Annotated in this window: 51 protein-coding genes (1 of these 51 running past the window's edge); 42 read left to right on the top strand and 9 right to left on the bottom strand. The window is 41.9% G+C overall.

The genetic code is table 11. The features are described 5' to 3' along the window. The 14 genes from BM294_RS08260 to BM294_RS08195 all read left to right on the top strand — a co-directional run. Positions 1-1,013 carry the 3' end of an efflux RND transporter permease subunit gene (locus tag BM294_RS08260; protein WP_091206803.1) on the top strand. 2,050 nt of this gene lie to the left of the window's left edge, so the window shows 1,013 of its 3,063 coding nt (coding positions 2,051-3,063); its start codon lies beyond the left edge, outside the window; it ends in the stop codon at positions 1,011-1,013. Between the two features lie 195 nt (positions 1,014-1,208). Continuing rightward, the gene (locus tag BM294_RS08255; RefSeq protein ID WP_091206800.1) at positions 1,209-2,555 is read left to right on the top strand and encodes an MATE family efflux transporter; all 1,347 of its coding nucleotides are present in this window, start codon (positions 1,209-1,211) and stop codon (positions 2,553-2,555) included. Positions 2,556-2,823: 268 nt separating this feature from the next. Beyond that, positions 2,824-4,239 carry a glycoside hydrolase family 32 protein gene (locus tag BM294_RS08250; protein WP_091206798.1) on the top strand — a complete coding sequence of 472 codons (1,416 nt, stop codon included), beginning with the start codon at positions 2,824-2,826 and terminating at the stop codon, positions 4,237-4,239. Between the two features lie 340 nt (positions 4,240-4,579). Beyond that, entirely contained in the window at positions 4,580-4,936 is a 357-nt protein-coding gene (locus BM294_RS08245) for a winged helix-turn-helix domain-containing protein (protein ID WP_091206795.1), read from the top strand. Continuing rightward, complete coding sequence (locus BM294_RS08240) at positions 4,936-5,271, top strand: hypothetical protein (RefSeq protein WP_091206792.1); 336 nt, start codon at positions 4,936-4,938, stop codon at positions 5,269-5,271. The genes BM294_RS08245 and BM294_RS08240 overlap by 1 nt, the downstream gene beginning before the upstream one ends. Positions 5,272-5,443: 172 nt before the next feature. Next, positions 5,444-6,850, top strand: a complete 1,407-nt coding sequence (locus BM294_RS08235) for an ATP-binding protein (RefSeq protein WP_091206790.1) — start codon at positions 5,444-5,446, stop codon at positions 6,848-6,850. Between the two features lie 16 nt (positions 6,851-6,866). Further along, positions 6,867-7,877: a Gfo/Idh/MocA family protein gene (locus BM294_RS08230; RefSeq protein ID WP_091206788.1), complete on the top strand. Its 1,011-nt coding sequence runs from the start codon at positions 6,867-6,869 to the stop codon at positions 7,875-7,877. Between the two features lie 20 nt (positions 7,878-7,897). After that, a complete protein-coding gene (locus BM294_RS08225) occupies positions 7,898-8,071 on the top strand; it encodes a chorismate--pyruvate lyase (protein WP_091206786.1) in 174 nt (57 codons plus the stop codon). A 404-nt stretch (positions 8,072-8,475) separates the two neighbouring features. Next, positions 8,476-10,194 carry an ABC transporter ATP-binding protein gene (locus BM294_RS08220; RefSeq protein WP_091206783.1) on the top strand — a complete coding sequence of 573 codons (1,719 nt, stop codon included), beginning with the start codon at positions 8,476-8,478 and terminating at the stop codon, positions 10,192-10,194. A gap of 69 nt (positions 10,195-10,263) precedes the next feature. Continuing rightward, positions 10,264-12,156 carry an ABC transporter ATP-binding protein gene (locus tag BM294_RS08215; RefSeq protein WP_207648051.1) on the top strand — a complete coding sequence of 631 codons (1,893 nt, stop codon included), beginning with the start codon at positions 10,264-10,266 and terminating at the stop codon, positions 12,154-12,156. A gap of 105 nt (positions 12,157-12,261) precedes the next feature. Then, the gene (locus BM294_RS08210; protein ID WP_031550437.1) at positions 12,262-13,017 is read left to right on the top strand and encodes an SDR family NAD(P)-dependent oxidoreductase; all 756 of its coding nucleotides are present in this window, start codon (positions 12,262-12,264) and stop codon (positions 13,015-13,017) included. 139 nt (positions 13,018-13,156) lie between these two features. After that, positions 13,157-14,107 carry a phosphatase PAP2 family protein gene (locus tag BM294_RS08205; RefSeq protein ID WP_091206781.1) on the top strand — a complete coding sequence of 317 codons (951 nt, stop codon included), beginning with the start codon at positions 13,157-13,159 and terminating at the stop codon, positions 14,105-14,107. A 677-nt stretch (positions 14,108-14,784) separates the two neighbouring features. Next, positions 14,785-15,405 carry a GNAT family N-acetyltransferase gene (locus tag BM294_RS08200; protein ID WP_242944484.1) on the top strand — a complete coding sequence of 207 codons (621 nt, stop codon included), beginning with the start codon at positions 14,785-14,787 and terminating at the stop codon, positions 15,403-15,405. Between the two features lie 146 nt (positions 15,406-15,551). Then, on the top strand, positions 15,552-16,175 hold the full coding sequence (locus BM294_RS08195; protein ID WP_091206775.1) for a TetR/AcrR family transcriptional regulator: 624 nt from the start codon (positions 15,552-15,554) through the stop codon (positions 16,173-16,175). 11 nt (positions 16,176-16,186) lie between these two features. Here the strand turns inward: BM294_RS08195 and BM294_RS08190 are convergent, their stop codons facing one another. Next, the gene (locus tag BM294_RS08190) at positions 16,187-16,747 is read right to left on the bottom strand and encodes a LysR family transcriptional regulator (protein ID WP_139225864.1); all 561 of its coding nucleotides are present in this window, start codon (positions 16,745-16,747) and stop codon (positions 16,187-16,189) included. Between the two features lie 77 nt (positions 16,748-16,824). Here BM294_RS08190 and BM294_RS08185 point away from each other — a divergent pair, with 77 nt between their 5' ends. Further along, on the top strand, positions 16,825-18,495 hold the full coding sequence (locus BM294_RS08185) for an AAA family ATPase (protein WP_091206770.1): 1,671 nt from the start codon (positions 16,825-16,827) through the stop codon (positions 18,493-18,495). Positions 18,496-18,852: 357 nt separating this feature from the next. Beyond that, positions 18,853-20,307, top strand: a complete 1,455-nt coding sequence (locus tag BM294_RS08180; RefSeq protein ID WP_091206767.1) for a hypothetical protein — start codon at positions 18,853-18,855, stop codon at positions 20,305-20,307. A gap of 203 nt (positions 20,308-20,510) precedes the next feature. Here the strand turns inward: BM294_RS08180 and BM294_RS08175 are convergent, their stop codons facing one another. Continuing rightward, positions 20,511-21,416, bottom strand: a complete 906-nt coding sequence (locus BM294_RS08175; protein WP_091206764.1) for a LysR family transcriptional regulator — start codon at positions 21,414-21,416, stop codon at positions 20,511-20,513. 290 nt (positions 21,417-21,706) lie between these two features. Here BM294_RS08175 and BM294_RS08170 point away from each other — a divergent pair, with 290 nt between their 5' ends. The 4 genes from BM294_RS08170 to BM294_RS08155 all read left to right on the top strand — a co-directional run bounded on the left by BM294_RS08170 (position 21,707) and on the right by BM294_RS08155 (position 25,743). After that, positions 21,707-22,996 (top strand): SLC13 family permease, encoded by a 1,290-nt coding sequence (locus BM294_RS08170; RefSeq protein ID WP_091206762.1) that lies wholly within the window; start codon positions 21,707-21,709, stop codon positions 22,994-22,996. Between the two features lie 171 nt (positions 22,997-23,167). After that, positions 23,168-24,091: an alpha/beta hydrolase gene (locus tag BM294_RS08165; RefSeq protein WP_091206758.1), complete on the top strand. Its 924-nt coding sequence runs from the start codon at positions 23,168-23,170 to the stop codon at positions 24,089-24,091. A gap of 91 nt (positions 24,092-24,182) precedes the next feature. After that, positions 24,183-25,304 carry a DUF362 domain-containing protein gene (locus BM294_RS08160; protein WP_091206751.1) on the top strand — a complete coding sequence of 374 codons (1,122 nt, stop codon included), beginning with the start codon at positions 24,183-24,185 and terminating at the stop codon, positions 25,302-25,304. A gap of 217 nt (positions 25,305-25,521) precedes the next feature. Next, the gene (locus BM294_RS08155; RefSeq protein ID WP_175494601.1) at positions 25,522-25,743 is read left to right on the top strand and encodes a CAT RNA binding domain-containing protein; all 222 of its coding nucleotides are present in this window, start codon (positions 25,522-25,524) and stop codon (positions 25,741-25,743) included. Positions 25,744-25,933: 190 nt separating this feature from the next. Here BM294_RS08155 and BM294_RS08145 read toward each other — a convergent pair whose 3' ends face one another. Genes BM294_RS08145 through BM294_RS08140 form a run of 3 tightly spaced genes read right to left on the bottom strand, consistent with a single transcriptional unit; the run spans position 25,934 to position 27,302 of the window. Continuing rightward, on the bottom strand, positions 25,934-26,923 hold the full coding sequence (locus BM294_RS08145) for a PstS family phosphate ABC transporter substrate-binding protein (RefSeq protein WP_091206746.1): 990 nt from the start codon (positions 26,921-26,923) through the stop codon (positions 25,934-25,936). Continuing rightward, a complete protein-coding gene (locus BM294_RS15870) occupies positions 26,920-27,063 on the bottom strand; it encodes a hypothetical protein (protein WP_155988278.1) in 144 nt (47 codons plus the stop codon). Before BM294_RS15870 ends, BM294_RS08145 begins: the two co-directional genes overlap by 4 nt. A 20-nt stretch (positions 27,064-27,083) precedes the next feature. Continuing rightward, entirely contained in the window at positions 27,084-27,302 is a 219-nt protein-coding gene (locus BM294_RS08140) for a hypothetical protein (RefSeq protein WP_091206743.1), read from the bottom strand. Positions 27,303-27,496: 194 nt separating this feature from the next. Here BM294_RS08140 and BM294_RS08135 point away from each other — a divergent pair, with 194 nt between their 5' ends. From BM294_RS08135 to BM294_RS08095, 9 genes are all read left to right on the top strand, one after another. Next, positions 27,497-27,877 (top strand): recombinase family protein, encoded by a 381-nt coding sequence (locus BM294_RS08135; protein ID WP_175494600.1) that lies wholly within the window; start codon positions 27,497-27,499, stop codon positions 27,875-27,877. Beyond that, positions 27,874-29,751 (top strand): recombinase family protein, encoded by a 1,878-nt coding sequence (locus BM294_RS08130; RefSeq protein ID WP_091206737.1) that lies wholly within the window; start codon positions 27,874-27,876, stop codon positions 29,749-29,751. The genes BM294_RS08135 and BM294_RS08130 overlap by 4 nt, the downstream gene beginning before the upstream one ends. Before the next feature lie 330 nt (positions 29,752-30,081). Beyond that, on the top strand, positions 30,082-30,363 hold the full coding sequence (locus tag BM294_RS08125; RefSeq protein WP_091206735.1) for a hypothetical protein: 282 nt from the start codon (positions 30,082-30,084) through the stop codon (positions 30,361-30,363). A 20-nt stretch (positions 30,364-30,383) separates the two neighbouring features. Then, positions 30,384-30,995, top strand: coding sequence for a recombinase family protein (locus tag BM294_RS08120; protein ID WP_091206732.1), 612 nt, complete (start codon positions 30,384-30,386; stop codon positions 30,993-30,995). Positions 30,996-31,182: 187 nt separating this feature from the next. Then, complete coding sequence (locus BM294_RS08115; RefSeq protein ID WP_091206729.1) at positions 31,183-32,631, top strand: MBOAT family O-acyltransferase; 1,449 nt, start codon at positions 31,183-31,185, stop codon at positions 32,629-32,631. Between the two features lie 4 nt (positions 32,632-32,635). Continuing rightward, positions 32,636-34,141: a hypothetical protein gene (locus tag BM294_RS08110; protein ID WP_091206726.1), complete on the top strand. Its 1,506-nt coding sequence runs from the start codon at positions 32,636-32,638 to the stop codon at positions 34,139-34,141. 101 nt (positions 34,142-34,242) lie between these two features. Beyond that, positions 34,243-34,587: a hypothetical protein gene (locus BM294_RS08105; protein ID WP_091206723.1), complete on the top strand. Its 345-nt coding sequence runs from the start codon at positions 34,243-34,245 to the stop codon at positions 34,585-34,587. A 245-nt stretch (positions 34,588-34,832) separates the two neighbouring features. Further along, positions 34,833-36,374 carry a MobA/MobL family protein gene (locus BM294_RS08100; protein ID WP_091206720.1) on the top strand — a complete coding sequence of 514 codons (1,542 nt, stop codon included), beginning with the start codon at positions 34,833-34,835 and terminating at the stop codon, positions 36,372-36,374. Between the two features lie 15 nt (positions 36,375-36,389). Then, positions 36,390-36,587 carry a transposon-encoded TnpW family protein gene (locus BM294_RS08095; RefSeq protein ID WP_091206718.1) on the top strand — a complete coding sequence of 66 codons (198 nt, stop codon included), beginning with the start codon at positions 36,390-36,392 and terminating at the stop codon, positions 36,585-36,587. A 74-nt stretch (positions 36,588-36,661) separates the two neighbouring features. On the opposite strand, the gene BM294_RS08090 is transcribed toward BM294_RS08095, so the two are convergent. Further along, complete coding sequence (locus BM294_RS08090) at positions 36,662-37,555, bottom strand: ORF6N domain-containing protein (RefSeq protein WP_207648052.1); 894 nt, start codon at positions 37,553-37,555, stop codon at positions 36,662-36,664. A 581-nt stretch (positions 37,556-38,136) separates the two neighbouring features. Between BM294_RS08090 and BM294_RS08085 the strand changes: the two genes are divergently transcribed. From BM294_RS08085 to brnQ, 7 genes are all read left to right on the top strand, one after another. Further along, positions 38,137-38,925 (top strand): Uma2 family endonuclease, encoded by a 789-nt coding sequence (locus BM294_RS08085; RefSeq protein WP_091206712.1) that lies wholly within the window; start codon positions 38,137-38,139, stop codon positions 38,923-38,925. A 65-nt stretch (positions 38,926-38,990) separates the two neighbouring features. Continuing rightward, positions 38,991-39,575, top strand: coding sequence for a Gfo/Idh/MocA family protein (locus tag BM294_RS08080; RefSeq protein WP_091206709.1), 585 nt, complete (start codon positions 38,991-38,993; stop codon positions 39,573-39,575). A 194-nt stretch (positions 39,576-39,769) separates the two neighbouring features. Beyond that, positions 39,770-41,134, top strand: a complete 1,365-nt coding sequence (fumC, locus tag BM294_RS08075; RefSeq protein WP_091206706.1) for a class II fumarate hydratase — start codon at positions 39,770-39,772, stop codon at positions 41,132-41,134. Positions 41,135-41,386: 252 nt separating this feature from the next. Then, complete coding sequence (locus BM294_RS08070; protein ID WP_242944483.1) at positions 41,387-42,595, top strand: EAL domain-containing protein; 1,209 nt, start codon at positions 41,387-41,389, stop codon at positions 42,593-42,595. A gap of 48 nt (positions 42,596-42,643) precedes the next feature. Continuing rightward, positions 42,644-43,726 carry a GGDEF domain-containing protein gene (locus BM294_RS08065; RefSeq protein WP_091206704.1) on the top strand — a complete coding sequence of 361 codons (1,083 nt, stop codon included), beginning with the start codon at positions 42,644-42,646 and terminating at the stop codon, positions 43,724-43,726. 13 nt (positions 43,727-43,739) lie between these two features. Then, complete coding sequence (amrS, locus tag BM294_RS08060) at positions 43,740-44,600, top strand: AmmeMemoRadiSam system radical SAM enzyme (protein WP_091206701.1); 861 nt, start codon at positions 43,740-43,742, stop codon at positions 44,598-44,600. 191 nt (positions 44,601-44,791) lie between these two features. Beyond that, entirely contained in the window at positions 44,792-46,147 is a 1,356-nt protein-coding gene (gene brnQ / locus BM294_RS08055) for a branched-chain amino acid transport system II carrier protein (protein ID WP_091206698.1), read from the top strand. A 268-nt stretch (positions 46,148-46,415) separates the two neighbouring features. On the opposite strand, the gene sdaAA is transcribed toward brnQ, so the two are convergent. From sdaAA to BM294_RS08040, 3 genes are all read right to left on the bottom strand, one after another. Next, positions 46,416-47,294: an L-serine ammonia-lyase, iron-sulfur-dependent, subunit alpha gene (gene sdaAA / locus BM294_RS08050; protein WP_091206696.1), complete on the bottom strand. Its 879-nt coding sequence runs from the start codon at positions 47,292-47,294 to the stop codon at positions 46,416-46,418. Positions 47,295-47,305: 11 nt separating this feature from the next. After that, a complete protein-coding gene (gene sdaAB / locus BM294_RS08045) occupies positions 47,306-47,974 on the bottom strand; it encodes an L-serine ammonia-lyase, iron-sulfur-dependent subunit beta (RefSeq protein WP_091206693.1) in 669 nt (222 codons plus the stop codon). 108 nt (positions 47,975-48,082) lie between these two features. Beyond that, the gene (locus BM294_RS08040; RefSeq protein ID WP_091206692.1) at positions 48,083-49,303 is read right to left on the bottom strand and encodes a dicarboxylate/amino acid:cation symporter; all 1,221 of its coding nucleotides are present in this window, start codon (positions 49,301-49,303) and stop codon (positions 48,083-48,085) included. A 455-nt stretch (positions 49,304-49,758) separates the two neighbouring features. Between BM294_RS08040 and BM294_RS08035 the strand changes: the two genes are divergently transcribed. From BM294_RS08035 to BM294_RS08005, 6 genes are all read left to right on the top strand, one after another. Then, positions 49,759-50,643, top strand: a complete 885-nt coding sequence (locus BM294_RS08035; protein WP_091206689.1) for a LysR family transcriptional regulator — start codon at positions 49,759-49,761, stop codon at positions 50,641-50,643. A gap of 602 nt (positions 50,644-51,245) precedes the next feature. Next, positions 51,246-52,649 carry an alanine/glycine:cation symporter family protein gene (locus BM294_RS08030; RefSeq protein WP_091206686.1) on the top strand — a complete coding sequence of 468 codons (1,404 nt, stop codon included), beginning with the start codon at positions 51,246-51,248 and terminating at the stop codon, positions 52,647-52,649. Between the two features lie 487 nt (positions 52,650-53,136). Beyond that, positions 53,137-53,481 (top strand): NifB/NifX family molybdenum-iron cluster-binding protein, encoded by a 345-nt coding sequence (locus tag BM294_RS08020; protein WP_175494598.1) that lies wholly within the window; start codon positions 53,137-53,139, stop codon positions 53,479-53,481. Positions 53,482-53,646: 165 nt separating this feature from the next. Then, complete coding sequence (locus BM294_RS08015; protein ID WP_091206679.1) at positions 53,647-54,759, top strand: hypothetical protein; 1,113 nt, start codon at positions 53,647-53,649, stop codon at positions 54,757-54,759. 28 nt (positions 54,760-54,787) lie between these two features. Continuing rightward, on the top strand, positions 54,788-55,309 hold the full coding sequence (locus BM294_RS08010; protein ID WP_091206676.1) for a YgjV family protein: 522 nt from the start codon (positions 54,788-54,790) through the stop codon (positions 55,307-55,309). A gap of 393 nt (positions 55,310-55,702) precedes the next feature. Further along, positions 55,703-57,109: a hypothetical protein gene (locus tag BM294_RS08005; RefSeq protein ID WP_091206673.1), complete on the top strand. Its 1,407-nt coding sequence runs from the start codon at positions 55,703-55,705 to the stop codon at positions 57,107-57,109. Positions 57,110-57,671 lie beyond the last annotated feature (562 nt).

Raw genomic sequence — 57,671 nt, 5'->3', positions numbered from 1 at the left:
GTGACGATATAGCAAGAGTTCATTCAAGCATAGACAATTCTTCCCCTGTAGTAGAGGTTACAGTAGATGCCATTAAAGCCAAATCCTACGGCCTTACGGCAGGAACCATAGGTAGTACACTGAGGTCAATACTTACGGGATCAACAGTGACAAGTATTCCGGTAAATGGAGAGGACACGGATGTAAAAGTTGAATACCCTGTTGATCAATACGATTCTCTTTATGAGATAAAGAACATCCTTTTAAGTGCCGGAAACGGCGGTCAGGTTGTCCTGACTGATGTAGCTGATGTTCACTATGTGGATTCACCGGCATCTATAGCCCGGGCAGACAAGCAGTATAATGTTACAATAACAGCAGAGTACTCGGATAAAGCTACCAAGGAATCGCCCAAACAGATACTTGAAGAAACAGTAAAACCTAATCTCACAGGCACAGTGACCATAGGTAAAAGTACCATGGATAAGACACGGTCCAGAGAAATGGGGAATCTGATGATGGCTCTTCTTGAAGCAGTATTTCTGGTATTTGTAGTGATGGCATCACAGTTCGAGTCTCCCAAATACTCATTGATGGTCATGACTACCATACCTTTTTCTCTGATAGGTTCTTTCTCGTTGCTCTGGCTTACAGACTGCTCTATCAGTATGGTATCCATGGTTGGATTCCTGATGCTCATAGGTACCGCTGTAAATAACGGTATTCTCTACGTTGATACGGCAAATCAGTATAGAGGTACTATGGATTTTGATGAAGCTCTCATAGAAGCAGGAGCTACACGTATCAGACCTATCCTTATGACTACTCTGACAACCGTTATATCGATGATTCCGATGGCCATGGCGTTTGGTAATGCAGGCTCCATGAATCAGGGACTCGCCATAGTAAATATCGGCGGACTTACAGCATCCACACTGCTTTGTCTTCTGATGCTGCCGGTTTATTATTCTGTAATGACGCCGAAACATGAGAGGAACGCTTTTTGTGGCAGGTCCGAAGGACCTGGCATGTAGCGTCAGCCCTTCGCGAAGCGAATTCAAATGGGCTGACGTTCCCAGTGAGCGCATAGCGCGAAGCGATCCAGTATCGAATCGTTCCGTGCGGAGTGATTTATTTGAAAAGGGCACCACATATGTGGTGCTTCTTTTGTTTTTCCGCAGTATAATGTCTTTTTGATTTTGTACAGATAGGTCAGGGATGATATATACATGAATAATAAAACAAATGAAGCTAAAAATCTGACACAGGTCCCTCTCTGGAGCGGCATTTTGATGTTCAGTCTGCCGCTGATAGCTTCCAATCTACTGCAGATTCTTTTCAATATTTCAGATATAGCTGTTGTCGGTAGATTTGCGGGACCCATAGCTTTGGGTGCTGTCGGATCCACAACCACGCTGGTGACTCTATATACAACTTTCATTATAGGTATTTCAAGCGGAGTTAATGTAACTGTGGCTTATGCCATAGGCAGAGGAAAAGAGGAAGCGGTTAAACGTGCTGTATTCACAGCATTTATCCTCTGTATGATGATCGGTATTCTGACGATGATTGTCAGCGAAGCCACAAAGTTTAGTGTTCTTTCACTGCTCAGCACTAAACAGTCTTTGCTCACGGGCGCTATGAATTATCTAAAGATTTATTTTCTCGGAATTCCTGCGCTGTCTATATTCAACTTCGGAAACGCCGCCTACAGCGCCTCGGGAAATACACGTAAGCCTTTGATGTTTTTGACCATATCAGGTTTCATCAATATCCTGCTTAATCTTTACTTTGTCATAGTTATGAATCTGGATGTGGTTGGGGTTGCGCTTGCAAGTGTTATCTCGCAGTATTTTTCAGCCTTTTGTATTTTATTCTCTATCATTCGTGAGAAGTCTATGATCGGTTTAAGATTCAGAGGTATGCATTTTGATAAGAAATTTGCAAAGCGGATGCTTCCCATCAGTCTGACTTCCGGTATCGCTAATGCCATTTTCCAGATTGCCAATCTTTTTGTCCAGTACGGAGTCAATACATTTGATGCCATCACAGTGGCAGGTGCGGCAGCTGCGCAAAATGCAGATGGACTTGATTACGATGTTATGGCTGCATTTTACACTGCGGGTTCAAGCTTCATCGGGCAGAATTACGGTGCAAAACAGATGGAAAGGGTCAAAAAGATATATCATATAACTCTGTTCTACAGCTTTGTAATCGGAAGTATCATCGGTGTGAGTCTGTACATTTTCGGAGTACCGTTTTTAAGAGTGTTTACTACCGATCCGGCAGTTGTTGAAGCAGGTATGTATCGTCTTTCCATCATGGCTTTGTCCTATGGCTTTTCTGCGTTTATGGATGGCTCTATTGCTGCATCACGAGGGCTAGGTAAGAGTCTCATCCCGACGATCATAGTGATCCTTGGCTCCTGTGTGTTCAGGATTTTGTGGATATTTACGGTATTTGCATATTTTAAAACAGTTACATCGCTATATCTTCTGTATATTTTCTCATGGACAATCACAGGTATCGCAGAGATGATATATTTTTACAGGATTTATCGTAAGGTATATAGTTAGCAGGGGATTTCAAACGGAAATGCGGTTTAAAATCATAGAATGATGTGGTGTCAAAAGTCGATATCGAATCGTTTCGCGCTTTGCGCTTCTGGGAACGTCAGTCCATTTAGTTCGCTTCGCGAAGGGCTGGTGCTATATGCCAGATTCCTACGGAATCTGCCACCAGTCATGACACTTATATCAATAAATGGATGATTAATTTTTTGTCGTAGTCTATAATTCTGAATTAAGTATGTTAATGATTACATCATGAAAGGAATTAAATACCTTGGATACATTAGATAAAGCACGTGATTATGAAGAAAGATACAGCCGAAATATAAGTGCTGACGAGCGTCCTGCTTACCACCTGACAGCTAAGGCCGGCTGGTTAAATGACCCAAACGGTTTTTCATTTTACAATGGAAAATATCATCTTTTCTATCAGTACAACCCATACAGTACAAGCTGGGACAGCATGCACTGGGGACACTGGACATCTAAGGATCTCATCCATTGGGACTATGAAAAGGCTGCACTTGCACCGGATAAAGATTACGAGACAGGCTGCTTTTCGGGAAGTGCCATCACGGATAAGGATGGCAGGCATCTTCTGATCTACACAGCACATAACCAGCATGGTAAGGGTGAGGAGCTCTTCAGGGAGGAGACACAGTGTCTCGCTTTCGGTGATGGTGAGAATTACGAAAAGTACGAGGCAAATCCTGTACTTACATCTAAGGACATGCCGGAGGGCGCGGATAAAGGGGATTTCAGGGATCCTAAAATCTGGTTTGAAGACGGAAAGTACTATTGCGTGATAGCTGCAAGGCTGAAAAACGGACTTGGCGCAGTACTCAGATATGAATCCGGGGATGTCATTAACTGGAAGTATAAGGATACTTTGAAGACTAATGACGGAAGATGGGGAATAATGTGGGAGTGTCCGGATTACTTCACACTTGATGGTGAAAAAGTGCTTTCTGTCTCAGTCATGAACATGAAAAAGACAGAAGACTGCTACAGAAACGGAAACTGTGTTATGGCTTTTGTAGGGGATTCGGAGAAGGCCCAGCCCCTGGACACAGGTTTTGATTATTATGCACCCCAGAGTATGGAGACAGCTGACGGAAGAAGAATCGTTATTGGCTGGATGCAGGATCCTGCTTCCGGAAACTGTATCCCGGAGGAACAGAAATGGTTCGGTCAGATGAGTTTCCCGAGAGAAATGACTGTAAAGAATGGCCGTATCTGTCAGCAGCCCATCAGGGAGATTGAAACATTATATAAAGGTACTGTTGAAAGAACGGTTACGGCACCTGATGATGCCGAGGTCGATGGCATTTCCGGAAGATGTCTGGATATGACGGCAGAGGTAAAGGATGCATCAAACTTTACGATGAAGTTTGCCGTAAAGGATGATATCCATGTCAGCCTTTCTTATGATAAAAAATCCGGTTATCTGATTCTTGACCGTAGTAACAGCGGACGTTCAGCTTCCATCTGCGAGTACCGTAAAGTAAGGATAGGAAATTACGATGACTTCAAACTCCGCCTTCTTCTTGACCGCTATTCTTTCGAAATATTCATTAACGACGGAGAGCATGTTTTGAGCGGTACACTTTATGAGACACTAATGGATGCGGAAGGAATGACATTTAGCTCGGATGGAAGGGTTGATATAAGACTTAATAGTATGATGTGAATTTCAACGGATCGGAATATTGACAGTGATGCAGTTAAGTTGAATTGTGTTTAAAAAAGAATAATACTTAATAGACATTTGACGGCTAAAAAGAAATCGAGCAGGGAGCTTTGCCTGCTCGATTTTTTCAATCTTTCTTCAAGAAAACTCCGCTATAGTGTTCTCATCAGCAAAACACAGATATTTGTTTGAAGATAATCTTAAAAGGAGAACACTATGAAATTTTATAGAATAACAGCACTTGGCATGTCCATTGCCATGATTACAGCAGGATGCAGGAGCAGATGATTATCTTACAAAACCCTTTGAAACAAGAGAACTGCTAGCCAGAGTACGTGCGATGCTGCGTCGTAACATGATTGAACAGGCTGACGCAGAAACGGGACAACTGAAAGCAGGAGATATTATACTGAATCAGCAGACTACAGTTTTGAAAAACATGGAGAACCAACAGGAAGTTCGTCTGTCGGAAAAGGAACTCCATATACTTGAGTTATTTATGATGAATCCGGACCGGATTCTGACCAGGGAACAACTTGCTGTTAAGATTTGGGGATATGAAAATGAAGCCGAGTACAACAATGTGGAAGTTTATATTTCATTTACCAGAAAAAAGCTGCAGTTTATAAGATCCCATATGGAAATCAAGGCAGTTCGCGGATTAGGATATCAGTTAAGAAACAGGTTAGAAACATAATGGTTAAGTTTTTTTCAAAGGCAATACATCATAGTATTTTTCAAAAGTCAAGAGTGAAAATCGTTGCTTCAATCATGTCGATGCTGACGCTGGTGCTGATTCTTACATTGCTGATCATTTATCTGACGACACTAAGAAGTGTTTATAAATCAAATCAGCACATACTGCTTGATTTTACAGAGCAATGTATCGGGGGACTATCCCATGATGCCCGGGATGATGCAGAGGATGGAAAGAATGCAAAGGCTGTAACTGAACGTCACCATGGGAAGATAAGTGTAGATTCAAATGCAGGATATAATACATTCTCTGTAGTGATTGCAATCACAGTATGATACGTCTTTTGATTTTTAATCCGTTCTATTGATACGGGCTGTGTATCCGAATCTTTTGAATAAAATCAAAATCAGCATTGATTATCTCTTTAAAATTATCAAAAGTATGTCTCTATATCCTTTGAAAAATGTCAAAACATTGATTATACTTTGATATAAGAGAGGTAATCATATGCTGAGAAGAGATATTTACAACCAACTGAAAGATTGGAAAAACCGCCAACATCATCCTCTTGTTATCAAAGGATTACGTCAGATTGGTAAGACATACATAGTAAAACAGTTTGGAGCGGAATTTTACGAGAATTGTATATACATAGACTTAAGAGCCAATCAAACGATACATAGTACATTTGAAGGTGATTTTAATGTGGATCGGATGGTGATGTCTATAACCGCCGTGGATACCACCGCCAGATTTGTGCCCGGAAAAACTCTTCTGATATTGGATGAGATCCAGGATTGTCCAAATGCCAGAAGTTCACTAAAGTATTGGGATATAGATGGAAGGTATGATGTTATTGCTATCGGAAGCTTTTTAGGTGTTAAAGGATTTCGAGAACCCTATGTGAGGGGAATTCCTGTGGGATACGAGGAGCAGCTGGATATGTATCCACTCACATTTAAAGAATTTCTCTGCAACACCGGCATTAGTCCGGAAATCATGGATTATGTTTCCAAATGCTTCAAGGAACATGAAAGTGTTGAAAAGACTATACATGAAAGTCTGCGATCATTGTATTTACAGTATCTCATTGTTGGTGGTATGCCTGAAGCTGTGAATTCTTTCTTTGAGACTCATGATTTAAATTTAGTGAAAAGCATTCAAAAAAGAATTCTCAGTTCAATAAGAGACGATTTTGGAAGATATAAAAGTTCAGATGGCAGCGACAGGATTAACGAAGTATTAAAGCTTAGGGCAGAAGCTTGTCTCGATTCTTTACCTTCACAGTTGTCAAAAGAATACAAGAAGTTTAAATACAGTCTTGTTAATGTTAGAGGAAATTCTCCTGAGAAAGCTGATGGACTACAATATCTGGTTGATGTAGGTTTGGTTGTTCGTTCCTTTAATACACTGGAGATTTCATATCCTCTTGAAGGGGTTAAAATAGCAAAAGAATTTAAGGCTTTCTTCATCGATACCGGATTATTGGTCTCACAGCTTGGCGATGAGTTGCCTCAGAAAATTCTGGCAGGAGACATCAGTTCCTATAAAGGTGCAATAGCTGAAAATATGGTTGCCTCAGCCTTTGCTGCAAATGGTATAGGTCTGTATTATTATCATGCTCCCAGTGGTTCTCCGGAATTGGATTTCCTGTTCGAGATGGATGGTGAAACCACTATAGTTGAATGTAAAGCAACCAATAATAGAGCGACAAGCATGAAATTTGTAATTGAACATCAAAAAAAATATGGTGTTCATCCGGCCATAAAATTTGCTGACACCAATGTTGGTGAAGGTAAGGGCTTTTATACATATCCTTTGTATGCGATAGGTTTTTTCGAATGGAATTCTGAAAGTAATATAATCGCACCGGTTGAGGTGAAAAATCTGCAAGTTCCGGATGTGGCGAAATAATTAAGGAGGAATAATTATGAATTTAGGTATAGTCGGAACAGGAAAGATCGTCGCAGATGCATTGTACGCCATGCAGCCGGTTGAAGAGATAAAGATAAGAGTAATATTTGCAAGACCTCACAGCCGTGAAAAGGGTGAAGAGCTTGCAAAGAAGTATGATATCCCAAAGGTGTTCACGGATTATGATGAGATGCTTGATGAGAGTGACGTGGACACGGTATATATCGGACTTGTAAATATGGTTCATTATGAATATGCCAGGAAAGCACTGGAACACGGGAAAAATGTCATACTTGAAAAGCCTTTTGTCGGAACATATTCCGAGGCCGAAGAACTTATAGAACTGGCAAAACGAAAGGGATGTTTTATATTTGAAGCCATCACGGTTCTTCACAATGATGTGATCGGAAAGATGAAGGAAGCATTACCTAAACTCGGCAGGATCCGCATGATGACGGCCAATTACTCTCAGTATTCAAGCCGGTATGACAGGTATCTTGCAGGGGATGTTGATCCCGCCTTTGATCCTGCATGTCTGAGCGGCGCTCTCAGGGATATCAATGTCTACAACATCCATTATGCGGCGGAACTTTTTGGAAGACCTGAAAAGGTTTCCTATCATCCGAATACAGGATTTAACGGAGTGGACACCTCCGGAATACTGGTGATGGAATATGACGGATTTTCAGCCGTCTGTACCGGCGCAAAAGATTCTGACAGCCCGTGTTTTGTGACCATTCAGGGCGAAAAGGGGTATATGAAAATCGACGGAAAGCCTAATGTTGCACCAAATCTCACCATTGTGACTGTGGATGACAGCGGTGATACGGTAAAGGATGCAGCGGGGGCAATGACACGGAAAACAATCGTAGAAACTTTTGTTCCGGCAGAGACTCATCACAGAATGACCCGCGAATTCATTGATTTTGCCCGCATCATAGACAGTAAGAATTACTGTGAAGCAGATAGATATGCAAGGGAAACCCTGGATGTTATGAGTATTATCGAGAACAGTCATATGAAATGATTTTAAAGGAGTGAAGAACTATGGAAACCAGATATTACATTGTGGTGAGTATTGACGGCGATTATGCAAACCTAAAAAGGACAGATATAGAGTCTCAGGATCTTATGCTTGTTGCAAGAGCATTGCTCCCTCAGGATATAAAAGAAGGCAGCAGGCTTAAATACGAGATGCTGGAATATACACTGGAAAGCTGATTAGCGGCTATAAAGTGAGGCAATGGTACTGTGATGCTTTTGCTGCAGTAATTCCTCGTACTCATGTAAGAGAAAAGAATAATTTAATCCGTACATCCGGATGCCAGAAGCCCCACCGGGGGCTTTAGGTATCCGGATGATTTTTTATAAAAGAAAAATGCCTTTGGAGGCTCTCTTTGCAGAATAACCATCGTGCCTGCCAATCGATGTCAACTTTTGACATTCACTTCATGATATGAGTCAAGAGACAAAAGCCTATTCCACATATCAAGATTGCTTGAATTGTGGTACGAGTGAGAGTGCGAAGCACGAAACTCGTCTATTTGACTAATTTGTCGGGCGACTCATGATATAATTGACATAATAGTTCTCATTTCAAAATTAATCGAAAGGTGGCTTATTCTTTGCTCAAATTTCTGAAAAAATACTGGTGGATCGGGCTTATAGGCTCGCTTTTCATGGTGGGTGAGGTGCTGATCGATCTGATACAGCCCAAAATGATGGCACAGATTGTAGATGAAGGCATTCTTAAAGGAAACGAAGGTCTGGTGTGGAGTGTAGGCATCCGCATGATTCTTGTGGTGTTTTTAGGCGGTTGCTGCGGGATACTTTCCGGGGTGTTCGTTAATATATGCTCACAACACTTCGGAAATGATCTGAGAAAAGCCCTGTTCCACCGCATCATGAATTTTTCCTTTGAACAGATCGATGACTTTACTGTGGGAAGCCTCATCACCCGGACGACTTCAGATGTAACCCAGGTGCAGAACATGGTTTCCCAGCTCATCCGCGGCGCAGTACGGTGCATGATGTTTTTTATCGCAGGAAGTTCCTTTCTTCTGAGTCTCAATGTGGCTTTCAGTCGTGTGCTGATGTTTACACTGCCGATCATTTTGCTTGAAATCGCCTTTGTGGTTTGGAAGAGTGGGCCTCTTTTTACTCTTTTACAGAAACGGCTTGACCGCGTGAACTCTGTTATCGGTGAGAATGTGGCAAGCGAGCGTGTGGTAAAAGCCTTCGTTCAGGAAAAGAGTGAAATAGAAAAATTCCGGCAGAGCAACAGGGATTTAGCCGACTCCAGGTTTCAGGTGCAGCTTTTGATCAGCTGGATGCGTCCCGTCATGAACATTGTGCTGAACACGGCTACGGTGACCATCATTTATATCGGAGGTATGGAGGTTGAGGCACGCCGGATGGAGATCGGAAGCCTCATGGCAGCCATCACCTATTTGAGTCAGATTCTGAGCGGAATGATGATGATGGCTATGATCTTTCAGACCATTACCCTTGGTGTTGCATCTTCAAAACGTATTAAGGAAGTGCTCGCTTCCGTACCGGTTATTCAGGACGGCAAAGAGGGAAACATCGAAAAACGCGGAGGAAGCATTGAATTTAAAAATGTTTCCTTCACTTACCCCGGTCACCATCATGAGGTACTGAAGGATATAAGTTTCACTGTGGCACCGGGTCAGACTCTGGCTATAATCGGAGCCACCGGCAGCGGAAAGAGCACACTGGTTTCACTCATCCCGAGGTTTTATGATGTCACTGAAGGAAGGGTGCTGGTGGACGGAGAAGATGTTAAGAACTTTACTCTTCATGAATTAAGAGATCGCATCTCTTTTGCCTTGCAAAAAAGTGAAATGTTTTCCGGATCTATAGAGCATAACATAATGATCGGTAACCCTGAGGCGACAGAAGATGAAATGATTTCTGCTGCCAAGGTGGCACAGGCTCATGAATTCATTTTATGTCAGCCTGATAGCTATGATACCCCGGTGGCAGAGGCCGGCATGAGCCTTTCCGGAGGACAGAAGCAGCGTATCGCAATTTCCCGTGCACTCCTGAGACCTGCCGAGATCCTTATATTGGATGACTCAACCAGCGCTTTGGATCTGGGTACTGAAGCCAGATTGTTTAAGGCTTTAAGAGGGGATTATGAGAAGATGACCAAAATCATAATCGCTCAGCGGATTGCCACCGTCATGCGGGCAGACCGTATCGCAGTCATGGATAAGGGTCGAATCGTTGGCATGGGCACCCATAAAGAGCTGATGAACAGCTGCGACGTTTATCGCGAAATCTATGATTCACAGCTCAGGAAGGGTGGAGCGAAAGTTTGAAAGCAGGCTTTCAAGCTTAATTGATGAATCAGATACATCCGGTTTGTGTATGATCCTGGAGGAAAAATAATGAGTCAACAACTGAATATAAGAGCTGAATCCGTAGGGATTCTTTCCATGAGTTCAAAGCAGAGCAGTTCCCAAAACTGGAAATCCATATCAGCTGTACCCCAGCCTTCCCTTGGGCGACGTGGCATGAGAGGCAACATGGGAGCTCCTATCGAGAAGGCCAGGGATCGAAAAGGAACCCTTAAACGCTTATGGAAATATTTCAGGAATGAGTGGAGATACGTATTGCTGCTTTGTGTTACCATCATCCTTGGCGTAACCATGGGTGTGATGGCTCCACGTTTTCAGGCAGAGGGTATTGACCGCATCAAAAACTCAGAACCCGGATCTCTCAAGAGGGTACTTATCCTCATGCTTACTGCCTATGTGATTTACGGATTGAGCACACTTCTGCAGGGCTTTATCAGTGCGAAGCTAAGTCAGCGGGTCATTTTCAGGCTCCGGGGCGATTTGTTTTGCAAGATCACAAATCTGCCGATCTCCTATATTGATAACCACTCCCATGGTGACATCATGAGCCGAATGACCAATGACGCAGAGAATATAGCTTCCATCGTTTCTTCATCTTTAAGCAGCCTGCTTTCGGGAATGCTTATGCTTGTCGGCACCATCGCCATGATGCTTTCCTACAGTCCACTTTTGACGATGCTTAGCTGCTCTACGGTTATGCTGACAGTGTTGTTTACTACGAATATCACCGGGTACATGAGGAAATATTTTGTCAGGCGGCAAAAACTCCTTGGTAAGCTCAACGGCACCGTGGAGGAGATGGTCACCAACACCCGTACTGTCACAGCCTATAACCGTCAGGAGGCAGAAGTACGGGGCTTTTCCGAAACGGCAGACGAATTGACGAAAACCGGTATCATAGCAGAGATCATCGGCGGTTCCATGGGCCCCGTCATGAATATGCTCAGCAATGTCTCCTTTGTGGTGGTAGCGGTATTTGGTGCACGATTTGCCCTGAGGGGAGACATTTCCATCGGTGTTATTTCCGCATTTATCATCTATGCAAAGCAGTTCTCCAGGCCTATCAACGAACTAGCCCAGCTTTACGGTCAGATTCAAACGGCTCTTGCCGGTGGAGAGCGCATTTTCGAGATACTGGATGAAAAAGAAGAGGATAAGAGCGGAGGATCGATAGTACAGCCTGTAAAGGGCGTCATCGAGTTTAGAAATGTAAATTTCTCCTATGTGCCGGGAAAACCTGTCATCAGGAATTTCTCTCTCAAGGTATCCTCCGGTAAGAAGATAGCTCTGGTAGGCTCCACCGGAAGTGGAAAGACCACTATCATAAACCTGCTGATGCGTTTTTACCACGTTGATTCCGGCGAGATACTTTTGGACGGAAAGAGCATTTACGATATCTCCACCGACGAACTCAGAGATGCTATAGGCATAGTTTTGCAGGATACGGTGCTTTTTACCGACACGATCCGTAATAACCTTTGTTACGCATCACGAGATATCACTCAGGAAGAACTGGATGAAGCAGCAGTTTCCAGCCATTGCGACGATTTGATTGCAAACCTCACAAATGGTTATGACACGGTACTGGAATCCTCCGGTAGTAATCTTAGTCAGGGACAAAGGCAGCTCCTTACTATATGTCGTGCCTTTCTATCAAAACCCAGTATCCTGATTCTGGACGAGGCTACCTCATCTGTGGATACAAGAACTGAAATGTGCATTCAGGATGCCATGACGGAACTTATGAAACAGCGTACCAGCCTTATTATCGCCCACCGTCTCTCTACCATACAGGATGCGGACGAGATCATTGTTATGGACCATGGTGAGATCGTTGAAAGTGGAAATCATGAGGAACTGCTGGCTAAGAAGGGCAGGTATCATGACCTGTATATGACTCAGTTTGCAGGACAGGAAACATAAATAGGCGTGAGCCATTATGATAAATACTATTATTTATATTAATAAAACGATGTATAATATATCGTAATTGAATAAAAAATCGTAAAGATCGTAAGGAGGTTCTAAATGGCAAAAACAGCAATTATTACCGGCGGTTCACGTGGTATTGGAAAGGCTATGGCTCTTAAGCTTGGAGAGCTTGGCTATGATGTAGTCATTAACTACGTAAGTGAATCTTCAAAGGCAAAATCAGAAGAGATCGCAGAGCAGTTAAAGAAGGATTACGGTGTTGACTCTCTGGTTGTAAGAGCAGATGTCAGCAAGTATGAGGACTGCGAAGCTCTCGTTAAGGCAGCGGTTGATAAGTTTGGTGAGAACATTGATGTTCTTGTAAATAACGCAGGTATAACCAACAACTGCAACTGGATAGACATTACCCACGAGCAGTATGAGAAGGTTATCGCAACAAATCTTATGAGCCTTTTACATATGACTCATCTGGTTCTTCCACACATGATCAACCACTCCGACAAGGAACATCAGGCAATGATCGTAAACATCTCATCTGTAGGTGGACTTACCGGTGTCATCAACCAGGCAGATTATTGCGCAGCCAAGTCCGGTGTTATCGGTCTCACCAGAGCCCTTGCACTTGAGTTTGCCGGAAGAGGCGTTCGTGCCAATGCCATCGCTCCGGGCATGATCATGACAGATATGCTTCGCGGCGTCAACCAGGACGAGCTCAATGCTCTTGCCGGAACAATTCCTGAGGGATATATCGGTGATGTATCAGATATCGCAGGTGCCCTTGAGTATATCCTTAAGGCTCCTTACCTCACAGGTCAGGTTATCTCGCCTAACGGTGGATTTGTTCTTCAGTAAATATCAGATGTTCCGGGTTTGCGGAATTATAACAGGGAGGTTTCTCGGAAGAAATCTCCCTGTTTTTGGTTAAGTTTCCGACATTTTATGATCTGCCGAAATACGTTTTTCGAACAAGCAGACTTTATAGGAGAAGACAATGGATATTCAGTATTTGTTATGGCTGCAGGAACTCAGAAATGCGACCGGAGGTGTATTTGATGAGTTTTTTAACGGTATTTCAAAGGTTGCGGTTGATCTTATGCCGTTTTTGCCTTTTTTTATTTTTTGGTGCGTGGACAAGAAATGGGGACATCGTTTTTTGGTGACATTTGGAATAAGCGGTCTTCTGAATGGAATCATCAAGCTGACAGTATGTGCATACCGACCCTGGATTCGATCTGATCTTATCGAGCCGGCGGGTGACTCAAAGGTCGCAGCCACAGGGTATTCTTTTCCCAGCGGACATACCACAGAAGCAACAGCTGTTTATGGAACAGTTTTTTCCTGGCAGAAAAAAACCAGAAGGTGGCTTGCTGTATTAAGCGGGGTTCTTATCGCTCTTACCGGTTTTTCAAGGAACTTTCTCGGTGTACACACCCCGCAGGATGTTGTGGTTGGCTTTACAGTTACATTAATCAGTATCCTGGTTATAGGTAGAGCTCAGGAGAGAATCAACGGTGATGAGAGAAAACTTGATAATCTGTCCTTTGCAGGTCTTTTGGTGATTATAGGCACTTTGATTTATATTATGTTGAAACCTTATCCCATGGATTATGTAGACGGGGTTCTTCTTGTGGATCCGAACAAAATGATGAATGACACTTTTAAAGCTTGTGGGGCATTCACAGGTTTTTTGGCAGGAAGTTACGTTGAAAGACATTTCATACACTACGAAATACCTTTTGGATCAAAGAACCTGCCGATTTTAGGCTTTGCAGGTTTTTTGATTACCTATTCATGGAAGGAATACTTTGCGCCGGCAACTATTGTCGCAGCCCTGGGGGGACATTGGGGACATTTTATATCACGCTTTATAATGTGGTTTTTTGTTATGGCTGTTTGGCCGATAGTGATTACAAAATTTTCAAAGTGTGAAAAACAGTCCTGACCCATAGAGATAAAATGTTGAGATCCCCGGTATTCTGTGCTGTCCGGGAGAACAAAAAGGCTTCAACTGCCGATAATCTGACGGGCAGCGGTGTAAATGTCGCCAAGACCATCGTTAGATCTTGATCCCCCAAAAACATAGACACGGACGATTCCTATAGATTTGATGTACCTCAGGGTGTAATGCTCTGGGGTATTTTATCGTGCGCAATTCTGGATAACGAAACTTGAAATAAGGTTATGCTCCGATAAAAACGTGTCGATGTCTAGTTGAAATGATGGACACAAAGAGTTCCAAAGCAGCGACTATGGTCTCCCCATCAGGTTTCCGCATTGCCCTTGTTAAACATATCAAGAAGGATGAAGGATAAATTATATAATCAAAAAGGACCGGAGGCGCAAATACTTCCGGTCTTGTATTATTCTGGCATAGCAAGATAGCATCCTTGGAAATAGTCAGCTCCGGGCTGCTTCAGGAAATCATATTCCTCTTTGGTCTCAATGCTGCAGGCTATATCATTATAAGGAAGTTATGTCAGCGCTATATGGTAGATCATTTAGCGTGTGAATTCCGAAATAATATTGACAATAAGTAACCGAACGTTTACAATTCCAAATGTAAACGTTCGGTTACATTTGCATTAAGGCGAGATGTCAGGTCTCAGAAAGGAAGTAAAAATGGGTATAACAATCAGACTTGAAGAAGAAAAAGATTATAGAAACGTTGAAAATTTGATACGAGATGCATTTTGGAATGTTTACAGACCCGGATGCATGGAACATTACGTCATGCATTGCTTTCGTGAGGACCCGGCGTTTATCAAGGAACTTGATTATGTTATGGAACTGGACGGAGAGTTGACAGGTCATGCTATGTACTGTCGCTCGGAGATACTGCTTAGAGACGGAAACATTAAGCCGGTTATCACCCTGGGACCGATTTGTATAGCCAATGAGTATAAACGCAAGGGATATGGAAAGAAGCTTTTAGACGCCACTCTTGAGAAGGCTAAGGAGGCTGGTTATGGAGCCGTAATCATGGAGGGAAATATCGACTTTTATGGGAAGTCCGGATTCATTCCATCCAAGTCAAAAGGCATACGCTATGCCGATGATCCTGAAGCTGATTATCTGCTTTGTCTTGAGCTGAAGAAGGGATATCTGGATGGAATAGATGGGACATGGACTGATCCCAGCGGGTATTTTGTATGTGAAAAGGACCCTGAAGGGTTTGAAAAGTTTGAAGCAGGTTTCCCATATAAAGAAAAGAAAAAGCTTCAAGGCCAGTTATTCGGGTGAAAAGCTGTCTGTCGCCGGTTATTAGGCTGATTGACAAAAGACAACCGGGAGTTTACGATTCAAGTAAACTTCCGGTTACTTTTTATAACACATGCGTTATAAAAGAGTATCCCTGTTTTATTCTCTTATGATTTTTAGGAAGAAATATGAAAACTACTAAAGAAGAAATATTATTGGTATCCCTAAGACTTTTTGCTGAACGCGGTTATGATGCGGTTTCCATCAGTATGATAGCGGAAGAAATCGGTATCACAAAAGGAGCGCTTTACAGACATTTCGTCAGTAAGCAGGAGATATACGATAAAATACTGGAAAAAATGACAGAGCTTGATGCCGAAAGGGCTCGTGAGGACAATGTTCCTGTCGAAACCAAAGAGGCTCAGGAAGATTCATATGAAAACCGCAGCTTTCATGAGTTCTGCAGTTTTGCTGTTAATCAGTTTGATTTCTGGACGGAGAATGAATTCGCTGTGGCTTTCCGAAAGATGCTTATGCTGGAGCAGTATAAAAGCCCTGAAAAGATGAAGCAGTATCAGGAGATGATCTGCGAAGGACCTGTAAAATACTCTGAAGATTTATTGAGCACCATGATAAAAGAGAATAAGCTTAACGATGAAGCAAAGGCACTAGGTGCAAGAAATCTTGCCATGGAACTATATGCGCCTTTGTTTCTGATGATACAGCTTTATGATGGCGGTGCAGACAGAGATGAACTGCACGATAGGCTTAATAAAATCATAGGAGCATATGAAAAAAGATATAAGGTTTAGGATAGGCAGATTCATTTGCCGGAATCTTCTTCCGTAATGTAATTAGCGCTTTTAAGACTGATCTTCAATTCCGGATACTCCTGATTAAAGCCAAACAGGATATCGGGAAGTATATATGAATTGATATAATTTGTTCCCCCAAGAGATATGGTTCCCGTTTTAAGGGACCTGATATCTTCGAGCTGTTGTGACAGATCCTGTTCCAGATCAAGGGTTTTCTTAATTGCATCTATATATATCTCCCCGGCAGGCGTAAGACGCATAGGACGGGTACTGCGGTCAAACAGAGGCATTCCTATAGAGGCCTCTGTTTTTTGTATGGCCATACTTAAGGTCGGCTGTGATATAAAAAGCTTTGCTGCAGCTTTTGAAAAGCAGCTTTCGAGATACTTACGGTATTTATGCTTGCCTTCATGATGCCCCTTGGAAATGTCAGATTCAAAGATTTTATAAAACCCGGAATTGCTGTAAGTGCTGTATGCTTTGTGGTAAGCATGATACTTCTTCCGATTTTTTACCCGTTCTATTGATACCGGGATAAACAACTCATTATCAATCTCTGTTGTAACCAAACAAAAGCATAAGATGCGTGTTCATGGTAATTATGCTAGTATTAGCATATATATGTTTTGATATGAGGTGTATTCATATGTTGAAAACAGTTGGACTGGGTTTGCAGGATTTTGAACAGGTTATAAAAGAAAAGAATATATATATAGATAAGACGAAGTTTATTTCCGAATGGTGGAGAAGTAATGATGGTGTCACTTTGATTACCCGGCCCCGTCGTTTTGGAAAAACTCTGATGCTTAGTACGGTTGATAAGTTCTTTTCTGTAAGGCAGGGAAATAATGAAGAACTCTTTAAGGGATTAAATATTTCACAAGATGCTGAAATCATGAAAGAGTGCGGCAAGTGGCCGGTACTTTTTATTTCATTTGCCTCTGTTAAATCTGATACTTACGAAGGTGCATTGCAGCAGTTTAAATGGCTTTTTACGGAATGGACTGCACAAATGGCATATCTTACAGAGAAAATGAGTTCTAAAGATCTGGAATTTCGCAACAAAGTAAGTTATGACATGGATGATATGACCGCTTGCCAATGCTTAAATACTTTTTGCAGGTGGCTTTGTGATTACTACGGAAAAAAAGTCATTATTCTTATAGATGAATATGATACTCCCATGCAGGAGGCATATGTAAACGGATACTGGGGTGAACTGACCGGATTTATGAGGAATTTGTTCAACTCTACCCTCAAAACAAATCCATACCTCGGAAGAGCACTTTTAACAGGAATCACAAGAGTCAGCCGTGAGTCATTGTTTTCAGATTTGAACAACCTTAAAATGGTAACTATTACTTCTGAAAAGTATGCTGATTGTTTTGGCTTTACGGAAGAAGAGGTATTTGGAGCATTAGAAGCTTACGGTTACGATACAGAAAAAGAGAAGGTTAAAGCGTGGTACGATGGATTTAAGTTCGGAAATACTGAAGGTATTTATAATCCATGGTCTATAATTTCATTTCTTCAGGAAGGTAAGTATGAGTCTTATTGGGCTAATACCAGTTCAAACTCTCTCGTATCTAAGCTTGTGAGGGAGGGAAATGTTGATATAAAGAAATCTTTTGAGAACCTGTTGCAAGGGGAAACTATCGAAACAGAGATAGATGAGCAGCTCGTTTTCGGAGAAATGGATGGAAATGAGAAAGCTGTCTGGAGCCTTCTGTTTGCCAGCGGTTATCTGAAAGCCGTATCCGTGAGAGACATAGATGGAATAATAAAGTATGAACTTAAGCTCACAAATTATGAAGTAGTTGTCAGCTTCAGCATACTTGTAAAGAGATGGTTCGAAAATGCAGGGTCAAATTACAGTTATTTCGTAAAGGCTCTCCTTGAAGGAAATATCGACGACATGATGGACACTCTTTCAGAAATCTGTGAAGATATGATAAGCTCCTTTGACGGCAGCGGCAAGGCAGCGCCTGAAAACTTCTATCATGGACTTGTGATAGGACTTTTGGTTGAATTAAGAGACAGATACGAAATAAAGTCAAATCGCGAAAGTGGTCTGGGGCGATATGATGTGATGCTCCGTCCAAGGGATAAAAAGGATAATGCTGTAATCATAGAGTTTAAGTCAAAGCGCAGAAGTGAAAAAGGTAAATCTCTTGATGAACTTGCGGACATGGCATTAAAACAGATTGAAGACAGGAAATATGAAACGGAGCTTGTTTCAGCAGGTTATGATAAGGATAAGATTAAGAAGCTTGCTTTTGCTTTCGAAGGAAAGGAACTTCTGATAAAAGAGGGATGAGTACATCCCTCTTTTATAATTGGGTGGTATTTCTATGCAAATGGTCGCAGCAGGTGAGTCCTGCTTTGGTCGATGAGGTCTGAAAATGCAGAAGAGCTGTATCCGGCAAAGAGCCGTGGAAGCAACGATGCTTTCAGATATTTTGATGGCTTCGTAAAAGACTGGTAAATCAAAAAACACTGATGGGTTTAATGCCTGTCAGTGTTTTTTCGATTTCTAAAATAATTATAAAATGCTATTTCGATACATATATTTTCGTAGTTCCTCGAGTAAAATTAAGATAATAATTGACAAGTAAATAACAAGAATGGTTGCCCGGATGTATTAATAGTTGAAAAGTTTTACGGAGGATTTGTGATGAAAAGAGGCGAAAGAGTAACAAGTATGCTTACAGCCCTTATGCTGGCTGTGATTCTTTGTTTTGGACTGTGTCTTACAGGCTGCGGCGGAGGAACTTCGGCAAAAACAAAGGAGGATGATCCGCTGGCAGGTAACTATATCCCTGTGGTGGGAGAGATGATGGGTATGGCCCTGACCGGTGATGACCTTAACGGTTTTGGATTCGAACTGCAGAGCGGGGGTAAGGCCGTCATGACGGTAAACGGGGAAACACACGATGTCAAATGGACCAGTGATGACACTACCATTACCATTACGGTAGATGGAGAAGAGATCACGGGTGAACGCGGAGAGGATTGTTTTGCTGTAAAAGATATGCTTGGTATGGGGATGGATTTTACCTTTGCAAAAGAAGGTACCCCTGCCGCAGATCCGGCACAGTATCTTCCGGAATCCGAGAAGTTTATGCTGCAGGACTGGCAGTCAGTTTCGGTGATGGATATACTGGGAGATCCTACTGATGAGATTGCACCGGATGCACTTAAGATGAGTTTTCGTGCTGATCACACCATGGATGCTGCGATCGAAGGTAAAGAATTTAAAAACCTGAAGTGGTCCAATCTCAAGGATTACGGTTCCGTTGATTCTGAAGATATAAAACTTACCTGGAACGTAGAGGATGAAGGACTTAAGGCGGATTATGTGAAGGATGGTGAGTATTACACTTTCTTTTGCCCGAAGGATCCGTCAGCAAATAAGGTAAATGCCGAAAACAAAACAGAATCGGAATCTGAAACCGCATCTGTAACAGAAGAAGCATCAGAACCGAAAACCGGAGAAACTAAAGAAAGCGGGAATGATGCCAAATCTGAAACAACAGTCAAAAAAGTCATTTCTGAAGCGCAGGCGGTATTGGGAGAACATGGCAAAGCCGCAGCTTCTATTTATACTGACTACTGGGATCGGGACTGGTTCGGCTGGTACGTAATAGAATCCTGTCACGGTGATTACGAGGACCTAGAGGACAGCATACATGATGTTTGCGGGTCGATATTTGTCGAAAGTGATAATGCCGGTCGAATCGTCCTTTGGGATGACCAGGGTTCTGCGAAATCACTTATCTGTGAAGCGGAGGTCAGCTTCGGTCCCGGCACAACAAGTGCAGGCTGCATGAAGAGCGAGAAAGGATATTTCCTGCTGGATGGGGAAAATGTTCAGCATGCGGACTGGATTGTGGATCCCGGTGCTTCCGACGTAAGTGAATATGATCATCTGATAGAAGTAAATTGCAGATACGAGGATGAACATGGAAGCTTCAGGTACTATATTTATCTCCGGCCATGGGGCATGGACTGGGAGGATGTCCGTACTTCAAATGTGGATTTTCTGCCGGTGTCCTATGATTACTGGTACACAGATGTAAAGGATGGGCCTATGCCGGAAAGTATCGGAAAAGAAACAGATGTAGGATAATTTGAAAGACGGAAAGCGGAGGGGATATCACGGAGGAGTGCTCCAGGATGTGCGACATCATGATGACCCGTGATGAGAAAATGAGGCTAATGGTTAAGAAACATTTCACGCCCGATGACTATTTTGCGGTCAGAGACCATATGATCGGTACCGGAATGATAGGGGGAACATTTGCTCATAACATGTTGTTGATTCAGGATTTATCAGTCCCTCGTTGCCTCCAGGATTATATCTATAAGGTCCTTCATGGATTTGGACATTGCCATGTCTGAACGGTAAACCAGCTGGATGTCTTCCTCTAGGGGCTTTGCTTCCCTGATTGAAAGATATTTGAGATCCTTTCCTACGAAGTCGTAGGATAATGTTATGGCAATGCCAAATCCGGCTCTTACTGCATTGAAAAGACTTCTTATGTCGCTTACCTCCATTGAGACATAGGCATCGGGAAGAAACTGCTTCAAAAGTTTATCAGAAAAAGAACCGGAATGAGTTGTAGGATCCGTGGATACAAATGTTTCTGCAGCGCAATCCGAAAGAGAGACCACAGGATAAGGATATCCCTCTATAGTTGATGCTGATTCTGTGAGATGTGAATCTGCGGGTACCAAAAGTGAGAGATAGCACTGTTTTACAGGTATGTATTTATATCCCGGTGCAGGATCGAGGTTAGTGACGAGGGCAAGATCCAGAAGACCGTTATCAAGATACATTTTCAGGTGCCTGCTGGCATCAGCATGATTTTTCAATGTTATTCCCGGATGTTCTTTAAGGAACTTCGGGAATACTTTTGTATACAGAAAATGTTCACGTCCCATTCCAAATCCAAAACGCACTTCTTTCTGTCTTAAGTCAGAACTCTGATTTAATTTCTGCATCAGGTCCTGATCAAGTTTAAGAATCACACGACCTGTTTCCACATATTCTCTGCCGGCATCTGTAAGCAAAAATTTATGACCGGAACGCAAAAAAAGAGGCAGTCCGATTTCCTCCTCAATTCTTTGAAGATATTTGGTTAAGGCTGACTGCGTGATATAGAGAGCTGCAGCAGCCTTGGTGATACTTTGATTCTCTGCAATCTTGATGATGTATTCATAGTCTCTGACATTCATGATGATCTCCGCTTTGTCATTATTTCGCTGATGACACAAATCTAATCGGCTCCATAAACGGTTTATTCGTAAATTAATTTAAACATTATTTCGCTTATTTAAAAATTACATTATGGAATGTATACATGAAATATATGCGTTTGTGTAATAGTTAAATCTACCTTATAGTAAGCAAAAGATGATAAAAAAACAATGTTTATGACAAGTTTTACAAAAATTTTGTCATAGGGCGTCGGCTCATAGGGGTACCTGATTTTGATGGCTGACGTATCAAACGAAGGAGGGACTATATGAGTCTGTTAACGATCTGTTTCATTATCTTTGTGCTTACCATCATCGGCTACTGCAGTGGTAAGTACAGCCTCGCAGTCATAGCATTGACATCCATGATGCTTATGACACTGACAGGATGTCTGGAGGCAAAAAAAGCACTTTCATACTTCGCCAATTCCAATGTAATCATGGTTGGCGGTATGTGCGTTGTAGCTGCGGGTTTCAACAAAACACAGTTTTGTATCAATCTGGCAAAGAGCATTTCAAATCTTTCAAAGGGAAGCGTTACCAAAATGGTGCTTGGATATGTCATCATCGGTGTTATCCTTTCCCAGTTCATCCAGAGTCCGGTGGTTGTATTTTCCATCGTAGCGCCTATGCTTATGGCAACAGCAACCGAGATGGGGATTCCCACAACAAAGGTACTTTTCCCGGTAGGTATAGCCATCATTTCTACCTGCTGTATCCTTCCTGTAGGTGCCGGAGCAACAGTTGCAGCAGAATTAAATGGTTATCTTGAGTCTTACGGATATACAGATTTTGCTGTTGGTCTTGCGGATCCAATGAAGGCAAGACTTCCGATGCTTATTCTTTCCATCGTATATTTTGGAATATTCTGCATCAAGGGACTTCCTTCAGAGTCTCCTGTGAAGGTTCAGGACATGGCATTAAAGAAGATGAGTGAGTCCACACTTACAAAGTTCCAGGAGTATGCATCCATCATCATTTTCTTTGGAGATGCCCTTGCACTTATGTTCAGCGATCAGCTTGGTCTCGACAGCTGGGCCATCACGGTAATCGGTGCGCTCCTTATGATTCTCACAAATGTTCTTAATCCTAAGGAGGCAGGAAAGTCACTTCCTCTTGGTATTCTTTTCCTTATAGTCGGTTCAAATGCCATCGCCGGAGCTCTTTCAGCAACAGGTGCAGGTGAGTTCATCGGAAGCGTCATTTCAGGATTTGTCGGAAGCCTCGGAAACAGCAATTACCTTTTAGGATTTATCTTTTTTGTCCTTCCCTTTGTGCTTACACAGTTCATGTCAAACAGAGGTACAATGCTTATATTCCACCCGATTGCCATCGCAACCTGCGCAGCCATGGGCGGAAATCCGGTAGGACTTATGATACTTATTCAGGCAGCATGCCTGACAGCATTTATGACTCCGATGTCTACATCAGCAACCCCATATATCATGGGACTCGGTGGATATGACATTCCGTATATGATGAAGCATGGCGCACTGTTCGCAGTTCTTGGATGCATCATTTCCGTATTCTGGACCATGACAGTATTTCCCGTTATCTGAGAAAAATTAGTGTTGCCCCGGTGAGGATGCGCCGGTATATCGGAATAATGGGCGAAAACAGTTTTGTATGAGTATAGATTGAATTTAAATATAAAGAATTACAGGTATTATGTATGCTTCCATAAAGGGGGGAAGCATCAGTACCGGAAGAACTACAGGACGGAGAAGACAATGAATGAAAATAATGAAGCATTGAGCAATGTAAGAGATGGTGCTCATGGTATAGAACCGGATCAGGAGCTTCTGAAGGAGTTTCCTTTAAAGAGGAGCTATGAAAAGATGATACTACGTGAAGGTGAGGAGGCTGTGAAGGTTTACATATATGAGCCGGAAGGCATGGAAACAAGGGGGCCTGTTATCATAAGGCTTCACGGAGGCGGATTTGTAAAGCCATATCGTGGACAGGATGTAAATTATTCTCATGTGGTGGCTTACAACACAAAGTGTCTTCTCATAGACATTGACTATAAACCGGCTCCGGAGAAGGCATATCCTTATGCGATCAATGAAGGCTATGCAGTGGTAAAGTATGTTTATGAGCATGCTGAGGAGTTTGACATTGACCCTGAACGTATCATCCTAAGTGGTGCCAGTGCAGGCGCAAACATGGCAACCGTTATAACTCTCATGAATCATGAAAAGGAGAGAAGGGGTGAGAAGCCCGATTTCAAGATCTGCCGCACCTGTCTTGCTTATCCCCCCCTTGACCTGGCAGCAGATCCTGTATCGAAGCTTGGACCGGATGCAACACCGGAGTCTGTCGAGCTTCAAAAGAGAGGACTTCTCTATAATGAATGGTATGCAGGCGGTGAGAATAAAACTGACTGGAGAGTGTCACCTGTATATGCAGAAAGAGAACAGCTTGAGGGACTGAATCCGTTCCTTATCTGTACCGGCGGAACCGATAGTTTGGGACCTGAAGGAGAAAAGTTTGCGGGAATGCTTATTCAGGCAGGAGTATCCGTTACCTGCAAACGACTTCTGGGAACAAGGCACGGTTTTTTGACCCGTCGCGTGGGAATCTTCGGAGAAGCCGAAAAACTTTACTTCGATATGGTTGAGGAAGTGAAAAACCCTAAGAAGTGGAAGTACTGAAAAAGTTGAGACACCTGCTCACGTAAATAAGGTATAATCATCCTGATACATAGTTTTATGTTTCAGGATGATTATTTTTTTAGGAGGAGAAATGGCCGGATCAAAGGTATATTTTACAGATTTCAGAACAACTGTGGGAACGTCACTGACTGTCAAGATGCAGAAGCTGATACGTAAGGCAGGTATAGGCAGCATCGATATGGACGGTAAGTTTGTTGCAATCAAAATGCACTTTGGAGAACTTGGCAATCTGTCATATCTTAGACCGAATTATGCCAAGGCTGTTGCTGACGTGGTCAAAGAACAGGGAGGCATACCCTTTTTAACTGACTGCAACACCCTTTATCCGGGATCACGCAAGAATGCCCTTGAACACATGGATTGTGCCAATATCAACGGCTTCAATACCATTACTACCGGATGTCAGATAATCATCGGAGATGGTTTAAGAGGCACAGATGATATAGAGATTCCTGTACCTAAGGGCGAGTATTGTAAGACTGCTTATATAGGAAGAGCTGTGATGGATGCAGATATCTTTATTTCTCTTACCCACTTTAAAGGACATGAGTCTACCGGCTTTGGAGGTGCTTTAAAAAATATAGGTATGGGATGCGGAAGCCGCGCAGGCAAAATGCAGCAGCACAATAGCGGACATCCTTCAGTTCACGAGGACATGTGCCGTGGATGCGGCCGCTGTGCGAAGGAATGCGGCTCGAATGCCATATACTATGAAAATAAAAAGGCTCATATTGACCAGAACCTCTGCAAAGGCTGTGGCCGATGTATAGGTGCCTGCGCATTTGATGCAATAGAAAACATGAACTGGGATGCAAATGAGATACTGGGACGCAAGATAGCAGAGTACAGTGCTGCTGTGTGCGCTGACAGACCATGCTTCCATATAAGTCTGGTACGGGATATTTCACCGAACTGTGACTGTCACGGAGAGAATGATGCTCCTATTCTGCCGGATGTGGGATTTTTTGCATCATTTGACCCGGTTGCTCTTGATCAGGCATGTGTGGATGCATGTCTCAGGTCGGCTCCTATGCCTAACAGCCAGCTTTCGGATAATTTAAATAAACCGGGCTGGCATCATCATCACGACCATTTCTTTGATTCCAATCCCAATATCAGATGGAAAGAGACCCTGGAACATGCAGAAAAGATCGGTCTTGGGACACGTGAATATGAGTTGATAACCATGTGACCTTGTGATATTTGACTAAAAAATATATAGAAAATTGTAAAACAGTACAAATTTACAAATCGAATTCTATTTGTTATAGCAATTTTTGTGATTTGTGACTGGTAATGCAGGCAAGGCTCACGCAGATTATACTGACTGTAGATGATTCAGTGTTTTTTATGCGTATAGCCCTGCCTTTTTTTGTCCCTATGATTCTTGGTTTATGCCGAGGTCTTTTGTGAAAGTTGTAAAAGCACTTAACAATAATATGGTGCTGGTCCGTGACAAGGATGGGAATGAGTCGATCTGTCAGGGAAAGGGCATCGGATTTCAGAAAAAAACCGGTGACAGTCTTGAAGAAGACAGGATTGAGCGACGTTTTATCCCGGAGAATGCTTCGGAAAGCCGCCATTTTCAGGAACTCTTCACAGAGATTCAGGAGAGTATCCTTCCTAGTTGAGAAATACGATGACAGAACAGGCTCTCTTGCGAGAAGAAAGAAAAAGTCCTTCGACTGGTACAAGAACGTGATAAAAACTAACGGTGAAGAACTGTAATGCGGTAGAATGATTGGTAAAGCCCGAAAGAAGATCTTCATAAGCGGCTTAAGGAGATAGAAGAAGCTTATGAAAAGATATATAGCTGTTGGATCAGATGGGGTTTATCGCCACATAACCGCATTCTTCTATCAGTTTCTGACCTTCTTTTGACAGTAGCCAGTCAACGAGTTTTGGAACATTGGGATTTGTATTATCTTTTCGGCAGGCAGCATAGAAGGCGGCGGTTAAAGTATACCGGCTGTTTCTGATGTTTTCCGCATCGGGATAAATACCGTTTACGGAAAGCATACGGACATTATCATTTGCCACCATTCCTGAAAGATAGTACCTGAAAGAATAACCGATGGAGGCACCGAATATCGCAAACATACTGCGACTTTCAATCATGTCATTTCCCATGAATTTCTCCATCATAGTCTGGCTTCCGGAATTTTTGATCCTAAGAAGCGGGTTAATGCTTCTGTCGGCACCGCCCACTTCCTTCCAGTTTGTAATATTTCCCCTGTAGATTCCCCTTATCTCATCAACGGTAAGGCTGTCTACAGGGTTGTTTTTATTTACGAAGAATACAAATGCTTCAAGTCCTATGGGAACCAGTTCGATATCTATGCCTTTTTCTTTTGCTGTTTCCATCTGCTTTTCCGAAGGATGTGCAGTAAAGAACAGATCTACAGAACCATCGAGAAGAGCATCGAACCCGCGGATAGTGTTCTGATACTGCATAACACTGTCTTCTGCGAAATTTTCTCCGTACTGATTATCATCTGAAAACGAGCCACCCTCATAGGTGACAGACCCCTCCGGGTAAACTGAATCTATGACTGAGGCATATACAGGAACCAGTGCCGCAGCACCATCAAGTACAGGAAGGTCATCATCCTTTGAAAAATGCATGGAGGAACCGGTCCTTGCAAGATTCGAAGTATCTTCAAAAGGAAGATATCTTGCCACATCCACCATTTTTGTCTGTGATATACCGCTGTAATTATTACCGAGACGGCGGGTGACGGAAGTGTATAAAAAGACATTGACAAATACAAAGAAAAGGACAGAAGCCGCTATGACAGCTGTTTTTTTCATGGCCACAGCTCCTTTGAAATAAAGTATATGATTGAAGAATGCTCATAGGCATAATAAATATAGGCAGCATGTAAAGCCGTGATGATGACTCCTGCTGCGACTATGGAAACAAGGATTCGAATAAACACTTTGTCGCTCATATCTGTATCTTCTTTCCTGATTACATGTTTTGAACTATCGCTATGGTAAGAAGCAGCAAAAGAACGGATAAAATGATCACTGTTGCCATCAATCCGAAACTTATGATGGCTAAAACCATAATCCAGGTCTTTCTTTTCCTTCCCGCTTCTTTGGCTTTTACGCCATCCCATATAAATAAACCGAGTGAAAAGATGAAAAAAAGAAAAAATGGCGCAAACCACATATAAAAAGAGTTCATTTTTACCTCCATGGGCACTGATCCTATGACGTGAGTGTCAAAAGCCGACATCGAATCGTTCCGGGTGTGACAATATGTAATTAGTTTCTTGTATCAATACGATACAAGTAGCAGAAACAGGGGATTTTAAGAGGTTTCCCCGATACGAGGAACTAATTATGTATTGTCATTTTTTTATGACAGAAAGGAGCTTTATGGAAAACCAAAAGCATCAGTACACGGCATTGTATGAGAGAACTAACCACATGAGCGGTCCCTATGAACTTAATGGTATTTTAACACAGAAGGAACTGCTGACGGAATATGCAAAATCTCATAATTTTTCAGAGATAAAGCATTATTCGGATGAGGGTGTCTCTGGCACCAAGTTTGACAGACCAACTCTAAATGAACTTCTTAGGGAAGCTGAGGCTGGCAATATCAGTACTGTTATCGTCAAGGATGTAAGCAGAATCGGCAGAGAAATGGTAGCGGTTCTTCATATTGTTGCAGAACTTAAGAAAAATAATGTCAGAGTAATTACGGTTGCTGAAGGCCTTGATACCTGCAGCGAGGCGTGGAAAGGAGTTTTATGAAAAAGCAGAAACAGCAGTACACAGCTTTGTATGAGCGACTCAGCCATGATGATGAACTTCAGGGCGAGTCCAACAGTATTTCAAATCAGAAGCAGCTTCTCATGGAGTATGCCGTATCTAATGAACTTCCAAGTCCAAGGCATTTTGCTGATGATGGAATATCGGGTACACGCTTTGACAGACCTGCATTTTTGGCAATGATGGAAGAGATTGAAAGCGGAAATATTGGCACCGTTGTCATAAAAGACATGAGCCGACTGGGCAGGGATTATCTCAAAGTTGGGCAGATTGTGGAAATGTTCAGACAAAAGGATGTCCGCCTCATAGCTGTAAATGATGGTACTGACACCATGTTTGGAGATGATGATTTTCTCCCATTCCGCAATATCATGAATGAATGGTATGCTAAGGACACCAGTAAAAAGATAAGATCAACTTTTAAGGCGAAAGGGGACTCTGGAAAACATGTTGCCAGCTCTCCGCCATACGGATATATAAAGGATCCAGAGGACAAGAACCATTGGATTGTTGACGAAGAAGCAGCTGAGGTTGTGAGAAGAATCTTTCAGCTTACCATTGAGTCTAAAGGCCCATATCAGATAGCAAAGATACTGGAGGCTGATAAGATAGAAATACCTGCCGTGCATCAGCAGAAGCAGGGCATGGGATTATGGCAGGGGCGCGTTTTAGAACATCCATACAGATGGAACAGTTCTACAGTGGCAAGTATTCTGACAAAGAAAGAGTATCTTGGACATACAGTAAACTTCAAGACCCGTAAGCATTTCAAGGACAAGAAAAGCCATTATGTTGCTCAGAAATACTGGCAGGTGTTTGAGAATACACAAGAGCCTATCGTGGATGAAGAGACCTTCAATAATGCTCAGAAGTGCAGGACTGGTATCAAGAGATATCCTAATGGCTGGGGCGAACCCCATCCCCTTGACGGAAAGATGTATTGCTTCGACTGCGGTTCCCTCATGTACTGTCATAGGACAAGTAATGGCAAGCGTGTGGCGCAGTACATCTGTGCAAAGTATGGTAAACAGCCTGTTGGTACGCTTTGTAGCTCTGGTCACAGAATAGATGCCAGTGCTGTTATGGAAATCCTTAAGGAAACACTGAGATTCCTTAAGTCACAGATAGACGAGGATCCTGAGGCTTTTATAGAGCAGATAACACAGCTTGAATCTGACAGCAGAAGTACTGAAATCAAGGCAAAAACAGAGAAGCAGAAGGCTTGTCAGAAGCGTATTGGAGAGCAGGAAAAGCTCATATGCAAGATTTATGAGGACAATGCCCTTGGCAGAATGCCTGAGAACAGATACGAAACGCTGATAACCCAGTATTCCAAAGAGCAACTTGCCATGAAGGAGGAGTATAGCCAGCTTGAGGACGAGCTTGAATCCATTGAGGAAAACAAGCGTAGTGGCAAGCGTTTTGTAAATCTGATGTCGAGATACAATAATTTTGATGAACTCACGGCATATATGGTAAACGAATTTGTCGATAAGATACTGGTTCATGAGCGTGATAGGAAAGGCTCTATACAGACTACTCAGAAGATTGATATCTATTTCAATTTCATCGGTAATTACAGTATGCCCGAGAAGGAATTGACGGAAGAAGAGCTTGCTGAGAAGGAACGCATAGAAGCCATCAAGGACAAGCGCCATAGACAGTACCTTGACAGAAAAGCCAGAGGTGCTCAGAAAGCATGGGAAAAGAGATATGACCCTAGAAGAAGGGCAAGACTGAAAGAACTTAAGGCTATGAATCCCAATATTTACGGGATCCCTGCCGAAGAATATGATCAGGAGCATTATTCCAGAGTAAGCGTTGTGGTAGCAAACTCTGAAACACCCAATTTTTAGTCAATTGATACGGTAATTACTGAACTGAATAAACTTAGAAAAGTGTTAATGGAGAAGATTTCATTAGCACTTTTTTATTTCCCATGACTCCGATAATTACCGAGGGCTGTGTTTTCCTTCTCTTCTTTCCCTTTTCCTCCCTTCTCTTTTCTTCCTTCTTCCCCTAGAAAGAAGAGAAAAAGAAAGAACCAAAGAAAAAGAGAATAAAGATATACCCTATTAACTAACTTATCTTATCCCATCTTATCCTATCCATCTTTTCCTTTCGTTTCCGTCCGTGCCACAAACTACAGAACAGACCAAGAGGGCAGTCAGAAAGGAGCTTAAGAAATGAGCAGATTAACCAAGATTGAGCAGGAGACAGTTATCAATTTCAATGCAGGGGAGGAAGAAGCGGTTGTCTATACCAGAGATAAAGCCGTTATAAGAAAACTTGACTCGTTAGTTACCGAGTTCCCTGAGGCTTACAGATGCATCAAGGCAACTGATATCGACAAGACCTATTCAATGCCAAAACAGTACGTTAGTTACCGTAAGCCCAGAAGGATAACACAGGAAAGAAGGGATCAGATCAGAACACAAATGGAAAACATTAACAATAGCCGTAAATAAGCGGTGACAGGAGGTTTCACATGAGCGAAAACGAAAAGGTTTATGGATACGCAAGGGTTTCAACTATAGGGCAGAACGAGGATAGACAGATTCTTGCATTGATGGAGATGGGAGTTCCACAGAACAGGATTTACCTGGATAAGCTGTCAGGGAAGAACTTTGAAAGACCGCAGTACAAGAGGCTTCTCAAGAAACTGGATGACAATTCCGTGCTGTATATCAAATCCATTGACAGGTTAGGACGTAACTATCGTGATCTCAGCGAACAGTGGCGCATCATAACTAAGGAAAAAGGCGCAGATGTTGTTGTCATTGACATGCCACTTCTTGATACAAGGCGTGAAAAGAGCCTGCTGGGAACATTTATCAGTGATCTGATACTTGCGCTACTCTCATATGTGGCAGAGACCGAGTATCAGACAATCCACCAGAGACAGGCTGAGGGAATTGCTGCTGCAAAGGCTAGGGGCGTGAAGCTGGGCAGACCGCCAAGACCTTTACCGGAGAACTTTCATGAGGTTTATCAGAGATGGAAGGCTGAAAAGGTATCTACTGAAGAGGCGGCAAGGCTAGTAAATATGCCTGCTTCAACGTTCAGATATAGGGCTTCTATATACAAGAAAACCACTTAATTGAAAGTGCATTTCCGAGCAAGAAGGTGTACTTTCTTGTTTTTTGTTAGTCCTAAAACCAACGTATTTCATTATAATGATTTTTCCCTCAAAAATCCACTGATAGAGCGAGTATTAGTACTTAAGGACTATAGGTAAAAAACACCTCACAAAAAAGTACACATTTTTGTGGTACATAGGTGGGAAGATGGTTTTTGTTTCATTATACTTTTATTTGTTTGTAGTAGTCGTGCTACTGCTTTATTATGTTATTCCGTTGAAATTCAGGTGGATGGCGATACTGGCAGGTAGTATGGCTTTTTATTGGTATCTCTCGCAAGGATCTAAGCGTAAATTTTTCATGCTTATTGTATTATCATTTGTGAGTTGGATATTTAGTTTATTGATGGAACGGCATGAAAAGCATAAGAAAATATATTTGACACTGTCAGTATGCATGGTTGCATTTCCGTTATTGGCAATAAAGGAATGTCCATTTATTATGGATTCCTTTATACATAAGGATATGCCTAACTGGTGGCTAGTTCCTATCGGAATGGCTTTTTTCTCACTACAACTGATATCGTATAACGTAGATGTTTATAAAGGTGCTATCAAGGCTGAACGAAACTATTTTAAGTATCTGTTATTTGCAAGCTTTTTTCCACAAATCATTCAAGGACCTATTCCGCGATATTCTCAGTTATCTGACCAATTATATGCAGGAAATAGATTTGATGAAAGAAAATTTGTTAAAGGATTCATGTTGATTCTCTGGGGCTTTTTCCTGAAATTATGTATAGCAGATAAAGCTGGAATAATAGTCAATAAGGTTTTCGATAATTATCCTACATATAGAGGCATGTACGTTTTGGTGGCAGGAATTCTTTATAGTATTCAGCTATACGCAGATTTTATGTCATGTACTTCATTGGCTCAAGGAATAGCTAATCTTTTTGGAATAGATCTTATTGATAACTTTATGCATCCTTATTTTTCAACATCTATTAAAGACTTCTGGAGAAGGTGGCACATATCACTCAGTTCATGGTTGAGAGATTATATATATATTCCGTTGGGAGGAAATCGAAAAGGGAAGTGTAGAAAGTATTTAAATATATTGATTACGTTTGCTGTAAGTGGAGTATGGCATGGAGCAGGCTATAAATATCTATTTTGGGGATTGTTACACGGAGTATATCAGCTGTTTGGTGAGTGGTTGAATCCAGTAAAAGCAAAATTTTGTGAAGTATTTAAGCTGAGAAAAGACGGTTTGGGTTATTTACTATATAAGAGAGTTGCCACATTTGTTCTGGTTATGCTGGCTTGGATTATTTTTAGAGCAGATCACCTAAAAACAGGTCTTTCAATGATAAAATCCATGTTTGCTGTGCATAATCCATGGATATTTACAAATGATGCTTTGTATTCACTAGGGCTAGGGTGGAAGGAATTCCATATTTTGATATTCTGCATGTTATTCCTGCTGTTTGTAAGTTCGGTTCAGGAACGAGGTATTGTAATAAGAGATTATATTTTGAAGAAGAATATAGCGATAAGATGGTTTATATATATTGGAGCAATTCTGTTCATAATGGTGTTTGGAACATATGGTTACGGATTTGATGCACAAGCATTTATTTATGGAGGATTTTGATTGTATGAAAAAGAGAATATTGCTTGGCATTAAATGTATACTATTTGTTACACTGGCTCTGTTCTGTGTGTTAGTGGTAAACAGATGGTTGATGCCAAAGTATTATTACAATGAAAGCTGGCCCACAACAAACACTTATCAAGACTTTTACAAATTAGATAAAAATACTGTTGAGGTGCTATTTTTTGGAAGTTCACATGCTGTATCTTCGTTTAACCCTCAGGTGGTTTACGATAATTATGGAATCCGTAGCTATAATCTGGGATGCGAACAACAAAGCCTTGTAATAACATATTATTGGTTAAAAGAAGCTCTTAAATATCAGTCACCAGAAGCTGTAGTTATAGATACATATACGTTTCATAAATACACAGATGCGTATGTTTATAATGACATGAATTGTAGTGAAGGTGTAGTTCGTAAACCTATGGATAGCATGAAGTTATCACCACTTAAGTTTGAGGCTGGCATGGCAATAGAAAAAGTTGATCCTACACAAAGCGGATTGAGCTTCCCGTTCACTAATATTCGATATCACACTAGATGGACAAGCCTTGGTGAAAACGATTATACAGAGGCAGAAATGGTGGATCATGGTGGGATTAAAGGCTTCTCTGCTTTGGGCGGAACTTCTCCTGGGGCTGCGGATGCAACATTCAGCGAAGGAGATGTAGATTCTGTTGAAGCAGAACCTATGGTGGTAATTGCAGATGAGTACCTTGGGAAGATAGTAAATCTGTGCGAAGAAGAGGGCATAAAACTCATTTTTGTTAATATTCCTTATGGCGAATCTATTGCAAGATATAAATCCACGAAGGAATATGCCGATGCACATAATATTCCTTTTTACGACTTTAATGAAGAGAACCTTTACCATGAAATAGGTTATAGTGCGGAAGCTGATAGATATGGGCATCCAAATTACATTGGTGCAGAAAAGATTTCTAACTATTTAGGCGAATTACTGCTTAATGAATACGGGATTAGTACGAAGTCGGATTCCTCTTTTGATAAGAGCAGGGAAATTTATATTCATAAAGTCAACAATATAAAATTGTCAGAAACAACAAATATATATGAGTATTTGGAACGATTGAATGACAGTGATTATGACATTTTTGTCTTTTCGGGTAGAAATATTGGGAGCTTTGTTGATGAGGACATGGCTAATAGGTGGTTTGCTCTAGGATTTGCGACAGATTTGAGAAGTATACCAGAAGGAAATCATTATTGTGCAGTCAAATCAGATAGTATTATTGAAAAAATGACCAGTGAGGATATAGCTTTTTCTGGAACTATTCGTAACGGAAAAATGATATATAATTTTTTAATTGATACTACTAATATGCTTCCGAATTATCAGATGTTTTCAATGGTGATAAACGGAACGGAGTGTGGAAATCAAAATACAGGAATAGATATAGTTGTATATGATAGTGACTTCAAGCAGATAATTGATAAGGTGAATATCAATACAACAGTTGAAGAAAAAACAATGACAAGATATTAAGCTCGGCAGAGTAAAGCAAAGAGGATTATTCCAAAGTGGAATAGTCCTTTTTTCTTTGCCCTGCGCAGGACAATAAATATTTTATCACAGGAGGTTTACACATGATTGATACAAACAACACGGCAAACAAGGGTGTGGAGGCTGCGGAGAAGCAGCTCCAGCAGGCAAAGAATCGTCTTACTCAGGAGAAGAAGAAAGCAAACGAGGCTCGAAGAAGAATCGAGAACCGCCACAAGTACATGATGGGGGGTGTTGTGCACAAGTATTTCCCTGAGTGCTACAGCTTCGAAGAGGACGAGATGAACGAGATCCTTAAGGCTGCTCTGGCTACAACGGAGTGTAAAAAAGTGATCAGTGACATCAAGTTCAGAGCTACACATCCACAGAGCAAAACCATCGAAAGCGAGGTGACTGGCGATGAGGCGAACCGTACTGACAACCGCTAATGTTTTTCCACCCAATTTATTGGGTGCGCACAGATATACCATCTCCGATGGTATGTGCGCCCTTCCGGGGGACTCCTGCGGAGGGCATTGTCCATGCTGTGCATGTCCAAAAGGGGAAGCTACACTTCCCCTTCGGCGCAGAAGAAAGCGCCTACCCTATTGTCCTCTCACAGACCATGATAACGTCGAGCTTCGCCGTTATCGTGCCCTGAGAGCTTTGCGTGCTGCCGAGAGGAGGTGGAAACATGCCGAAGTTCTTGAGCACGCGAATATCCGTAGTAAGCCGTGGAGGTGGAAGTAAAGGCGGAGGGGGCGGATCTGCTGTAGATGCCTCGGGCTATATGGATCGAGAAAAGCGTTATAGCGAATATGATGGTCACACTTATTACCCAGACGCAAAAGAGGATCTGGTGCACAAAGAGGTCAATCTCCCAGACAACGCCCCGAGAGAATATCAGGATCCCAACGTACTCTGGAATGCTGTTGAGATGGTAGAGAAAAATAAGAATGCCCAGCTTTGCAGGATGATGAAAGCATCCCTTCCAAATAGCTGGTCATATGAAGTTGCGGAGAGGGCTGTCAGGCAGTATGTTAATGACAATTTTGTTTCCAAGGGAATGTGCTGTGAGTGGGCGATTCATGATTCGGTCAACAAGCATGGACAGCGCAATCTGCATTTTCATTGTCTCATGACTCTTAGAGCTATGGATGAAAATGGTAAATGGCTACCAAAGCAGCGTAAGGTTTATATCCTTGATGAAAACGGAAATAAAATCCGCAGGGGTAAGAATTACGCTTGCAGGACGGAGCAGGTCACTGACTGGAATGACAAGGGCAAAGCCAAAGAGTGGAGAAAGAATCTGAGAGATCTGATTAATGAAATCAATGCCGCTCTTAAGATTGACGAGACTTGGGAGCACAGGTCTTTCAAGGAACTCGGAATTGATGCTTTGCCGACTATCCATCTTGGCAGTGAAGCCAATGCTCTGGAGAACAAAGGCATCCATACTGAGCGCGGTGACTATAATCGCAAGGTTATGGAGCTTAGAGGTCTTTCCAAGTTTATCAACATCACTACTGCTGCGGTTGAGAATTATAAGAAGGCTGCTGTCCAAAAGGTTGCAGAAGTTAAGAATGAAATTGTGGAGCTTATAGATGCAGTTGTTAAGCGCCATAAATTCCTACAGCTACCTCTGGTAAGTGGGTTCTATCTTAGAAAAGTTTCCAACAGACAGCTCCTTCAGGATCCGAAGAACATGCTCAGCTTTTTGGAAAAGAACGACATTAGGGATTTTGAAGAGCTCCATACTTTTTCCAAGGGACATACTGACGAGTATAACAAGCTGGCTGAAACCTATAACGGTTATGGCAAGGAGTTAAAAGCTGTTATGGCAAAGATTGAAGCATACGACAGATTTAAGCCATACCTTGATGCTTTCAGAAAGAGTGAGAGTCTTAAAGGTGTTGCCAAGTGGAAGTTTGACAGGGAAAACAAGGCTATGCTTGAACAGTATCCTGCCCAACTTAAGGAGTTCAGAAAGGTGATCCCAAAGATCGAGAAGATTGACAGGGATAAGTGGTCAAAGGATGTGGATGTTCTTTTTGATAAGCGCATGGATATTGAGGAACTGCTGAACAAAGAAATCGGAGAACTGGCTTGCGTAGAAGTCATTGACTATAACAGGGCTAATGAACAGCGTGAGCGCACCAATGACGAGCACCAGAAAACAAGACAGCAGGAACGTGAACGAGTACCTTCCAGAAAGCACAGCTCTTTGGAAAGGTAAGAACGGAGGTTATGAATGGAAAACAACAGAATAATGAATGAGCAGGAAGGCGCAGTTGTCAGCTATGATACCTGCGCTTTTTCTATGCCCACATGCACAATATCACGTACTATAGGCAAGACTACCTATGTTGCTAATCTTCATTTCAAGGAGCAGGGACAGACCTTTTCACAGAAGCTGAAAAGGGTGCTTAGAGCAGATTGTAGCTGCTAAAACTAAGGAGCCGATTTTGCTCGGCTCCTGTGGATACTCTATTCGTTTGATATCGCAAATTGCGACATCAAAAATTATTTTATTGTTTTAAGTCTCTTGATTAGGTCGCTGGCCATCTGTTTATCCTGAATCAGAGTTATTCCGAAGCATTTTGTGCCGGCGTCCTTGATGGAGGCTCCAATATGATATACATCAGTATCATCAATTACCAGAAAACGGTCATGGAATATAGTTGTTCCTTTGACAGTCAGGCTAGGATACTGGCGGTTGAAATTGCTGATATCGGTCTGGCTCAAAGTTGTTTTGGGGTGAGTGTATATTGTTACATCAACGCCCTTCTTTTTCTTGGCTAGAAGATTAAGAGTTTTAATATCAACGTATCCATCAATCAACGACAGGTTCTTCTTGGCTTTTTGAATCAGAGATGCTATTAGGCTGAAAGCGTCGTAAATCTGACCATCATAGAATATTTTTTGCTCAGACTCAGCATGATCTGAGATGTAGTCGAATACCTTATCAAATTTTGCATCTGTCTCCTTTTGGAATTCTAGCTGCTTCAATTCAACATTGCTGATTTTTTCAAATAGCAGGGCGTTATTTGATATGAACCTACGCATTTCAACGAAGGTATTCATTATACGGACGCTAACGTTGACCGCCGTATCGCTGTGAAGAACAGCGGATAGCATGGCTATTCCAGGCTCTGTAAAGCAGAATGGGAGCTTCCTTCGACCACCACGTCCCTCATTGTTTGATGTCGCAATTTGCGACTTCAAAGAGTTGTATTCTTCTTTGGTCATTTGAAAACAGAAAGATTCAGGGAAACGACCAATATTACGCTTTACACTTTCATTCAGCCTTCTGGTTTCGACTTGATAAAGCATAGCCAAGTCACTGTCCAACATTACTTGCTGGCCACGGACGGTATGGATTAAGCTCCTTATTACGGTTTCAGATACGGAAGCCATTTCATTCTTTTCTGTATCTTTTTCTTTTGCCACTGTTGTTATCCTCTAAAAAATGTTATATGGCTGCGACATCAAACAGCCTGTGGATAGAATAACATATATCGGGGAAATTCTCTACAGTTTTTTATGAAAAAGTCATGTTATGTCAGTCTAGATTTAGAGCGGATTTTAGGCACTTCCACAAGAAAAAGTACAATAAACTATTGACAAGTAGCAACAGGAGCAGCGCTCTTAAACGTATGTAATAGAATCATTATATCCCGAAGGATTTCTGAAATTTATATATACTTTCTGATAATTCCTTTACTTTTTGAGATTCCGGGTTGGGAATGGCAGACATATCCTTTCTTTTTTAGCACAATCACAATTGAAAAAACACGGTTTAAACATGGATAGCTTAAGTACCGCAAAAGTATCATTTGGATATTATATGGATATTCGGATATCAATATAATATCCAAATATGGTTGATTGATAAAAATAAACAGGTTATAATCGAAAGTACATATCAGCCAATCCGGATTACATCTTCATGTCAGATTTAAAAGCAGAATTTGTGAATTCGCTTAGGAGGTACGATTATGACTATTGAGGAGATGAAAAAGAAAAAAACCGAAAAGGGTTATACCAATGAGATGCTGTCAAAGCTTTCAGGTGTCCCCCTGGGAACTGTTCAGAAGATAATGAGCGGAGAAACCACCGCACCCAGAAAACTTACCATAGATGCGCTTTCAAAAGTTCTTGGTGATGGACTTGTTGACTATACAAAAGTGACATATCCCGAAAGTGGTATGGTATCTGAAACAGCAGTGGCATATTCGGCAGAGGGGGGAAAAAAGAGATATACCATAGATGATTACTATGCCATACCAGATGACCGGAGGGTTGAGCTTATAGATGGGGTTATTTATGATATGGGAGCTCCGTCTCTGACTCATCAGAGGATACTTGGTGATCTTTTTGTTTTATTTAGGGAATGTGCTTCAAAGCATAACATGCCATGTGAGGTCTATCTCTCCCCCTGCGATGTAAGACTGGATAAAGATAATTACACAATGGTGCAGCCGGATCTTCTGGTGATCTGCGGAGAATATGACGAAAACGGTATACGATATGAAGGTGCACCGGAAATGGTGGTTGAGATATTGTCACCTTCCTCCAGAAGCAAGGATATGGTACTTAAACTATATAAATACCAGAATGCCGGAGTGAAGGAGTACTGGATCATAGATTCCAAGCATAGAACAGTTTATGTTCATGAGTTTATGGATGAAGACTATGCCCCGAAGCAGTATGACTTTGATGCAGAGATACCTGTGGGCATATCCGGTGGAAAATGCAGCATCGACTTTTCGAAGGTGAGAGCTTGAGCGCATAATGGTACTATATGGTCTTTTGACACTCAGTCATAAAATTAAAGAATAGTGGTGATGATATGAAGACAGCTGTGATAGGAGTGGGTAATATGGGGAGCAAATATGCTTCCCTGATATTTGATGGAAAGATAAAGGGGATGGAACTTGCAGCACTTACCAGAATGCGTCCGCCATATAGCGGGATGCTTAAAGCTGCTGTGGATTCGGGTGTGCCGGTTTTTGATTCGGCAGATGATATTTTTAAAGAAGCGGAAAAGGGTGTTTTAAGGCTTGATGCAGTGGTTATTGCCACACCTCACATTTCACATGAAGATATCGCGGTTAAGGCATTCGAACATGGTTTAAATGTTCTGACAGATAAGCCTTCAGGGGTATACAGCCGGCAGGCAAGGAATATGGAGGAGGCGGCTGATAAATCCGGAAAGGTGTTTTCCATTGTTTTTAATCAGAGAACCTCACCGGTTTATATAAAGCTTAAAGAAATTCTGAAAAGCGGAAAATACGGTGAACTAAAGCGTGTGAACTGGATCGTGACGGATTGGTATCGGCCGGAAAAGTATTACACATCAAGTTCCTGGCACTCTACATGGAAAAGAGGCTTAAAGAACGTGGATGATACATTTTGTGTAACAGGTGTTAAATAGTGTATATAGACTGCAGGTAGTCCATAGGATTATCTGCAGTTTTTATTCGCGTGGTATGCCATACAGGCTATAGCATTATGAATAAAGTAGAGGTTAAATTATCCCTATCATGGTAATATATACTCGTTAATGAAAATTCTTTCCGAAACATAGATTTTTCACAGCACACAATTAAATTAAAATGAGGAGAAAACATGGAATTTAGGATTGAGCATGACACAATGGGAGAGGTTAGGGTTCCTGCAGACCATTTCTGGGGAGCCCAGACTGAGCGTTCTCTTGAGAACTTTCGTATAGGAACTGAAATCATACCCAGAGAAGTGATATTTGCATTTGCAGTACTGAAGTCTGCAGCAGCAAGTGCGAATCTGAAGCTTGGCAAGCTTACAAAGGACAAGGCTGAGGCTATCATCGGCGCTTGTGAGGATATCATGGATAACAAATATCCGGAAGAGTTTCCTCTTAAAGTATGGCAGACAGGCTCCGGAACACAGTCAAACATGAACCTCAACGAAGTCATAGCCCACATTGCGGTGCATGACCATCCTGAGGTGAACATTCATCCAAATGACCATGTAAATATGTCCCAGTCGTCAAACGACACTTTCCCCACAGCCATGAATATGGCCGCTGTTATCGCCATTCATGAGAATCTGATTCCGGCGGTTGACAGGCTTATAGAGACCATGAAGCGCCTTGAGAAAGAAAATGAAGACATTATAAAGATAGGGCGTACACATCTTCAGGATGCGGTTCCACTAAGATTCAGTCAGGAAATATCAGGATGGAGAGGTATGCTTGAGGAATCGAAGGAACAGATTACGGAAGCTTCCGCACATCTTAGAAAGCTTGCCATAGGAGGAACTGCCGTAGGTACCGGGCTTAACTGTCCTGAGGGATTCGACAGAATTTGCTGCGAAGAGATTTCTTCCATTACAGGACAGGAATTTAAGGCAAGCGGGAACAAGTTCCACGCACTTACTTCAAAAGATGGATATGTATATGTCAGCGGTGCATTAAAGGGACTTGCTGCGAACCTCATGAAGATCGCCAATGATGTAAGATGGCTTGCCAATGGTCCCCGCTGCGGTCTCGGTGAGATAAGTATACCTGAGAATGAGCCGGGAAGTTCCATCATGCCTGGTAAGGTGAATCCTACCCAGTGCGAGGCTATGACCATGGTGGCCATACAGGTTATGGGCAATGATGCAACCATAGGTATAGGAGCATCTCAGGGCAATTTCGAGCTTAATGTCTTTATGCCGGTGCTTGCTTATAATATGATGCAGTCTATACGACTTCTTGCAGACAGTATTATTTCTTTCGATAAAAACTGTGTATCCGGCATTAAGGCAAAGAAAGATAAGATGGAGGAAAACCTCAGAAATTCACTTATGCTGGTTACTTGCTTAAGCCCTGTAATCGGCTATGAGAATGCAGCTATGTGTGCCCATAAGGCATTTGAAGAGAATACAACATTACGTGAAGCTGTTCTTGCTCTCGGTTTCCTTTCAGGAGAAGAGTACGACGAAACAGTGAGACCTGAAAAGATGGTTTGATATCTTATAGATCCATGTCGTCTAGTGTGTGGCAAATACTTTTGACACTCACGTCATATGATGTATTGGTATGTTTTCAATTTGTTCATATCTGGGAGGTGGGTTTCCGCCTCCCCGTTTTTGTGTAATCAGGGATACTTCATGAACTATTATAGAATCACTTAATTTTGACGATGAAAGATAGTGTGATGAATTTAAGTGGGCAGGATGATCTCCTATTCAGGCGGTTTTTCTTTCTGGGAGTTTTTTGTTATGGGAAAGGATTTCCTGATGGATACAATTATTATTGAAAAAATAGAAAAAGCAATCGAAAACAAGGAATTGAAAGCCTTTTATCAGCCACAATATGATGCAATTACAGGAAGAATCGTCGGTGCAGAAGCACTTGTACGTTGGATAAAAGATGATGGTGAGGTTATTATGCCGGATTCTTTTATACCGGAACTCGAAAAAACCGAAGCTGTCAACGTTCTTGATTGGTATATGGCTGAGGAAACCTGTAAAACTGTTTCGGAACTCAGAAGTCAGGGGGTCAAGATATCAATTTCTTCAAACTTTTCCAGATGGCATATTAATGAGAAGTGCTTTGTGGAGAAGCTTACAGCTATTGCTGACCGCTATCAGGTTCCATACAAGTATCTTGAAGTTGAGATTACAGAATCTGCACTCATTTCAGAGTCTGCCAAAATCATTGAATGGGTAAAAGAAATAAGAAAAGCCGGATTTTCTGTAGCAATTGACGACTTTGGAAGCGGACTGTCCTCACTTCAGTTTGTAAAGGACATTCCGGCTGATGTTTTAAAGATTGACAGATCACTTCTCAGCAGTAACTGTTCCAGCGAAAAAGAGAGGATTGTTCTTGAAAGTATTTTTTACTTCGCAAAACGACTCAATATGCAGACTATAGCGGAGGGAGTGGAGACCCAGGAACAGCTGGGATTTCTGAGAACCTGTAGCTGTAACAGGATACAGGGTTTTTTATATGCGAGACCTATGCCCAAAGATAAGTTTTTCCTCTGTTGTCTTGAGAAAAGCAACAGATTGGATGCAGAAGATATTTTGTCTGTTCAGGCACCAACCAGTGCTGCCAAACTGTTAATGGATGCCATTTTCATGAGGTATCCGCTGGTTATTTTCGCAAATCTGACAAGAAACAGTTACTATATGATGGCGTATGAGAATTTCTCAACCAAATCATGTCCGGCCGCCGGTGTATTTGACGAACTGATCGTACATGGTGCCGCAACCATGCATCCCGAAGACAAGGCGAAATTTGAAGCAACATTTAATCGTGAAGCTCTTCTAAAAGCGTATGAAGAGGGCAGGAAAAGTGTCTCTGTCGTTACAAGACAGCTTGGAGATGACGGCATTTATCATGAAGTGGAGTCAACGGACTATTTCGTAAAACATGCTTCTGTAGATGATGTACTGGTCATCAGTCTTTGTGATATCAAAGGATAATGTTTATCTTTTGACTATGATTTTCAGATTCCCGGGAAGGAAACACATATGGGCGATTATGAGATGTCGGCACTTGATGCGTACCTGAACAGGGCGTTTAATATAATTATAGGTTTGCCTCTTACCGGAGCCACCACATCAGCCTTTGTATTTACCATATTCAAGCTGATTGGCTGGTGGCCGGATATTTCCATGTCAACTCTTGTGATATACGATATCATCAATGCATTTTACTTTTGCTATGCCCTATATCTTCTGAAAACCTGCAAGGATAAAAACGGAACCATTAAGCCGGAAAAGATGCGACAGGGAAAATATTTTGTGGGGTTTATCGTTGTCGCACAATGGAACTGTATCTCTTATATGATTCCTGATCGCGAATGGTGGGCTTATCTTTTCTTTTTTATCGCGCTGACCATCGTATTTTTCGACATCAGATTCACATCCATTCTGACGGCATTGCTTTTAGGTTCGACATTCATATCCTGGATAGTGAATGGGGAATATCAGTTTTTGGCATTTGATGATGCATTATTCTGGCCGACCTTCGTACTGCGTCTTTTTTGTATCGGACTAACGGTACTTACGTTGCTATCCATAACTTATTTCGGTGGAAGATACCTCGTTGAAGAGCTTGAAAAGAATGTAAACTATGACACACTTACCCATCTGCTAAACCGTCGTTCCATGGATAAGCATCTCAATAATGCCTACAATCGGGCACAGAAGGGAGAAGATACTTTTTGCCTTCTGCTTCTTGATATTGATGATTTCAAACGCGTCAATGATACCTATGGACACGACTGTGGCGATAAGGTTCTAAGGTATGTGGCGCATGCCGTTTCCACCTGTGTCAAGAAGGATGACTATGTGTTCCGTTGGGGCGGAGAGGAAATACTCGTATTATTAAAGACCGATCTCGAGCGTTCTATTCCAGTGGCCGAGCGAATCAGAAGAGAAATATCAAAGGACCCTATAGTATATAAGAAAGAAATAAAGGTATCGGTAACTGTGACTATAGGTGTCTCGTCCTATGATGGTGAAAGAACCGTGGCCGGAATGATTGAAGATGCAGATGCGAAGCTGTATTACGGAAAACGTCATGGAAAAAATCAGGTGGTGAGTGAGTAGCGGGAGATAAGCTATGGCAGAATGTAACGTATGTTTCAGACATTGTCACATAGAAGAGGGAATGTATGGTTTTTGCGGAGTGAGAACCTGCAGGGATGGCATTATTGTTCCGGGAAATTACGGGAAGATAACGTCTATAGCTCTTGATCCCATAGAGAAGAAGCCGCTCAGACGTTTTTACCCGGGAAGCATGATAGTATCTGTCGGGAGCTATGGCTGTAACCTGAGATGCCCTTTCTGTCAGAATTATCGAATCTCATGGTCTGAAGAAGCAGAACAGTGTTCTTCACAGGCTCAATATATTTCACCTGAGGAACTTTGTCGTATAGCTGTAGCAGAAAAAACCTATGGCAACATCGGTGTAGCATTTACCTATAACGAGCCCCTTATTTTCTACGAGTATGTTTTGGATACAGCAGTACTTCTAAAAAAAGAAAATCTCAAAACAGTTCTTGTTACAAATGGAATGGCAGATGTTTCTGCAGTAAATGAACTTTTTCTGTATGTAGATGCTATGAACATCGACCTAAAAGGCTTTACGGATCATTATTATGAGAATTTATTAAAAGGAAACCGACAGATGGTTATGGATTTCATCAGAGAAGCGGTGAAGCATTGCCATGTGGAGATAACGACACTTATCATACCCGGTGAGAATGATACCGACGAAGAGATATTTGAACTCAGCCGATGGATAAGTGGGCTTACCGATGGGGAAGGAAATCCGGTCGGTCGAAGTGTTCCTCTTCATTTATCCAGGTTTTTTCCCAAGTTCCATATGACCGACAGAGATGCCACGGCGGTGGACAATGTTTATCGCTTGAAAACTGTCGCTGAGCAGAATCTGAAGTATGTATATACGGGAAACTGCTAAATATAAATATTTATAAACGGTATTCTAAATATTATTTCTTCTCCGGTATTTATACGAGATTGTATTGGATGCTTTGTTTTTGTTATAATTCCTGTAATTTATGCATATAACATAATGGAAACGGGATATCTTCACTATGCTCTGATACATACTCATGAGTACAGATTCCCGGGTAAGGAGTAAGACTATTTATGAAATCAAAGCTTACATTTGGCGAGCTTATCACTATTACAAGCATGCTGTTTGGACTTTTTTTCGGAGCAGGCAACCTGATTTTTCCGGCCTATATGGGGCAGATGTCAGGTGCCAATGTCTATTCTTCGCTTCTTGGCTTTCTCGTCACAGCAGTGGGAATGCCGCTTCTTGCAGTCATTTCACTTGCACTTACCGGAAGTAACGGACTGCTGGATCTGAGCCAAAAGGTTGGTAAACGTTTCGGATACATTTTCACGGTGGCATTATATCTTGCCATAGGTCCGTTTTTTGCAGCACCGAGATGTCTTACAGTACCTTTTGAGATAGGCATCAAGCCCATGATACCTGATGGGATGAATCCGAAGCTTATTCTCTTTATTTTCACTACACTTGTTTACGGGCTGATGCTTTGGTTTTCACTTCGTCCCGGAAATATACTTACATGGATAGGTAAGATATTGAATCCTGTGTTCATAACTGTATTGGGACTTCTTCTCGCTATAGCACTGTTTCAGCCGGAAGCATCCATTCATGTGTTTGAAGCTGAAGGAGTGTATGCCGGATCACCATTTGTTCAGGGCATACTTGATGGCTACAATACCATGGACATCCTCGCAGGTCTTGCTTTTGGAATCATCGTGGTTGATGTTGTGAAAAAACAGGGTATCAGTGATCCGAATCACATTGCCGGGAATACTATCAAAGCAGGTTTCTTCAGCTGCGGATTTATGGGAGTGATATATTTTCTTGTCTCTCTCGCAGGAGCGGAGAGCAGAGCTTATGCATCTCTCAGTGATAATGGCGGTGCAGTGCTTTCGGACATTTCAGCACATTATTTCCCGGGATTCGGTTCAGTGATGCTTACTGTCATTGTTTTCTTCGCCTGCCTGAAAACAGCAGTCGGCCTTATGACGAGTTGTGCCGAAACATTTTCGGGTATATTCCCCGGCGTTTTATCCTATAACAAGTGGGCCATCTTATTCAGTACAGTTACATATATCGTTTCAAATGCAGGACTTTCATCCATCATAAAGATTTCTGTTCCGGTACTGATGATGCTGTACCCTATTGCCATCACACTGACATTGCTTTCGGTATTTGGCGGATTTTTTAAGCATGACCATACGGTAGTGGTTTCTGTTATGACCATGGCAGTGATAAGCTCGGTTTTTGATTTTATCAAAGCACTTCCTGCGGATTGGATCAATGCCATCGGCGCAAACGCTATCATTGGATTCTTAGATGCACATCTTCCACTGTTTTCGCTTGGATTCGGATGGGTTGTGCCTACAGCTGTAGGTCTTTTGATAGCTTTGGTATACAATACATCCAAGAAAACAAAAGCTTCATAACATCTTATAGAATTATATCGATAATATCCGGACAACGTATATTAAGTGTTTGGAATATAATAATAGGATAGTGATATGATTTCTTTGCTTGACCAATTTCATCCTATGCCAAAAACACATTCGATGTACCTGGACTCCCGTGGAAGAGTACTGCTCATACATTTCTGATGTTTGTATATGGAAAACCCCTGTATTTCAAAGACGCTCAGTCAACGTCTATGAAACACAGGGGTTTTATTTATATTTTAGGATAAAATGGATAACTTATTTAAGCGCCGAATACCATCTCGCGGTATCTCTTGCCTGTAGGAGTAGCTGCAAGACCGCCTGTGGCTGTTTCCTTCAGATCTCTTGACATTGCATCTCCAACCTCGCGCATAGCATCGATACACTCATCTGCGGGAATCTTTGCTTCGATACCGGCGAGAGCCATGTCAGCAGAAGAGAAGGCGATAACTACGCCTGACCCGTTACGCTTTATACAAGGGATCTCGACAAGACCTGCAACAGGATCGCAAACAAGACCTTCCTGATTGGCGATGGCGATGGCAAGAGCATCTGCGCACATCTCGGGTGTACCGCCCATGAGCTCGACAAGAGCTGCCGCCGCCATTCCGGAAGCACTGCCGCACTCTGCCTGACAGCCGCCCTGTGCACCGGCGATAGAAGCCTTTTCTGCGACTACCATACCGAAGGCAGCTGCTGTAAAGATGGACATTACAACGTCTTTCTTGTCAAGGTGTCTGTCTTCGTAAGCTGTGATGAGACATCCGGGAAGGATTCCGCAGCTTCCGGCTGTAGGTGTTGCTACGATCTTACCCATGGCTGCATTGCAGTTTGAAACCGCAAGGGCACGTGATACGGCACGGGCCATCGGCTGACCCATGAGACCGCCGCCGTTCTTTGCATACTGGCTCATGAGATAACCCTCATCACCTGTGAGACCGGAAGTAGACTTGCGTCCTTTCTGCTCGCCCCATTCTGCTGACTCACACATGATGTCAAAACACTGTTCCATGCTTTTGAAAACCTGTTCCTCGGTGGAGCCCATTTTCTTTGCCTGATCCTTCAGGCATATTTCACTGATGCGACAGCCCTCAGCCTTAGCTGCATCAACAAGTTCTTTAATTGAATTATATGAAAGCATTTATTTTCTCCTTAGATAGCATGGATAAGTAATGCATTATCGATATTATCCATTTTTTTAAGATCTGTGATCAGCTCCTCAGGTGGAAGATCATCAAGCTCCAGTGTCATAAGAGCATCTCCGCCACGTTCTTTTCTTGAAAGATGGAAACCGCTGATATTGAGGTTTCCGTATCTCCAGTACATGAGATTGGTTACATTTGCAATAACACCCGGCTTATCCTTGTGAAGGACGAAGAGAGTATTGCTTTCACCGCTGAAATTCACTGCCATTCCGTCAATGTTGTCTACTCTGATATTTCCGCCTCCGATGCTGGCACCTTCAACGAAACCTGTTTTGCCGCTTTCGCAGGTATAATAGATGCGTGCGGTATTCGGATGTGCACCCGGTATATCTTCTGCGATGAATTCATATTTAAGACCGCGCTCGGTCGCTATCTCCATTGCATTTCTTATTTCTTCCGACCAGCTCTTGTAGCCCATGATGCCGGCTAAAAGTGCTCTATCGGTACCATGTCCTCTGTAGGTGCGGGCAAATGAACCTGAAAGCTGTATTTTGACTTCTGTAAGCTTGTCATTGTCAGCGATTTTGTTCACTATAGCACCGATACGGCAGGCGCCTGCGGTGTGAGAACTGGATGGTCCGATCATAACCGGTCCTATTATATTGAATACATTCATTTGAAAAAACCTTTCTTAGGAATAGTCTTTAATGAAGGCTACCCCGTAAAGATTGTGTGAGCAGTATTAAACAGTGCTCACACTACCTGATACTGAATATTCTTATGATCAGTCGTCAGCAACAACCTGACCCTTCATGATGACTTTTCTGTAGATCTGGTCTACAACTACGCCGATGGCGTTATCGCCTGATACATTACAAGCAGTTCCGAAAGAATCCTGTGTGATGTAGAGGGCAACCATGAGTGCGCAGATAGGACCGTTAGGATCACCTGCTGTTGTACCGAATACCATGTAAAGGAATGGAAGGGCAGTCATGATAGATCCGCCCGGAGCTCCTGGAGAAGCAACCATTGCAACACCGAGAGTCATGATGAAAGGAATGACTGTCATGATGCTGATTGGAAGATCATTCATGAGACAAACTGCTGTTGCACAGGCTGTTATAGTGATCATAGAACCGCACATGTGAATGTTTGCACAAAGAGGTACTACGAAGTTTCTGATCTGTGAGCAGATACCGTCTGCCTTTGCACACTCAAGATTTACAGGGATTGTAGCTGCTGATGACTGTGTTCCGATAGCAGTTGTGTAACCTGAGATCTGGTTCTGCATAAGCTTCATAGGATTCTTGTGGGCAATGCTTCCTGCGATGGCAAACTCGATAACGAGGTAAACGAGGTGCATTGCGATAACGATGATGAATACCTTCCAAAGGATTCCGAGGATTGTAAATGTCTTACCTGAGTATGTAAGGTCAACAAATGTACCGCAGATATAAAGTGGAAGAAGAGGAATGATGGCTGTGTGAAGTACTGCATCGATGATTGCTGAAAAGTCCTTCATTCCATTGTAAAGTGAAGTGCCTACTGTCTTGCCGCGAAGGTTTGAAAGGCAAAGGCCAAGGATGAATGCAAGCACTACTGCTGAAAGTGTGTCGATTACAGCAGGAAGTGAGATGCTGAAATATGTTCCTACACTTACATCAGCTGTTGACTGAATCTTTTCAAGTGCGTCCGGAGACATGAAGTGTGGGAAGAGTGTGCTTGAAACGAAGAAAGACATACTTCCTGCAAAAAGTGTACTTGTGTAAGCAAGTAAAACAGTGATGATAAGCAGCTTTCCTGCGCCCTGTGAGAGATCTGCGATACCCATTGTAACGTATGCAAGGATCATGAGAGGGATAACGAACTTAAGGAATGAGCTGAAAATTGTTGACAAAGTAACAACTGTTTTACAGAACCATAATGGCATGAACTGGCCGATCAAAATACCAACGATGATGGCAATGATAAGCTTTGGTACTAGACCTAATTTGAATTGTTTCATAAATTCCCCTTAAAACATCACGGGTTTACCCGTTTAAAATGACTCAACAACAAGAAGATGTGCACAGTTCTTCTTATCAGTTACGCGTATGATAACTAAAAAAAATACATTTGTAAAATTCATGATTTTAAACTATCCTATTAAAAACAATAATATCAAAAATCCTCTTTGATATTGTCGGGAGTGCCATGGATTTAAGAATGGCAGTTCTGTTATATATCGGACTTCGATATAAAAGCATAGGGAAACGCTGAATAATGCGTTTCCCTGGCCGGATTTTCGATGCGAAGCATCAATTTCCATTGAAAATCCGTGCCCTGACGCCGGAGGCTCTATGGAAACACTGATATAACCAGTTTTTCCATAGTAAACGCCGATACCCTTATGGGCATCACTGCCGGGTTTCCGGTATAGAAAAAACACTGATTCAATATGTATTGAACTGAGGAGAAATCATGGAGATACGACAACTTATCACTTTTCAGAAGGTTGCGGAACTTGAGAGCTTTTCGAAAGCCGGCCACGAACTGGGGTATTCCCAGTCAACAGTTACAGTTCAGATAAAAGCTCTGGAGACAGAACTCGGAACTATTCTTTTCGACAGATTCAGTAAAAACGTAAAGATAACTCCTGATGGACTGTTGCTTCTCAAGTACGTTGAAAATATCACAAATCAGATAAATTCCCTCAAAAGCGCTTTGGGTAACGAAGAAGCCAGAACACATACACTTCACATCGGAACATTGGATTCGTTGTGTATGTTTACGCTTACGGAGATACTTAAGCTTTTGCGTGAGCATCACCCTGAATATCACATTAAGATAACCAGAGGTTCACCTTCGGAACTTACTGAAATGATGGAGAAGAACGAAGTAGACATTATATATATCCTGGATGCTCTTTACTATAACGTTCACTGGAAACGTGTTATTCAGAAAAAGGAACCATGTGTTTTTGTTTGTGGTCCGCAGAATCCCATCCTGAAAAAGCAAGAGATAAATTTGCATGAACTTGTAAAGGAACCGTTTTATCTTACTGAGGCAGCAGATAACTATCAGTTTGCTTTGGCTCAGTTCCTGGCATTTCATGAGCTTTCCATTGAACCTGTACTGGAAGTGGGAAGTACTGAAGTCATCTCGAATATGATACATGAAACAGGTGGCTGCTCATTCCTTCCATATTTCGCTATTAAAGAACACCTTGAAAAGGGATATCTGAAAGAGATTCCTGTGAAAAACTTTCACATAGACATGTTCCATCAGGTTATTTATCAGGAAAGTAAATGGGTTACCAGTGAAATGCTGGAGTTTATCCGAATTGCCAAAGCTACCCTGATATAACATGTCACGCCACACATATGACTTGCGTAGAGTCCTTCCTTGTTTGGTGTACCGGTTATTGATTTGTGTCAATGCAAATATTCATTATATGACGTGAGTGTCAAAAGTATTTGACACTCACTGATTAGCGCCAACGCACACATTCGTGTGCAATGAGCAGGAATCCTTACAGATTCCTTTGAAACGCTCAAAGCCGCGTGGCTCCTTCGCTTAAAAATCGAAGGCAGATGTGCTGCTGAACACTCAAACTTGGGCCCTTATGCTATGCAAAACGACTTCGTTATTCATATTCAGGCGGTTCATAAAATCTCAAATCAACGTGCAAGCACGTGATTTGGTACTTTTGCCCACTGCATCATTATATGATTACGGTGGCGAATGGATAAAACATGTGCTATAGTTATCCTTTAATGCTTTAAAGTGCTGTGACGCGCTGGGATAATTCAAAAAAGTTTTTGGTTTTCGCTTCGGATTGAACTTTTGCATAGCGATAGCTATGCTGATTTGAATGGTTATCAGGAAACCTTTTGAGATTTTCGGTTTCAGTGTCATACGTAAAGCGAAATAATGGGATTACGTTCCCGAATTATAGGAGTGTAAAAGTGGAACTGTTTTATCAAATATCTGGCACTGTTAATTCTTTTGTCTGGGGAGTACCTACGCTTGTACTTCTGATAGGAACCGGTATTTTCATTACCTTGAGACTCGGATTCATTCAATTTGTGAAGTTTCCGTATATTATGAAGAATACCCTTGGCAGACTGTTTGAAAAAAGAACCAGCCAGGATGGTGCCCTTACGCCCATTCAGGCCCTTACGACAGCTCTGGCGGGAACTGTTGGCACAGGCAATATTGCCGGAGTTGCGGGAGCGATATCGCTTGGCGGTCCGGGCGCTATTTTCTGGATGTGGATTGCGGCTCTTTTTGGTATGTGTACAAAGTATGCCGAGATCATTCTTGCGGTACATTATCGTGAAGTAAATGATAAAGGTGATTTTGTGGGCGGTCCCATGTATTACATTGTTAATGGCCTTGGAAGTCAGTGGAGATGGCTGGGTGTGATTTTCTCGATCTTTGGATGCGTAGCAGCCCTTGGAACAGGAAACATGACACAGATTAACACTATCGCCACATCTATAGGATCGGTTTTCAGTTCTTTCAATCCTGAAATCTCGGGTTCTGACATGCAGAGGATTTATCTGATCATAGGAATCATAGGAGCTATGCTCACTATTCTTGTGCTTTTCGGCGGTATGCAGCGTATCGGAAATGTAACTGAAAAGCTTGTTCCTATCATGGCGCTGGTTTATATCATTACTTCCATTGTGGTTATCATTACTCATGTCAATGCATTGGGCGGGGTATTCTCACAGATTTTTAAGGGGGCATTTTCTCCTTCGGCTATAAGTGGTGGTCTTATGGGTGTCACCATCAAACAGGCGGCAAGAGCAGGTTTTGGAAGAGGTATATTCTCAAATGAAGCCGGACTCGGCACAGCACCTATAGCCCATGCGGCAGCAGATGTAGACCATCCTGTACATCAGGCTATGTACGGTATTTTTGAGGTATTCATGGATACCATAGTTATCTGTACTCTTACGGCTGTGGCTATTCTTATTTCAGGATGTGCAGATGGGTTCTATGGTCATTCTGCAGGTACAGACCTTACTATCATGGCTTTTTCAACAACGTTTGGCAGTAGAGTTGCATCTATCATTATAGCTTCATGTATTACGCTCTTTGCTTTTTCTACACTTCTTTCATGGAGCCTCTACGGTGTTCGATGTATGGAGTTTATCTTCGGTACCAAAGCAATCATCGTATATCAGGCTATATATGTTATGTTTGTGGTAGTCGGTGCAACAGTACAGCTTAGCCTTGTCTGGGAGATTGCGGATACAGCCAATGGTCTTATGGCAGTACCTAACCTTATTGCGGTACTCGTTTTATCCCCTAAGGTGGTAAAACTCACAAAGGAGCATTTTAAAGGGGTGAAATCTGCTTAGGCAGGATTCAACCTTGAAATCAATGATATATTGATGGCGTGAGTGCCTCAAGTCATGTTGGGCGGTCCATAAAGCCTGGTCTCCACTCTCAAGCAAGTTTGATCTGTGAGATAGGTTTTTGTCCCTTGGCTCATATTTATACATTGTGTCTTTATTTGGCGCTTTACCTGGTGGTCCGGAAACGGATCATCAGGTTTTTTATTATGTACAGGTCCGATAAAATGCAGTAAACAGGCCTTTACGGCCATTGCAGCAGAGATAAGTGCGTGACAAAATTCGGCTGCTTTCGTAATTGGTGTTAATATTTTGGTAAAATTGTTCGACATAATAGTCATAAGTGATTTCATTGGATGCAGTTTTGGCTCAGGTCTGGATATTTTATATATTTATCCCGTAAACTGCGGTTCTGCTGCTGAAAACAGTTGAAAACACTATAGATGCAAGGCTTAGACCCTAAGCCAGGACTATTATTTTTGAGGGGATGTACATGAAAAAAATAGCAATTACGGTAAATAATGAAAATGACAATATTTATTGGCAGTTCGGACAGTGCCCGCGTTTTAAGGTTTTTGAGGTTAATGATGAGAATCATATAGTCAGTTACGGATACCTCCCTGTGATGGGACAAAAGGCAGATAAAGACCTGGAGGCCATGGTTCAAAATGATGTCAATGTCATTATCTCGGAAGGCATGAGTCCCGGAGTGGTTAATAAAATTGAGGAGGAAGGACTTTCTATTGAAGTTTATGCGGGAGTCAAAGGCAAGGCAGATGACGCTATAATCAAATATCTTGCAGGCATGCTTGAACAGGAATCGGTTACAGTTCATTGAATAATGCATGTGGTAAAAGTACTTGATCGGTGATATATAATCTCATGTCGGTGGAGAACCTGGCATGAGATTATTTAGTTATACAGTGTTCCGTTACATTGAATGATAAGTGATCTTATCATTATGCGTACAGTATTGAGCGGCTTTTGTGAATGGAGATTTTGTATGAATAAAAAATACATATTGCCCATAGTCCTTATTTTTATAATGTCTGTACTTTGTTCGTGTAACTCCAAAACTTCCGGAACTAAAAAGGCAGCTAAGCAATATTCTGAGACTGTGCGTGAAAAAAAGGCGAGTGCAGTGTCTGAAGCTGAAACAGAAATTCCAAAGCTGATAGGAGAGGCTTCTCTTAAAGAAGCACTGATGGAAAGATTTGATAGATGCATGGGAATACAGGGAACCGCCGGAGCCTCACTTAAGACTCTGCATCAGGCTGTACACTTTCTTGAACTGGCCAATGCCGGCGAATTCACACTTAATATTGTCAGCCCTGCTACATTGGAATTCTATAATTCTCTGGAGGAAAGAGATCAAAAAGATTTTTTGGAGACCTGGGCGGGGATCGATTACTACACGGATACAATACTCTATGACTTGTACTCTATTGCCAATATGCTTGAAGATTCCGGAGATCTTGATACGGCGAAGAGACTGGTTGGTAACAAACAGCTTAAAGACAGATGGGAGATTATGCGTAAAGGCATAGAGAGTGTTCTTCCTGCCATTTCTGAGGATGTTACGGAAAGCGAAACCAAAGGTGAAACTGAACAGGAATCTATGGATTTAACGGAGGAATCAGAACTTTCGGAAGAACAGGAATATGAATTGTCAGGAGAAGGAGTCATAGACATTGATGGAAATGACCCTGACATCGATGAAGAGATGGAAAGCAGATTGGAATACAATCCGGAAACTTCTGTGTCATATACCGGACGGGCAGAGGAAACCACAACCGGAGCTCCGGTGGAGAACACTACACAGGTTCCTGTCATGACACTTCCGGCTGAAAAATATCCAACAGGAGGTCCGGCAACAGATTCATTTTCCAATGTCATCATTATATCGGTGGATGAGAAGATGGATCCGGGGGAACTTAGTGCATTCATGAGTAAATATAATCTGAATATGGTATATGATTATCAGAATTTCAATATGTACGCTGTTTCCTGTATCGGCGTAACAACCAAAGAACAGGTCGAAAACATTATGTCTATGATCAAAACAGAAAATCACGTAATAGGGGTTGCGCCTGACACCGTTATGCATTTATATTAATGGGCATGTTTGGTGAAAGGTGATGTAAATGAATCTGATAATTGGTAATATCCTTGGCTTTATTGGCTCCATACTTATGGTATGTCTCGGTTTTGTACATAAGAGAAGATACATACTCATAGGTCAGAATATCCAGTTCCTTATCATGGGAGTGGGCAATGCGGTATTAGGCGGAATGTCTGGCCTTGTCGCGAATATAGTAAGTGTGGCAAGAAATGTTTTCTTCCTGAAGCGTGAGATGACTGCATTCTGGAAATACTTTTTTGTTGTAGTTCAGATCCTTGTGTCGGGAGTTTTTCTGTATGTTGGCGGGTTCAGATGGATGGAACTGTTACCTATAGTGTCAGCAGTGCTCTATACAGTTATGCTTGATACTCCCAAAGAAAGCCATCTTAAGATTGTCCTTACCGTATGCCAGTTAATGTGGCTTACATATGATATTATGCTCATGAATTATGCTGCGGCAGTATTTGATGTTCTTACTATTTGTGCAAATTTTGTCGGTATGATGAGAGCCATAAAAGAAGAAGCCATGGAAAACAAATGTTAAATAGAACTTTATGCAGTTATGAGCGATACTTCAAAGAGTCAGGTACATTGGTTTATTGAGTGAACCGGTATCTGATATTGGCTTAAATTTATTTCATACCCATTTTCATTTAATTCTACAAAACCGTCCTTTACTTTTGGATAGAAGTGAAGGACGGTTTTTTGCTGTGCCGATGACTGCTGCTAACTTCTTGAAGTAAAAATGATTTTATCAGTGTCATTTACAAAAACAGAGCAATATTTCATTAACAAAAAATGAAAATTTCGTTATATGAATGATTTATGAAGAATATTTCCGCCCAAGATACTATACTATACCTAATGGTAACAGGGATTTGGCATAAAGCAGAAGAATATTTTGCACTAATGTTAAGATGATCAAGGAGGAGCATTTATGAAGTTACGAAAGCATTTGCTATCTGTTGCTCTTACAGCAGGATTGATCATGATTATGACATCCTGTGGAGGCTCTAATGAAGATAAGACAGCTTCCGCAACAGTGACTGAAACTACAGTTCAGGAAACGACACGAAAAGCAGAAGAAATGACAGGCAAAGCGGATGAAGGGAACAAAGAAACTGAAACATCTGTTGAAAGCGGGGATGTGGGACGGTATGTGATTTATGAATATGAAGCCGGAGGACATTCCGTCACGCATGATATGCTTGTAGAGTCCGGAATGGGTAATACATACATTGAACTATATTCGGATGGAACAGGCAAGTTCAATCTGTTTGACAGTCTGCTTGACATAACATGGAAACCCGGTGAAATAACGGTGTATGGCACATCTGTGTACACATATGAAATTAAAGATGACAAACTGTATCTCGATATGCAGGGTACTGCGCACTATACCATGGTCAAAGAAGATGGAGATTTTGATTCCGGATCAGGAGCAAACAAGTCAGAAGAAAAGAAAGAAGCAGGTAATGCGGATGATAAAGAAACCGATGAAGATAGTACAGATAAGGCTGACTCTGACAGCGGCACAAAAACAGATGCACCTTCAGGTGATGGAATCATTACGGAAGAGCAGCTGCAGAAGGGCTATGTATGGATGAACAGGGTTGCGAAGGATATTTTTAATACTACATATGAAGAGCTGGCAGAATACTTTGGGGTAGATGGAGAATTTGATAAAGAAGAGTACTCTGATCATATGAAGCGTAACAAGAGGTATTACAAGTGGATATCTTCTGATGATTCAACACATTTTGTCTATGTCAACTTTGATGAGAAGGATGCGGAAAAGGAACCCGGTGTTTATAAGATAAGTAGTTTTAATTCAAGTGGTTTCTCGTCATCAGAAGCAGAATCGAAGTATCTGGAAGAAGTTAAGGCTGAAGCATCCGATAATGACAAAGCGGCGGCAGCAAATGCTAAGATGAAAGACTTTGCTGTGGACATACATCCTTTTGGAAACGATAATGACGGTGTAAATATCAGTATGCAGATTCCTGAATCCGGATGGTCGTATGATGAAAGCCGTGATAAAGTGGTTGAGAATGAAGATGCAGATGCTTTCGGCGCAGGATTTATACAGTTTAAACTTAAGGATAACGTAGAAGGCTTCGACTTCTATAAAAAGGACTTTGAAAATTATAAGGATATTGATGATCGTGAGTTCGACGGCGTTGTATTTCATGGAAGAACTTATAAGAGTATAGGATATGAATGGACTGAATATATAGCACAGCTTGATGATACTCATGCACTTTCTATCGGTATCGTACGGATAGATCTTAGTGATGGTACTATGGGAGACAAAATTCTTAAGAGCCTGAAGTTTAAGATTTGAAAAAACAGGCGGTGGATTTTAACGTTAGAAGTTACACAGGTCGTATAGTGACAAAAAATATCTGTAGGCTTTTCGGGCAGATGCAGACATTAAGCATTTGCCCTGAAGAGCTTTACTTTAGTATACGATATAGACAGGTATTAGTAAGGATAGGTGTTATACTGTTATTTATATGTTTATCTATCATGAGAATTTGCATTGAAAATTCAGTTATGAAAAAAGATATCAAAAAAATTGAAAAAATGTTTGACAACGTCGGATATAACTGTTATATTAACTGAGCGCTCGAGAGAGCGGTAAACAAATAGCTTTAAACGAAGCGATTAGAACCTTGAAAATCAAAGATCGATTAATACACAGACCCTGAAGATTCTTTGAAAAAGAAAATTCAGAGCGGAAGAGTTCAAAAGAACTCGGAAGCAAACGACCAAATATGGTCAAGCGAATTTATTCGCAGTAAAGAAACGGACAGAACGAAAAGCCAAGCTTTAGTTTTGAGTTGAAGGAGTTTTCATCAGAAAACTCCGGAACGATATGCACCGATCTATGATCGGCGTCCTGC

It is taken from the genome of Oribacterium sp. WCC10 (assembly GCF_900113415.1).
Taxonomy (GTDB): Bacteria; Bacillota; Clostridia; order Lachnospirales; family Lachnospiraceae; genus Oribacterium.
The sequence above is the reverse complement of the archived record's forward strand: the minus strand, read 5'-3'. Positions and strand labels throughout refer to the sequence as shown.

Coding starts and splice junctions, on each gene's coding strand:
- BM294_RS08255 (WP_091206800.1), top strand. CDS start 1,209: ATGAATAATAAAACAAATGAAGCTAAAAATCTGACACAGGTCCCTCTC.
- BM294_RS08245 (WP_091206795.1), top strand. CDS start 4,580: ATGCTGCGTCGTAACATGATTGAACAGGCTGACGCAGAAACGGGACAA.
- BM294_RS08240 (WP_091206792.1), top strand. CDS start 4,936: ATGGTTAAGTTTTTTTCAAAGGCAATACATCATAGTATTTTTCAAAAG.
- BM294_RS08235 (WP_091206790.1), top strand. CDS start 5,444: ATGCTGAGAAGAGATATTTACAACCAACTGAAAGATTGGAAAAACCGC.
- BM294_RS08230 (WP_091206788.1), top strand. CDS start 6,867: ATGAATTTAGGTATAGTCGGAACAGGAAAGATCGTCGCAGATGCATTG.
- BM294_RS08225 (WP_091206786.1), top strand. CDS start 7,898: ATGGAAACCAGATATTACATTGTGGTGAGTATTGACGGCGATTATGCA.
- BM294_RS08215 (WP_207648051.1), top strand. CDS start 10,264: ATGAGTCAACAACTGAATATAAGAGCTGAATCCGTAGGGATTCTTTCC.
- BM294_RS08210 (WP_031550437.1), top strand. CDS start 12,262: ATGGCAAAAACAGCAATTATTACCGGCGGTTCACGTGGTATTGGAAAG.
- BM294_RS08205 (WP_091206781.1), top strand. CDS start 13,157: ATGGATATTCAGTATTTGTTATGGCTGCAGGAACTCAGAAATGCGACC.
- BM294_RS08200 (WP_242944484.1), top strand. CDS start 14,785: ATGGGTATAACAATCAGACTTGAAGAAGAAAAAGATTATAGAAACGTT.
- BM294_RS08195 (WP_091206775.1), top strand. CDS start 15,552: ATGAAAACTACTAAAGAAGAAATATTATTGGTATCCCTAAGACTTTTT.
- BM294_RS08185 (WP_091206770.1), top strand. CDS start 16,825: ATGTTGAAAACAGTTGGACTGGGTTTGCAGGATTTTGAACAGGTTATA.
- BM294_RS08180 (WP_091206767.1), top strand. CDS start 18,853: ATGAAAAGAGGCGAAAGAGTAACAAGTATGCTTACAGCCCTTATGCTG.
- BM294_RS08175 (WP_091206764.1), bottom strand. CDS start 21,416: ATGAATGTCAGAGACTATGAATACATCATCAAGATTGCAGAGAATCAA.
- BM294_RS08170 (WP_091206762.1), top strand. CDS start 21,707: ATGAGTCTGTTAACGATCTGTTTCATTATCTTTGTGCTTACCATCATC.
- BM294_RS08165 (WP_091206758.1), top strand. CDS start 23,168: ATGAATGAAAATAATGAAGCATTGAGCAATGTAAGAGATGGTGCTCAT.
- BM294_RS08160 (WP_091206751.1), top strand. CDS start 24,183: ATGGCCGGATCAAAGGTATATTTTACAGATTTCAGAACAACTGTGGGA.
- BM294_RS08145 (WP_091206746.1), bottom strand. CDS start 26,923: ATGAAAAAAACAGCTGTCATAGCGGCTTCTGTCCTTTTCTTTGTATTT.
- BM294_RS15870 (WP_155988278.1), bottom strand. CDS start 27,063: ATGAGCGACAAAGTGTTTATTCGAATCCTTGTTTCCATAGTCGCAGCA.
- BM294_RS08140 (WP_091206743.1), bottom strand. CDS start 27,302: ATGAACTCTTTTTATATGTGGTTTGCGCCATTTTTTCTTTTTTTCATC.
- BM294_RS08135 (WP_175494600.1), top strand. CDS start 27,497: ATGGAAAACCAAAAGCATCAGTACACGGCATTGTATGAGAGAACTAAC.
- BM294_RS08130 (WP_091206737.1), top strand. CDS start 27,874: ATGAAAAAGCAGAAACAGCAGTACACAGCTTTGTATGAGCGACTCAGC.
- BM294_RS08125 (WP_091206735.1), top strand. CDS start 30,082: ATGAGCAGATTAACCAAGATTGAGCAGGAGACAGTTATCAATTTCAAT.
- BM294_RS08120 (WP_091206732.1), top strand. CDS start 30,384: ATGAGCGAAAACGAAAAGGTTTATGGATACGCAAGGGTTTCAACTATA.
- BM294_RS08115 (WP_091206729.1), top strand. CDS start 31,183: ATGGTTTTTGTTTCATTATACTTTTATTTGTTTGTAGTAGTCGTGCTA.
- BM294_RS08110 (WP_091206726.1), top strand. CDS start 32,636: ATGAAAAAGAGAATATTGCTTGGCATTAAATGTATACTATTTGTTACA.
- BM294_RS08105 (WP_091206723.1), top strand. CDS start 34,243: ATGATTGATACAAACAACACGGCAAACAAGGGTGTGGAGGCTGCGGAG.
- BM294_RS08100 (WP_091206720.1), top strand. CDS start 34,833: ATGCCGAAGTTCTTGAGCACGCGAATATCCGTAGTAAGCCGTGGAGGT.
- BM294_RS08095 (WP_091206718.1), top strand. CDS start 36,390: ATGGAAAACAACAGAATAATGAATGAGCAGGAAGGCGCAGTTGTCAGC.
- BM294_RS08090 (WP_207648052.1), bottom strand. CDS start 37,555: ATGGCTTCCGTATCTGAAACCGTAATAAGGAGCTTAATCCATACCGTC.
- BM294_RS08085 (WP_091206712.1), top strand. CDS start 38,137: ATGACTATTGAGGAGATGAAAAAGAAAAAAACCGAAAAGGGTTATACC.
- BM294_RS08080 (WP_091206709.1), top strand. CDS start 38,991: ATGAAGACAGCTGTGATAGGAGTGGGTAATATGGGGAGCAAATATGCT.
- fumC (WP_091206706.1), top strand. CDS start 39,770: ATGGAATTTAGGATTGAGCATGACACAATGGGAGAGGTTAGGGTTCCT.
- BM294_RS08070 (WP_242944483.1), top strand. CDS start 41,387: ATGGGAAAGGATTTCCTGATGGATACAATTATTATTGAAAAAATAGAA.
- BM294_RS08065 (WP_091206704.1), top strand. CDS start 42,644: ATGGGCGATTATGAGATGTCGGCACTTGATGCGTACCTGAACAGGGCG.
- amrS (WP_091206701.1), top strand. CDS start 43,740: ATGGCAGAATGTAACGTATGTTTCAGACATTGTCACATAGAAGAGGGA.
- brnQ (WP_091206698.1), top strand. CDS start 44,792: ATGAAATCAAAGCTTACATTTGGCGAGCTTATCACTATTACAAGCATG.
- sdaAA (WP_091206696.1), bottom strand. CDS start 47,294: ATGCTTTCATATAATTCAATTAAAGAACTTGTTGATGCAGCTAAGGCT.
- sdaAB (WP_091206693.1), bottom strand. CDS start 47,974: ATGAATGTATTCAATATAATAGGACCGGTTATGATCGGACCATCCAGT.
- BM294_RS08040 (WP_091206692.1), bottom strand. CDS start 49,303: ATGAAACAATTCAAATTAGGTCTAGTACCAAAGCTTATCATTGCCATC.
- BM294_RS08035 (WP_091206689.1), top strand. CDS start 49,759: ATGGAGATACGACAACTTATCACTTTTCAGAAGGTTGCGGAACTTGAG.
- BM294_RS08020 (WP_175494598.1), top strand. CDS start 53,137: ATGAAAAAAATAGCAATTACGGTAAATAATGAAAATGACAATATTTAT.
- BM294_RS08015 (WP_091206679.1), top strand. CDS start 53,647: ATGAATAAAAAATACATATTGCCCATAGTCCTTATTTTTATAATGTCT.
- BM294_RS08010 (WP_091206676.1), top strand. CDS start 54,788: ATGAATCTGATAATTGGTAATATCCTTGGCTTTATTGGCTCCATACTT.
- BM294_RS08005 (WP_091206673.1), top strand. CDS start 55,703: ATGAAGTTACGAAAGCATTTGCTATCTGTTGCTCTTACAGCAGGATTG.